Origin of the sequence: Isoptericola jiangsuensis (genome assembly GCF_002563715.1) — a bacterium.
In the GTDB taxonomy this organism is placed as follows: Bacteria; Actinomycetota; Actinomycetes; order Actinomycetales; family Cellulomonadaceae; genus Isoptericola; species Isoptericola jiangsuensis.
Window position 1 is genome coordinate 3,638,341 of sequence record NZ_PDJJ01000001.1, and the last position, 57,671, is coordinate 3,696,011.

The window sequence follows — 57,671 nt, forward strand, 5'->3', positions numbered from 1 at the left end:
CGGTGTCCGCCCCCGCATCGCGTGGTCCTTTCGCGCCACGGACATCGTGGCTCCGGGCCAGGGCCGCACCGTCGCGAAGCCGCCCGAGTCCAAGAGCGCCGCCTGATGAACACCAACGTCCCCGACGTGGGGTTCGCTCCGGTGGAGCTGTTGCAGGTCGCGGGCGACCTGGTCGACTGGGTCGACGGACGATTCACCTACCTCGCCCTGTCCCGCACGGCGATCTCCGTCCACGTCGACGCGCAGGCCGACGCCGAGCACCTGGCCCGGCTGCTCTGCCTCGGCGACGTCACCGACTACCCGCCCGAGGACCACGCCCGCGGCTTCACCGTCTGGTCCTCCCCCGCGGGCGCCACGCCCGCGTTCGCGGTCTGCTGCGCAGCCGACCTGACCCGCCCCGTCCGGTCGTTCCCCGCGGTCGAACCGTGGTGGGACGACCTCGACGGCTCAGCCGGGACGGAGGCCGCGTGATGGACGCCCTCCGAATCGCGTGGGGCATCACCCGCACCATCGCCTCCGCCCTGTGGTGCTTCGTCTGGTGGACAGCGCAAGCCTGGCGGTGGCTGCTCGCCTGCGGCATCGCGGGCAACGTGCTGCTCATCCTCGACCACACGACCGTGGGTTACCTGGTGCTGTGGTGCGTCCCCGCCTTCTCGCTCCTGCGAGCGACGTGGGCGGCGGTGCATCCCCTGTCGTACGAGAACGTCCTCGGCGGACCGCTGCGTCGGCGTGGCTGGCGACGACACCTGCGCAAGCACTGGCCCAAGATCGCCGAACGCTGCGGCCTCACCCTCACCACCCCGGACGCTCGCGTGGTCCCGAGGCTCAAGCGGGTCCGCGCGGACGGCAACACCCTCACGTTCCAGGTACGTGCCCGCCTCGGCCACACGCTCGACGACCTGACCAGCGCCGCCGAGGCCATCGCCACCTGCCTCGGCGCCGAAGCCGTCGAGACCCGCCGCCTCGGCGCCGGCTGGCTCGAACTCACCCTCACGATGCGCGAGCTGCTGCACATCCCCACCCTGCCGACCATCCCCGAGACCATCGAGACCGGCGCCGTCACCCTCGGCCGCTGCTCGGACGGCACCCCCTGGCGGCTCGACCTGACCGCACGACACACCCTCGTCGTCGGACGGTCCGGCGCGGGGAAGGGCTCGATCTTCTGGGGCATCGCCGGGAACCTCGCCCCCGCCGCCCACGCAGGCATGGCCCGCCTGTGGGGCATCGACCTCAAAGGCGGCGTCGAGGTCTCCGTGGGCTCCCCGATGTTCTCCCACGTCGCCATGAACGAACCCGACGCCGTCCGCCTCCTCGCGGACCTGCACCGCGTCATCGTCGGGCGTCAGCAGGTCATGCGCGGCCACGCCCGTATGTTCACCCCGGTCCCCGGCGACCCGATCCATGTGCTGCTCATCGACGAGCTCGCCGTCCTGACCGCCTACGCCGCCAAGGACGTCGTCAACGAAGCCGCCACCCTGCTCAAGCTGATCCTCACCCAAGGCCGCGCCTTCGGCGTCATGGTCGTCGCGTTCGTCCAGGACCCCCGCAAGGAGACCGTGGGCATGCGCGACCTGTTCACCCAGACCATCGCCCTCCGCCTCGCCTCGGCCGCAGAGACCCGCATGGTCCTCGGGGATGGCACCGCCGCCCTCGCCCCGGCCCACCACATCGCACCGACGATGCCCGGCGCGGGCTACCTCGTCGGCGACGACGGACACATCGAACGAGTCCGCGCCGACTACTGGACCGACGACTTCATCCGCATGGTCGCCGCCACCTACCCCGCACCCCCGACACCGCTCATCGAGTCGCCCACGGCGGAGAACGCTGCCTCTCCTGGCGCTGACGGCGACAGCGACACCAACACCGCTGCGGACGGCGACGCTCCCGCACGGCCGGTGCGGACGACGTCGGGCAACACGACGCCTCGCAAGCGCAAGCCGCGCACGCCGCGTCAGCCCGCGACGTCGGGGGCTCGCCGTGACTGAGAGCGCGCAGGGAGGGTTTCCCGGGTTCGGGCCGGATGCGCCGCTCGACCTCGGGGCGCTCTCCTCTGCCGCTGTCGCCGGGATCGTGGGGCGTCTGCGGGACCGCACGACGGGTGCCTTCGCGGACGCCGTGGCGCGCACGGGCTACTGCTCGCATCCGGTGCGGCTCACGGGTTCGTCGCGGACCATCGACGCCGCGACGGGCGAGATCCTGGCGGAGTTCCGGTCGGACGACGCTCCGCTGGGCACGCTGTTCCGGGCGTGCGGGAACCGGCGTGAGTCGGTGTGCCCGGCCTGCTCGCGCGTGTACGCACGGGACACGTTCGAGATGATCCGGGCCGGGCTGCTCGGCGGCAAGACCGTCCCCGCCGAGGTCGCGGAGAACCCGCTCGTGTTCGCGACGCTCACCGCCCCGTCGTTCGGGCACGTCCACGGCACGCGCACCAAGCACGGTGGTGGCGGGCGCTGCCGCCCGCACGGTCGGGGCGTCTGCCCGCACGGGCGTCCGCGCTCCTGCACCGCGCAGCATGCCGAGCACGACGCGGCCGTGGGTGGGCCGTTGTGCGACGCCTGCTACGACTGGCAGTCCGCCGTGGTGTGGCAGTGGCACGCGCCCGAGCTGTGGCGGCGGTTCACCATCGCGATGCGCCGCCAGGTGGCCGACGCCCTCGGCGTGCGTGAGAGCGACCTCGCCCGGGTGGCATCCGTGCAGTTCGCGAAGGTCGCCGAGTACCAGGTGCGCGGCCTCGTCCACTTCCACGCGCTCATCCGCCTCGACGGGCCGGACGGCCCCGGCTCCCCCGCCCCGCTGCCGGGCGACGTCCTCGCCGACGCCGTCCGCGCTGCCGCACGCTCCGTCGTCGTCACCGCGCCGCCCGTGGACGGGGCGGACGTGTCGCGGGTGCTGCGGTTCGGTCAGCAGCTCGACGTGCGGTGCGTGCGCTCCGGCGTGCCGGACAACGACGACGGTACCGACGACCTGCGGCCCGAGCAGGTCGCCGGCTACCTCGCGAAGTACTCCACCAAGGGCACCGGCACCGACGCCGCCGAGCCACGCCCGCACCACCAGCGACTCATCCGCACCTGCCGGTGGCTCGCCGAACGTGCCGCGACCGCCTGCCGTAGCGTCGCTGGCCCGGACCCGGAGGACGACGACGGCTGCCACTGCGGCCACTGCGCCGACAGCCCGTACCGGCTGCTCGCCAAGTGGGCGCACATGCTCGGCTTCCGCGGCCACTTTTCCAGCAAGTCCCGCCGCTACTCCATCCCGCTCGGTCGCCTGCGCCGCGCCCGCGCCCGGTTCCAGCGGCTCAAGGCCGACGCCGACCGCGACGGCACCCCGATGGACACCGCTGACCTCGAAGCGCGCCTGCTCGCCGACGACGAAGGCACCACCCTCGTCGTCGGGCACTGGACCTACCAGGGCACCGGCTGGACCAACCCCGGCGACAAGGCCCTCGCCGACGCCGCAGCCGCGCGTGCCCGCGAGTACGCCCAGTGGAAAGCGCGCACCCGCGGGGGTGAAGTCCCGATCACGCCCGCAGCGTGAGGGACTTCTGGACCCGGCCCGGCTCGAACGGGCTGCCACCCTCTCCAAACTGCGGGCAGGACGCACCTTTACCGGTTGGGCACGCCTTGGGCGGGTTGGCCCGAGGCTAGTCCACCGATCAGAACCCGGGCGAGAGTATTCGTCGCACGTTCTCAGTACGGCGCTCGACTCAAATCGAAGCGATCAGCAGCTCCACCACGACGACGTAGGAGGAAGCATCATGAGCACCACGAACGTGACCCAGATCGACCGAACGACCCGCCGCCGACGCCTCATGACGCCGAGCGAGCTGGCCGAGTACCTGGGCGTGAGTCTGCACTGCGTGTACGCCTGGTCGAGCCGTGGGGGTGGGCCGAAGGTGGTCCACGTCGGCGCTCGGCTGCGCTACCGGCCCGACGACGTCGAGGCGTGGCTGGACAGCGTCACCGACAGCGACGCGGCGGGCTGACCGATGGCCCGCCCACCCATCGAGCCGGGTCGTTGGGGGCACATCAGCCGGACGGAGGTCGCCCCCGGCGCCTGGCGGGCTCGTGCCCGGTACCGCGACGTGTCGGGCGTGCTCCGCAGCGTCGAGGCGCGGGGCCGGTCCGGGGCTGCCGCTCAGCGCGCGCTGGAGGACAAGCTGCACCGCGCGAGCGGGGACGGCACCAGCAACGGCGGCGCGACCCTCAAACCGGAGACCCGCATGACGGTGGCCTTCGATCAGTGGGTGGCCGAGAAGCGGGCCGAGGGGCAGGTGACGCCGCAGTCGCTGGCGACGTACCTCGGTGTGCTGGAGCGGGACCTGCGTCCGGCGTTCGGGGCGCTGCGGGTGCGGGAGGTGACTCCCGTCGCGGTGAACCGGGTCCTCATGGCGCTCAGCTCGGCGCGGAAGTTCGACACCGCCCGGCAGGCCCGCAACGTGCTGTCGCAGGTCATGATGATGTGCGTCCGCTACGGGGCGGCACCGTTCAACCCGGTGCGGGACGCCGTCACGGTGCGCAAGCCGCGACGCGACGAGGTCCGTGCCCTCGGGCTGGAGGACATCGCCCTGCTGCGCAAGGCCGTGCGGGAGTGGGAGGACCGTCCCGCGCTCCCCCGCGGTCGGCGGAACATCACGCTCCTGCCGCAGATCGTGGACACGATGCTCGGCACCGGGCTGCGGATCGGTGAGTGCCTGGCGCTACGAGAAGCGGACCTCGACCTCGAGGCGGCGATCCCGACGCTCACCGTCACCGGCACCATCGTCCGGGTCGAGGGCCGGCTGCTGCGGCAGTCCAAGCCCAAGTCGGACACGTCGCGTCGCACCATCACGCTGCCCGACTTCGTCGTCGCGGCCGTCACCGAGTCGCTGGACCTCGGGCTCGACGGCGGGCCGGACGACCTCGTGTTCCCGTCGACCAACGCGACGCCTCGGTCGCCGAGCCGGATCCGCGACCAGCTCCGCGACGCCCAGGCCGCCATCGGCACCAAGGTCACGCCGCACGACTTCCGCCGCACCGTCGCCACCCAGGTCGCCAACTCCACCACCGTCGCCAACGCGACCGCGCTGCTCGGCCACGCCGACGAGGGCACCACCGTGCGGCACTACGTGAAGCGGACCCACGTCGCCCCGGACCTGCGGACGGTGATCGATCAGCTCGTCACCCAGGCGTCGACGTCGACCTCAGCCAGACACAATGGGAGCGAAGTCGTGACGGTGAGGGCAGAAGCCGGAGGTGAAGGCGAGTGATCGGGGACTGGATCACCGACACCATCGGCGTGCTCATCGGTGCCAAGCTCGGTGACCGCTGGAACGCCCGCAAGCGACGAAAGCTTCAGGCGGAGGGGCGGATCTATCTCTCCGTCCGTGCCCGGGGAGCAGGGGTACGAGGCGTGACGTCGACCTGGAACCCAGGGCTCTGGACGGTCTCCCCCCAGCGGATCTCGCTGTACCGGCTCTCGGTGTCCGTCGACCGCATCGTCTCGGTCCGGGAAGCCACTAACCGCGAAGGGTGGAAGTTCGACGGGATCGATCCGCGGTCTGCCGTGCTGGAGGTCGAATCCGGTTCCGGCCGCGTCGAGATCGCCGTCATGGCGGACCAGCTGGAGTGGTTCACCCGAGAGGTCGGTGTTCCCTGTGACGACTAGAAGGTCACGGCGAGTGCTGGATCGGGCTCGCCAGCTCGTTGAGGCTCACCATGAACTTCTTCAGGGTGCGCCGCTTGAGCCGACCCGAGAGCGACTCGTCGAACCAGTGGAGCCAGATCGCGTCGACCTGCTCCACCGTGATCGATCCGTCGTCGACGAGGTGCCGGGCGATGGGTTCGGCTTCGAGCTCGTACTCGTCGAGCGGAGCGCCGTCCGGGAGGCCGGGCTCCAGCCCGTAGGGGTCGACGTCGTTCAGCAGGGCGAGGACGCCGGACACCGTGCTCTTCCACAGCCTGCTTCGCTCGTTCACTCCGCCATGATGGCGCAGCGCGGGAGCCAAAGTGGTGAGTATCTGGTGACCGGGGAACGACGAAGGGCCCCACATCCGCATAATGCTGCGGGTGGGGCCCTTCGGGTGGCGGTAGCGGTGGGATTTGAACCCACGGTGGACTTGCACCCACACACGCTTTCGAGGCGTGCTCCTTAGGCCGCTCGGACACGCTACCTTCGCCGGACGGACCGGCCTGACGATGCTACCGGACCGGTGGCCTCCGGACGAAATCCGGGGACGCGACGTGGGTCACGCACCGGTCTGGCGCCCGTCGGCGGGCGGGTGGTGCGGGTGTAACCCGGGTTACACCCGCACCATCCGTGCGGCGTCCCGGCGGCAGGTGGCGCCTGCCGCCGGGCGGTCGGGGTCAGGCGCAGGGCGTCCCGGCGTCCCACGCGTTCCACGTGTTGGCGGCGGGCACCTGGCCGCGGGTCCACCACATGGCGGTGTGGTTCACGCCGGCCTTCGAGACGACGTCGCCCTTGGTGTAGGTGGCGGTGGCGTCGAAGGCGGGGGCGCAGTCCTCGGCGGCGACGGGGAACGTGCCGCGGGGGCCGACCTCCACCCAGGGGTTCTTCTTGCCCTCGCCGGGCTCCTGGTCGCGGGTCCACCAGCGGGCCCGGTACTCGGTGCCGTTGTGCGCGACGACGTCACCGGCGGTGTACACGCCGGAGGCGTACCAGGGGGCGGCGCCGGGGCCCTCGACGAGGGGGCCGGGGGTGGCGGCGCGGAACGAGTCGGCGAGGGTGCTGCCGAGCTGGTTCTTGTAGTCGCCGGCGATGTCCCAGAAGTAGGCGCCGCCGTAGCCGTTCTCCGCGATCCAGTCGGCCTTCGCGGCGACGGAGCGCGGGGTGTCGAGGCTCCACCACTGGTCGCCGTCGTACCGATAGGCCGCGACGGCCTCCTCGTCGTAGTACTCGGTGCCGAGGTCGTGCAGCTCGGAGTAGTTCTTCACACCGATCGCGGCCTCGGCGGCGGCCCCGGGGGTGGGGTCGTCGACGCCACGCCAGCCCTGGCCGTACGCGGCGAGGCCGAGGACGATCTGGTCGTCGTCGTACCCGGCGGCACGGTAGGCGCCGAGCAGGCCGTCGGCGGCGAGGCCCCAGTTGGCGCTGGGGTTGTCGGGCCAGGCGTAGGGGTGCAGGTTGCCCTGGTGGCCGGTGCGGTTCGCCACCCAGGTGCCGTGGTAGTCGTAGCCCTGGATGTTGAGGAAGTCGACGACGTCCGCGAGACGCGGGTCGACCCAGCCGCCCTGGGTGCGGGGCCCCCAGCCGGCGGGCGCGAACCCGGTGAGCAGGTAGTCCTCGCCGGTGACGGCGGAGCGCTCGTCCAGCTCGGCGCGGAACAGCTCCATCAGCGACAGGAAGTTCTCCTTGTCGACGTCGGGGTTCGGGGAGGTGTGCTCCCCGGTGGCGGCGGGCCACTCCCAGTCGATGTCGAACCCGTCGAAGATGCCGGCGGCGACGCCGTCGCCGCCCTGGGCGCCGTAGACGGGCAGGTTGCCGTCGAGGTAGACGTCGAGGCAGGAGTCGACGAGGCGCTGGCGGGACTCGGCGGTGAGCGCGGCCTCGGAGAAGTTGTCGGACCAGGTCCAGCCGCCGAGCGAGATGGTGATCTGCAGGTCGGGGTACAGCTCCTTGAGCTTGCGGAGCTGGTTGAAGTTCCCGGCGAGGGGCTGGTCGGCGGTGTCGGCGACGCCGTCGACGGAGTCCTTCGCGCCGACGAGCCGCAGGTAGTCGTTCTCGGGGTCGCCCTCGAGGGTGCCGGGGTCGATGCCGTCGGGGCCGACGGTCTCGTCGCTGATGTCGCAGACGAGGTCGCTGGTGATGTTCCCGAACGCGTAGGTGAGGTGCGTGAGGTCGGCGACGGCACCGGTCTTGATGAGGTCGGCGACCTCGTAGTCGTGGGAGTCTCCGGGTCCCCAGCCGGGGAAGTAGCCGAGGGTGCGGAATCCGTTGACGCCGTCGGCGTCGTGCGTGGATCCGGCGTCGGGGGCGGTGGGCTTGGCGGCCTGAGCGGCGGCGCCGGTGCCGACGACGAGCGCGCCGGCGGTGACGAGGGCGAGGGCCGCGCGGCGGCTCGGGGTCGAACGGTGTCTCATCGATGAGCCTCACTGGGGAACAGGAGTTTGTTCGGACTCCTGCAAGTTAGCGCCTGGGAGTCGCCTGTGACCAGGGACACACCGGGATCTCCACCGATTCGTTATCTCGCCTGACAAGGCCCCCGGGGTCGTCCCAGCGTTCCCAGGAAAGTCGCAGGCCCACCACAGCCCCCCGGCGGTCCGGCCGTGTTCACTCGGTGTTCATCAAGCCCCTGCCAGCCGTCGCGGCCGCCGCCGCACGCCGACACCCGGAGACGCACCCATGTCGCCCTACCTGCTCTACGCGATCGACGCCGTCGCCGTCGCCGTCCTCACGTTCGCCCTCTACTTCCCGCGCCACCGGCGCCGCGACCTCGTCGTCGCGTTCCTCGGGATGAACATCGGGGTCCTGGCCGTCGCGTCCGTCCTCGCGCAGTCCAGCGTCGGCGCCGGCCTCGGGCTCGGACTCTTCGGTGTCCTGTCGATCATCCGGCTGCGCTCCAACGAGCTGTCGCAGCACGAGGTCGCCTACTACTTCGCGTCCCTCGCGCTCGGCCTCCTCGGCGGCCTCGGCGCGTCCGTCGGCTGGCTGTCCGTCGCCGGCATGGCCCTCATCCTGCTCGTCATGGCCCTGGCCGACAGCCCACGCCTGTTCGCCGCGCACCGCACCACGCGCGTCGTCGTCGACCGCGCCATCTCCGACCACGGCGCCCTCGTCGCCCACCTGGAGCACCTGCTCGGCGGCCTCGTCCACAGCGCGTCCGTGGAACGCCTCGACCTCGCCAACGACACCACCGTCGTCGAGGTCCGTTACCGCACCGACGTCGCCCCCGCCCACCTTCCGCCCGACCCCGTGGACGTGCCGCGGCACGCCGACCTGGCGGTGACCCGATGACGGTCGCCCCCTCCGCGGCCGACGTCGTCGCGCACGGCCTCGCCCCGCGCCCGTCGGTGACGCTCGCCGAGCTCGACGCCACCGCCGCCCTCCAGACCCGCGTCGACCGCAAGTACGTCCTCACGCCCGCGGAGGTCGCCGACCTCCTCGCCGCCCTCTCCCCCACTGCCCGCGTGCTCGACATCGACGGCCGCCGCACCTTCACCTACGCCTCCACCTACTACGACACCGCCGACCTGATGACGTTCCACCAGGCCGCCCGACGTCGTCGGCGCCGCTTCAAGGTCCGCACCCGCACCTACGTCGACACCGGCGGCACGTTCCTCGAGGTCAAGACGCGGGCCGCCCGCGGCGTCACCGTCAAGGAGCGCGTCCCCGCGGAGCACGGCGGGCCGCGCCTCACCCCCGACGCCGCCGGGTTCGTCGACGACCGCCTCGCCGCCGCCCGCGTCGCCGCGCCCCCGTCGACGGCCCTGAGCCCCGTCCTGTCCTCCCACTACCGCCGCACCACCGTGCTCGCCCCCGACGCCCGCGTCACCCTCGACACGGACCTCACCTGGCGGCTCGCCCCCGGCCCCGACGCCGACGCGCGCTGGGCCGACGTCGGCGGACTCGTCGTCGTCGAGACGAAGGCCGGCACCGCGCCGTCGTCCGTCGACCGCCTCCTGTGGCGGGCCGGCCACCGGCCCGACCGCATCTCCAAGTACGCGACAGGGCTCGCCGTCCTGCGCCCCGAGCTCCCCGACCACCCCTGGCGACGCCTGCGCCGCGAGCGCCTGGCCGCCTGACCGAAGGGATCACCCGCATGAACCCGCAGCACCTGCCCCTCTGGACCCGCCACCCCTGGACCCGTGCCGTCGCCGCCGCCGCGGCGGGCGTCCTCACTCTCGGAGCCGTCGCCGCGTGCAGCGTCGACGACGCGACCGCCACGAGCGCCGCCGGCTCCTCGACGAGCACGAGCGAGGTGTCCGCCACGTCGTCCGTCGGGATGACGGCCACCGAGGTCCTCGCGGAGAACCTCGACGCGTCCGACACCGTCGAGCTCGCCGCGTCCACCTGGGACACCGCCGACGAGATCGCCGTCGACCTGGACGACCCGACCGCGACCGACGGCGTGGAGGTCGACGGCGACACCGTCACCCTCACCGCGCCCGGCACGTACGTGCTGTCCGGCAGCCTCGCCGGACAGGTGAAGGTCGACTCGGCCGACGACGGCGTGGTGCGGCTCGTGCTCGACGGCGCCGACATCACGTCGTCGACGGGTGCCGCGATCGACGTGCGCGACGCCGACCAGGTGCACGTCGTCCTCGCCGACGGCTCCACCAACCGCCTCGAGGACGCCGCCGAGTACGCCGCCACCGACGAGGACAACGCCGCCAACGCAGCCCTGTACTCGACCGCGGACATGGCGATCTCCGGCAGCGGCGCCCTAGAGGTCGTCGGGAACTCGAACGACGGCATCACCGGCAAGGACGGGCTCGTCGTCGCGAGCGGCAACATCACCGTCACCGCGGTCGACGACGGCATCCGCGGCAAGGACTACCTCGTGGTGTCAGGCGGCACGATCGACGTCACCGCGGGCGGCGACGGCCTCAAGTCCGACAACGAGGACGACGCCACCGCCGGATACGTCGCCCTGCTGGGCGGCGAGCTGACCGTCGCGGCCGGGTCCGACGGCGTGCAGGGCTTCACCGACGTCGCGGTCGTCGACGGCACCCTCACCGTGACCGAGTCGGAGGAAGGTCTCGAGGCGGCCGTCATCGCCGTCTCCGGCGGCACCGTCGACGTCACCTCCAGCGACGACGCGCTCAACGCGACCGTGAAGGAGCCCGAGGACGAGTCGACCGACACGACCACGGACTCCGGGACCGACTCCGGGACCGACGGGACGACGTCCGACGACTCCGCCACGACCGACGGGACCACCGACGGCGCGACCGACGGCACCGCCGACCAGGCGATGCCGGGCGGCCCGGGCGGCGGAGGTGGCGGCGGCGACATGGCCGTGCAGGAGGGCGCGTCGCTCACCATCACCGGCGGCACCGTGCACGCCGTCGCCGGGACGGACGGGCTGGACTCGAACGGCGTCATCGAGATCTCGGGCGGCACCACCGTCATCGAGGCGGCCGGGTCCGGCTCCGCCGACTCGGGGCAGGCCATGGGCGGTGGCGGCGAGGGCGCGCTCGACGCCAACGGCACGACCACCATCACCGGCGGGGCGGTCGTCACGTCCGGCAACGCCGCGACCGGTTCGGTCGACGTGACGAACGGCTGGGCGAGCCTGAGCGCTGGCGTCGAGGAGGGCGCCACCGTGGAGGTCGCGTCGTCGGACGGCACCGTGCTCGCGTCGGTCGAGCTGACCCGGGCGACGTCGTCGCTGGCGTTCACCGCCGACGGCATGGCCGCCGGCGACGAGTACACGGTGAAGGTGAACGGCTCAGAGGCCGGGACGGCCACGGCGGAGGACACCGTGTCCGGGTCGATGGGCGGCGGCGGTCAGATGCCGGGCGACGGCACGATGCCCGACGGCGGTACCCGGCCCGAGCGCGGCACCCCGCCCGACAGCGGCGGCCAGATGCCGGGCGGCACGACCGACGGCACGACCGACGGGTCCACGAGCGGCTCGACTGACAGCTCGACCGGCGGCACGACGGACAGCTCGACGAGCGGCACCACGTCCACCACGACCGACGTCTGACGCGAGTCAGCGCAGGATCCCGCGACTCAGCGCAGATCGGCGCCAGTCAGCGCAGGATCCCGCGAGTCAGCGTGAACGAAGTTCACTCAGCGCACGGAACGGCGAGTCAGCGCGGGCTTCACCACGAAGCTCGCGCTGACTCGCCGTCCTCTGCGCTGAACCGCCGCGAGCAGCGCTGACTCGCCAGAAACTGCGCTGAGTGGCGAGAGCCCGCGCTGACTCGCGGGGCACGTGCGCTGACTGAACGGGTACTGCGCTGACTCGCGGGAACGAACGCTGACTCGGCAGGAACTGCGCTGACTCGCGGAAAGGAACGCTGACTCGGCAGGAACTGCGCTGACTCCGCGGGAACGAACGCTGACTCGGCAGGAACTGCGCTGACTCCGCGGGAACGAACGCTGACTCGGCAGGAACTGCGCTGACTCCGCGGGAACGAACGCTGACTCGGCAGGAACTGCGCTGACTCCGCGGGAACGAACGCTGACTCGGCAGGAACTGCGCTGACTCGCGGGAACGAACGCTGACTCGGCGAAAACTGCGCTGAGTCGCGAGAACCCGCGCTGACCGACGCCAGCGCTGACTGAGGGGTCTTGGCGCTGACTGACCGGACTCTGCGCTGTCTGACGTTGATCAGCGCTGAGTCACGGGGATCGGACCGCAGGCCGAAGGACGGTGGAGGGGTGCCGCGCGTCGTCGTCAGACCCGAAGTGGAGGGCCCCCTGGGGCCCGTGAACGCGACGACGCGCGGCACGCCTCCACCGTCCGGAACCCGACGAACGAAGGACCCGGATCCCGCGCTGACTGAACGGATTTCACGCTGACTCGCGGAAAACCGCGCTGAGTCGCGGGAACCTGCGCTGACTCGCGGGAATCCGCGCTGGGTCGCGCGAGCCGGCGCCGACTCGCAGGAGTCGGCGCCGGCTCGTGGTCAGGTCAGGCGCACGGCCCGACGGCGGACCAGGACCCCCAGACGCTGGTGCCGGGTTCGTCGCCGCGGGTCCACCACTGGGCGCGGTGGTTGACGCCGTCGTGGGAGACGACCTCCCCGCCGGTGTAGGTGCGGGTCCGCTCCCAGGCGGGGGCGCACTCGGCGACGGCGGGGGCGGCGTCGGCGGGCCCGACCTCCGTCCAGGGGCCGAACGCGGAGATGCCGGGCTCCTGGTTGCGGCTCCACCAGCGGGCCTCGTAGACGGTGCCGTCGTGCTGGACGACGTCGCCGCGCAGGTAGACGGTGCTGGCGTACCAGGGGGCGGGGCCGGGCTCGGCGCCGACTTCGGGCAGGAGCTCGATGACGGTGGGGTCGTCGACGGGTGCGGGGCGGGCCCCGGTGTCGGCGGGTGCGGCGTCGGTGAGCTCGTAGAGGCCGTGGAGGTCGACGGATCCGTCGGCGGCGATCTCGGGGGCGACGGTCTCGTCGGTGGAGACGAACCACGACGCGTCGACCGCGGACGTCCCGCCGAGGTTCCAGTGGTTGGTCGGGTTGGTCAGGAGGGACGTGTCGGTCTGCTTGAGCCCGAGGACGTCGGTGGCGGGGTTGCGCCAGGAGATGACGCCGTGCGCCTCGTAGGCGGTGGTGGACGCGTTGGTCTCGAGGCGGACGCCGCGGTCGTTGCCGACGGAGGTGACGCCGTCGAGGCGGACGTCGGGGCCGGAGTTGGAGGTGACGCCGGTGCCGAGATTGCCGTAGCTGACGGAGTTGCGCAGCAGGTGGTCGCCGGGGATGGACTCGCCGCCGAGCTTGAACCCGTTGCCCTCGCCGGTGCGGGTGGGGTCCTCGCTGAGGTACCCGTTGGCGTAGGCGACGGAGTCCTCGACGACGACGGTGCCGATGGGTCCGGTGGTGGACTTGGCGTAGAGGTCCCAGCCGTCGTCGATGTTGTGGTGGGCGATGTTGTGCCGCAGCACGTTGCCCTCGCCGACGGTGAGCTTGACGCCGAACCCGTCCGCGTCGTTGCCGCCCGGGTCGGCGTTGTGGTGCGACTCGGAGGACACGACGAGGTTGTGGGAGGGCCACATCGTCGGCGGTTCGGCGGAGCGGCCGGAGATCTGGATGCCGGTGTCGGCGTTGTGGTGCGACTCGACGCGTTCGACGACGTTGTGGTGGCCCTCGACGAGCATCGGCTTGGCCTTGTCGCGCGACCGGGTGATCTCCAGGTCGTGGACGTGCCACCAGTCGCCGCGCAGGACGAGGCCGCCGTCGGGCGATCCGGCGAGGTCGAGGGTGGCGCGCTGGCCCGGTGCCGACATCAGGGTGATGGGGGCGTCGGGGGTGCCGTCGAGGCCGCGGCCGACGACGACCTTGCGGTCGAGGGCGTAGGTGCCGCCGGCGAGGACGATCTGCTGGCCGGGCTGCGCGTACGCGACGGCGGTGTGCAGGTCGAGGGGGTCGGCGCTGGTGCCGGTGCCGTCGGGTGTGCCGTCGGGGGTGACGCGGATCGACTGTCCCGGTTCGCCGTACGCGTGCACGGTGAGGGTGAGGGGCACGTCGACGGGGTCGGTGGAGGCGAGCTCCTCGCGGTCGCCGAGCTGGGGCTGGTCGGCGTCGGGCAGGAGCCGAGCGGTGAGCTCGTTGACGCCGTCGGTGAGGTCGACGGGCACGAGGACCCGCTCGCCGGGGGCGAGCTCGACGTCGTCGACCACGATGTCGCCGGCGGCGTCGAGCACCTGGCCGGTGCCGTGCATGTTCGCGACGAACGGCAGGTCGAGGGTGTGGTGCGGGGTGGTGGGGGTGACGTCGACGCCGAGGGTGGCGGCGACGGGCACGGTGGGCGGGTCGAGGGGCGCGTCGTCGTCCTCGGGGCGGACGGTGGTGAGCTCCCAGTCGGTGACGGTCACCTGGATCTTGCGGGCGACGGCCATGCCGACGTAGATGTGGTCGCCGTCCTGCTGGAGCAGCATGTCGGGGTCGTAGGAGATGACCTCGACGTCGCCGCCGTCGGCGGCGTCCCGCAGCCAGGTGGCGTGGTGGCCGGTGTTGGAGCCGCGCAGCGAGAACGTGAAGGTGTCGCCGGTGGCGAACCGGGGGCCGGAGGTGACGTCGGAACGCCACGTCTCGTCGAACACGACGGACCCGGAGGTGTCGCGCGCGCCGGCGGTGGCGTCGTCGGGGGCGCCGGTGTAGCCGTGCACGAACCGGGCGCCGGGCGTGCCGTCCCGCACGGTGGTGGTGCCCTCGCCGTAGCGGGTGACGAGCGCGCCGGCGGAGTTCATGTAGCGGGCGGCGGACACGCCGGGCACGAGGGTGTCGACGGCGAGCACGCCGAACCCGGACTGGTTGTCCTTGGTGGCGGCGTCGTCGACGCGGAACGTCGCGGTGAGCGTGAAGTTCTCCGTCGTCGGGTCGATCTGCGTGTAGTAGTACTGGAAGCCGTCCTCGGAGGACGCGAGCTTGGTGGAGCTGGCACGGGCGTCGAACGTGATGCTGCCGTCGGCGTTCTCGACGATCGACCCGCCCGAGCCGGCGTTGGAGCCGATGTCGGCGGACTGCCAGCGTTCGACGGCGTCGGCCACGACGACCTCGAACGGCTCGCCGGCGGTGGCGTCGGTGCCGCGGTGCGCGACGACGCGTACCTGGTAGACGGCGCCGGGCGTGAGGCCGGTGAGGTCGGCGGTGGTGCCGGTGACGTCGGTGACGGCGTCGGTGAAGTCGCCGTCCTGCGCGGTCTGCACGGCGTAGGTGGTGGCCTCGGCGACGGCGCCCCACTCGACGGTGACGGTGGCGCGGCCGCCGGACACGGCGGTGGTGAGGGCGCCGGTGACCTCGGGGCCGGCGAGCGGCAGGGCGAAGTCGGGCGCCGTGACGGCCGCGGAAGCGTGCGCCGTGGTCTCGCCGGAGCGCGTCAGCTCGACCCGCACGGTGTACGTGCCGGACGACGGCGGCGTGAGCGCGACGGTGCCGGACGTGCCGTCGACGGCGGTGAAGGCGCGGTCGGCCTCGACGCCGTCCGCGTCGGTGAGGATCGCGTGCGCGACGTCCGCGCCGTCGTCGCCGAGCAGGCCCGTGTACTGCACGAGGAGGCGCGACGGGTCGGCGGGGTCGACCTCGACGGCGTCGACGACGGGCGCGGCGACGTCGGCCCAGGGTGCCCGCTCGAGGGCGGGACCGTCGACGACCTCCGCGTAGTACAGGTTGACGCCGGAGCTGGGGGACGCGATCCAGTACGTGCCCGCGGCGGGCACGTCGAGCGTCTCGGTGGCGATGGTGGTGCCGGTGTCGTCCGCGAGCGCCGGGACGGTGTCGAGGACCGTCCAGTCGGCGTCGTAGAGCGCGAGGGCGCGGTCGGCGGTGCCGCTGCCGCTGCGGGCGTGCACGAGCACCTCGGCGGGTTCGTCGACGGTGAGGCGCACGGACCGCTGGGTGGCGTCGCCGGAGCCGTTGAGCTTGAGGCGCTGGGTGTAGACGTCTCCGCGGTCGGAGGTGCGGTCGGACGCGTCGACGGTGACGCCCTTGGCGGCGGTGGCGAGGATCGTGAAGTCCCCGACGGTCCGGTCGGCGGTGATGCTGCCGGGGGCGAGGTCGTTCGCGTCGAGGGCGCCGGCGGGTCCGGCGGCGACGGCGGTGAGGGAGGTGAGGGTGAGCGCCGCGGTGGCGACGGCCGCCAGCGGGGTGCGGAGGGTCCGCCCGATCGGTGTCATGGATCTCCTCGTCGAGATGCGCGCCGTTCAGCGGTGACCGACGCGAGAAACCGGTTTCTCACAAGGTAACCGCTTGCCCAAGGTGGCGTCAAGGGCCCGGAGCCGTCGGGCGTCCCTGGGCGAGGGGGTGTGCGCGGTCGTCAGACCGGAAGCGGAGGTCGCGCAGCGACCGTGAGCGCGACCGCGCACGCCCCCTCGCCCAGGGACGCTCGTCCGATCTCGTGGACCGGCCGGCGTCAGGAGACGGTGACGCCCACCTTCGCCGACGACGCCCGCAGGTGGTGCGCCGACGAGCCCGCGTACCTCACCACCCAGGTGCCCGACTCGCGAACCGTGAACCACCGCCGGAAGCGGCCGTCCGCGTCCACCGTGTCGATCCCCTTGAGCACCGGACCGCCCGGCCCGGCCGGGTCGAAGTAGATCTTCACCTTCTCCCCCGCCGCAGCCCGCCAGCCGCCCAGGTTCCACCTGTCGAGCTGGGACGGCTTGCGGAGCGTCCCCGACACCGAGACCCGGTCGCCCTTGCTGACCGACGAGTCGCTCACGTGCACCTTCGTCCGGGTCGCCTTGCTGACGCGGAAGCTCCCCGCTCGGTCGGCCGGGAAGTAGATGGTGCCCGTGTCGAGCGCCGGGTCCGCCCAGACGTCGACGTCGTAGATCCCGGCCGGGTCGTCGGGCCCGACGTACAGGTCGGCGACGAGCTTGTTGCCGCTGCCGCGGGGGGTCGAGCAGTGCCAGTCGTAGTGGCCGAGCCTGCTCGAGGCGCAGACGTAGGTGGTGTCGTGCGTCAACCGACCCGGCCCGTCAGCCGACCACTCGACCTCGACCCGGACGGTCTCCGTCCGTCCCGCCACCACGGCGTCCCGGGTGCGGACCTTCATCGTGACCTTGGTGCCGTGGCTCGTCCGGCTGCGGGTGAGGACGTGGCGCACCTTCGGCTCGGCCGACCCGGTGGGGTGCACCCCGGTCGCGGCGTGGTTCGAGTTCCCGGCGAACGTCGCGACCCACCGTCCCTTGCCGCGATGGTCGAGGGTGCGCCGGAACCGGCCGGCGTCGTCGGTGCGGACGGTCGTGACGTAGCGCGGGCCGGTGGCACCCGCGGGGTCGAACGACAGCCGGACCTTCACCCCCGCCAGCGGGCGACGGGCGATCGCCGTCCGGTACTCGACGTCCCGCCACCGCGTCAGCCGTCCGCTGACGACCGTCCTGTCGCCCGACCGCTTCGACGACACCGTCATCCGGGTGGCACGTCGCACCTGGAACGCGACGACGTCCTCCCGGGTGGTCGCGTACGTCCGGCCGTCCACCGTGGACTTCAGAGAGACGGTGGCGCGGTAGGTCCCCGGCGTGAAGCCCGCCGACAGCACGAAGTCCGCGTAGGCACGGTGCTCCGACGTCTTGACGAGGTAGGCGCTCTGCGAGACTGCCCCGCCCGGCCCCACGATGTACGCCGAGCTCTTGCCGAGCCCGTCGATCGAGAGCTTCTCGCGGGGATGGTCGAACGTGAACCACATCCGTGCGACCTTCGGCGCCGGGCCGACGACGACGTCCTTCATCGACACGGTGACGTCGAGGTCGATCTGCCGGAACGTGAAGGAACCCGTCCCCCGGGGGACTGCGGCCTCGGCGGGGACCAGGCCGACCGCCAGGAGCGACAGCAGGGTGAGGGCGGCGGTGACCAGACGAGACGTTCGACGCACGCCCGGAATGCTCCCAGCCGATGTCCGGGATGTCCACCCCGCATCCCTGGGGCGGCGGACGGCTGACGGGTGGGCACCCGACCCTTCCGCGCCGTCGGGCGGGCGCCGTCCGACGTACGCTCGAACCGTGCAGCCCGCCGCCCGACCGCTCGCCCCGACCTACCAGGACCGCCGCTGGGAGCTGCCGCCGGACGCCGTCGTCCGTCACGGCAACGTCGACGACGCCGCCCGCGTCCTGGAGAGCCGCACCCTCACGGTGCTCACCGGCGCGGGGATCTCCACCGACTCCGGCATCCCCGACTACCGCTCCCCCGACTCGCCGCCGCGCAACCCGATGACGTACCAGCAGTTCGTGGGCGACGACGGGTTCCGCCGCCACTATTGGGCCCGCAACCACGTGGGCTGGCAGCACGTGCACCGCACGCACCCGAACGCGGGGCACCGGGTGCTCGCCGACCTGGAGCGGCGCGGCGTCGTGCGCGGCGTCATCACGCAGAACGTGGACCTCCTGCACGAGGACGCCGGGTCGCGCACCGTCATCGACCTGCACGGCCGCTACGACCGCGTCATCTGCCTGCAGTGCTCCCGGGTGATCTCCCGCGCGCACCTCGCCGAGCGTCTCGACGCCCTCAACCCGGGCTTCGTGGAGTCCGTGCTCGACGGCGGCACGACGGTCGCGGACATCGAGGTCGCGCCCGACGCGGACGCCGTCATCGAGCGGACGTCGCACTTCCGGCCCGCGGACTGCGAGTTCTGCGGCGGCGTGCTCAAGCCGGAGATCGTCTACTTCGGGGAGAACGTGCCGCGGGAGCGGGTGCGGCAGGCGTTCGAGCTCGTCGACTCGGCGGACGCCCTGCTCGTGGCGGGCACGAGCCTCACCGTGATGAGCGGGCTGCGGTTCGTGCGGCACGCCGCGAAGGCGGGCATGCCCGTCGTCGTCGTCAACCGCGGCGAGACGCGCGGCGACCCGCTCGCGACCGTCAAGGTCGACGCCGGGGTCACCGAGACCCTGACGGCGCTCGCCGAGCGGCTCTGACAACGCCGCGTCGACGCCGCCACCGGTCCTAGGGTGGTCGGATGATCGACGTCGTGGTGGTCGGGTCCGGCCCGAACGGTCTGTCGGCCGCGGTGACGCTCGCCCGGGTGGGCCTGGGCGTGACGGTCCTGGAGGCGCAGCCGACGGTCGGCGGCGGTGCCCGCACCCTGCCCCTCGGCCTCGCCGACGGCGTGGTGCACGACGTCTGCTCGGCGGTGCACCCGATGGCGTGGGCGTCGCCGTTCTTCCGCGCGTTCGACCTGCCCGCCCATGGGGTGGAGCTGCTGACCCCGGAGGTGTCGTTCGCGCAGCCGCTGCCGGACGGGCGTGCCGGGGTCGCGTACCGGGACCTGGACCGCACGGTGGACCGGCTGGGCGTCGACGGCGGTGCGTGGCGTCGACTGCTGGGGCCGCTCGCCGCCGGCTGGGAGGCGACCGTCGCCCTGGCGATGGGCGACAAGCGGTCCGTGCCGCCCGGCCTGCTGGACGGCGCCGGGGTGCGCGCCGCGGTCCGGTTCGGGTCCGCGCTGCCGGAGCAGGGGTCGCGGGCGTGGGGGGCACGGTTCCGCACCGCGGAGGCGGCCGCGCTGCTCACCGGGGTGGCGGCGCACGCGATCACCCCGCTGCCGTCCCTGGCGGCCGCGGGCACGGCGCTGCTGCTCGGCGCGCTGGGGCACGCCGGGCCGCGGCCGCCCGGACACGGCGCACGGGCGGGCGGCCCCGCTCGACCCGCGGACACCGGTCCTGTCCCGCCCGACGGCGGATGGCCCGTCCCCCGCGGCGGCTCGGGCGCGATCACGGCGGCCCTGGCCGCGGACCTGCTGGCGCACGGCGGCACGGTCGTCACCGACCACCCGGTGCGCTCGCGCGCCGACCTCCCCGCGGCGCGGGCCTACCTGTTCGACACGGACCCGGCGACGCTGGTGCGCGTCCTGGGGGCGGACCTGCGGCCGTCGCGGCGGCAAGCGCTGACCCGGTTCCCGCGCGGGAACGCCGCCGCCAAGGTGGACGTCGTGCTGTCGGGGCCCGTGCCGTGGACGGCACCGGAGGTGCGTCGCGCCGGGACGGTGCACGTGGGCGGCACGCGTGCGGACATGGTGCGCGCGGAGGCGGCCGTCGCGGCGGGCCGGCACGCCGACGCCCCGATGTGCCTCGTCAGCGACCCCGCCGTCGCCGACCCCTCCCGCGAGGTCGGCGGCCTGCGCCCGCTGTGGGCGTACGCGCACGTGCCCGCGGGCTCGGACCGGGACGTCACGCAGGACGTCCTGGACCGCGTCGAGGCGTTCGCGCCCGGGGTGCGCGACCTCGTCGTGGCGAGCCGCTGCACCCCGGCGGCGGCGATGACCGTCCACAACCCGAACCTCGTCGGCGGGGACATCGCGGGCGGGTCGCCCGACCTGTGGCGCATGCTCGCCCGCCCGGTCGCCGCGCCCGACCCGTACCGGCAGTCCGGCGGCGCCTACCTGTGCTCGGCGTCGACGCCGCCCGGACCGGGCGTGCACGGCATGGCCGGGTACCACGCGGCCCGGCGCGCGGCGCGCAAGGTGTTCGGCCTGCGCCTGCCCGCCCTCTGAACGCTCCCGCCGCCGGGCGACCGGGTCAGGGGGCGAGGAACGCCACGTCGCCGTTGGAGCTGCGGATCTCCACGGACCGGGTGGCGGCCGGGTCGGTGGCGCCCTCGATGATCTCGTCGCCGTTCGACGTGTCCAGGGTCAGCCGCACCGGCTCGCCGTCGCCGACCACCGTCACGTCCCCGTTCGACGTCCGGGCGAAGACGTCTCCGGCCACGGCGGCGACGTCGACGCGCCCGTTGCTGGAACGCACGTCGGCCGACCCGCCGACGTCGGACACCTCGACACGACCGTTCGACGTCTGCGCGGTGAGGTCACCGGTCACGGCGGCGACGTCGACCCGCCCGTTGGAGGTCCGTGCGTCCACGTCCCCGGTCACGTCCCGCACCTCGATGCCGCCGTTGGAGGTGCGCAGCTCGGCGCGGCCGTCGACGTCGACCGCCTCCACGTCGCCGTTCGACGACCGGGCGACGAGGTCCCCGCCGACGCCCTCGGCCCGCACGCGGCCGTTGGACGTGTCGATGTCGGCCGACCCGACGGGACCGGCGGCGAGCACGTCGCCGTTCGACGTCCGCACCACGACCTCGGTCCCCGCGGGCACGACGGCGTCGATGCCGCCGGAGCACGTCCACGACACGAGCGCCGCCCACGGGGGGCACTCGTTCGTGACGACCAGCGCGTCCCCGAGCTCCTGGACCGTGTGCTCGGGGGTGACGAGCCCGCCGCGGGAGACGAGGTCGACGTCCACGCCGGTGGCGTCGTCGGCCGCCCGCACGGTCACCTCGCCGTCGGCGACGAGCTCGACCCGCGGGGACGCGCCGTACGAGTCCTGCGTCCGTGTCGTGTCGGTCAGCGCGAGGTCCACGAGGTGCACGCCGCCCCAGACGGCGGCGAGCGCGGCGAACGTCACGCCGACGACGAGCAGGACCCGCCCGACGCCGCTGCGGCCGCGGGGTTCGGGGGCACCGGGCCCGGTGGCGGGCGGGACGGTGGGGCTGAGGTCGCGGGTCCCGGTCATCGCAGGTCTCCGTTCAGGTCGAGCCAGCGCAGCACCGCGAGGACGCGCCGATGGGTGTCGGCGTCGGGCGGGAGCCCCAGCTTGGTGAGGATGTTGGTCACGTGCTTCTCGACGGCGGGCAGCCCGACGACGAGACGCTCCGCGATGGCGGCGTTGGACAGCCCCTCGGCGATGAGCGCGAGCACCTCGCGCTCGCGCCGGGTGAGGTCCCCGAGGTCGCTGCGCGACCGGGCGAGGACCTGGGAGACGACCTCCGGGTCGAGCACGGTGCCTCCGGACGCGACGCGGTCGACGGCGCCGAGGAACTCGTCGACGTCGGCCACGCGGTCCTTGAGCACGTAGCCGAGGCCGCGGGTGCCGGCGGCGAACAGCTCGGCGGCGTACCGCTGCTCCACGTACTGCGACAGCACGAGGACGGGCAGGTCCGGGTGGAGCGAGCGCAGGTGCACGGCGGCGCGCAGGCCCTCGTCGGTGTGCGACGGCGGCATCCGCACGTCCGTGACGAGCAGGTCGGGCAGCATGTCGGGCGTGCGGGTGAGCGCCGCGACCATCTCCTCGGCCGTGCGGAACGTCGCCACGCCGTGCCCCTCGGCCCGCAGCAGCCGGGCGAGCCCGTCGAGCAGGAGGACGGAGTCCTCGGCGATCACGATGCGCACGGCACCTCCACGGTCAGTCGGGTGCCAGCACCGGTCGGGCTGGTCAGGTCGAAGGTGCCGTCGAGGGCCGCGACCCGGCCTCGCAGGCCGGCGAGGCCGCTGCCGGGGGCGGGCTCGGCGCCGCCACGGCCGTCGTCGGCCACCTCGACGCGCAGCCGTCCGCCGTCGGTGTCCTCGACGACGTCGGCGCGCACGACGACGCCGCGGGCGTCCGCGTGCCGGGCCACGTTCGTCAGGGCCTCGGCGACGACGAAGTACGCGGCGGCCTGCGCCGTCGTGCCCGCCCGCTCCAGACCGGGACCGGCCTCGACACGGACCGGGACGGGGCTGCGGGCCGCGAGCGCCGACAGCGCGGCGTCCAGGCCGCGGTCGGCGAGCACGGCGGGGTGGATGCCGCGGACGAGGTCGCGCAGCTCGGCGAGGGACTCCTTGACCTCGCCGTGCGCGTGGTCGAGCGCGGCGACGGCGGTGGCGGGGTCGCGCTCCGCCTCGCGGCGGGCGGTGCCGAGGGCCACGCCGAGGGCGACGAGGCGCTGCTGGACGCCGTCGTGCAGGTCGCGCTCGATGCGGCGGCGCTCGGTGTCGGCGGCCTCGAGCGCGGCGGCGCGGGTGGCGGTGAGGACGTCGGCGCGCTCGCGGGCGGTGGCGGCGACGGACTCCGCGGCGCGCGCCTCGGCCTCGGCGGTGCGGGCCTGGCGTTCGGCGGCCTGCTGGGCGGCGCGCGCCTCGGCGTCGACGGACGGCCCGACGAGGGCGCGGGCGAGCAGGACGGTGACGAGGTCGCCGAGCTGGGCGACGACCGCGGCCGTCCACACGAGCAGGACGGCGGCCGGGACGGCGAGCAGGCCGACGAGGTCGCCGGCGGCGACGGACCGGGCACCGAGGGCGAGGGCGGCGACGGCGGCGGCGGGTGCCGCCACCACGAGCACGAGGAGCACGGAGTACGCGACGAGCCCGACGAGCAGGTAGGCGGCAGCGAGCCAGCTGCGTCCGTCGGCCAGCTGCGCCCACAGCCACGACCACCAGCCGGGGCGGCGGGGCTCGCGACGGGGCGGCGCGGGGATCACGACGCCCGTCTGCGCGGCGAGGCGCGACCGTTCGACGGCGGCGAACCCGCGGGCGAGGCCGAGGGCGAGCGGCAGCACGAGCAGTCCGATGCCGAGCGCGGGGACGAGGGACGCCGCGGTGATCACGACCACGAGCAGGGGCAGGCCGACGACGAGCAGCCAGAACCAGCCGACGACGACCTGCGCGACGCCGTCGTAGGTCGCCCGGTCCCACGGGGCGCGCCGCAGACCGCGCAGGTCGGTCAGGGCGGGGGCGACGCGGCTCGCCGTGAGGTCGGGGATCGTCATGCCACGACCCTACGGAGCGGCGGGGCGGCACGACATGCGGTGCGCCCCCGTCTCCGGGGTAGGGGCAGCCCTACCCCGGGGTGCCGCGGCGGGCGGCGAAGAAATCGCGCAGCACGGCCGCGCACTCGTCCTCGCGGACACCGCCGACCACCTCGACGGCGTGCAGGGAGCGCTGGTCGCGCACGAGGTCCCACACGGAGCCGGTGGCGCCGGCCTTGGGGTCCCAGGCGCCGAGGACGAGCCGGTCGACGCGGGCGGCGACGAGGGCGCCGGCGCACATCACGCACGGTTCGAGGGTGACGACGAGGGTGCAGCCCTCCAACCGCCAGCGGCCCCACGTCGCGGCCGCCTGCCGCAGCGCGAGGACCTCGGCGTGGGCGGTGGGGTCGCCGGTCTCCTCGCGCCGGTTGCGGCCGAGGCCGAGGAGGCGGCCGTCGGGCGAGACGACGAGCGCGCCGACGGGGACGTCGTCGGACGCGAGGGCGTGGGTGGCCTCGTGCAGGGCGAGGCCCATGAGGTGGTCCCAGACGGCGCGGCGGGCGCTCACCGTGCCGGGCGGGAACGTGCCCTCCGCCCAGGGCAGCGGCAGTCCGCGCCCGCGATCTTGTTCGTCCACGGGACCAGCGTAGGGACGTGGCGCGCGCGACGCGGCGACCATGGGGAGAACTCCCCTGTGGAGGACATGTCCGTCTTCTGTACTTTTTCACCCGTTGGTGCTGGGATGGGAGCGTTCCCCCTGTGACCCATCGTCGAGTGCTGTGCCGGTGCTCGCCACCACCGAAGGGAAAGACCCCCACCGTGAAGAGGATCCTCGCGACCGTCGCGACCGCGACGCTCGCCCTCGGCGGGCTCGTCGCCACCGCGACGGCCGCCGCCGCCCACACCCCGGATGTCGATGCTGTCTGCGGCTCCTTGTCGATCAACCTGACGCAGTATGCCGACAGCCGCGACGGCCGGGACAACACAGTCACCGTGGTCGTCGACGGTGGCGAGATCCTTCGGGAGTCATTCGGCCGCGAGTTCCGAACCAAGCTCGAGCTGACCGAGGACGAGGCCCACCAGTGGACCGTGTCCATCGACGCGTGGGACGACGACGCCTGGGACTGGAACATGTCGGGCGACCTGGCCGCCTGCGTCGAGCCCGGGCCCGAGCCCACGCCGGAGGTCGAGCCGGAGCTGGAGACCGCCTTCTACGTCTACCCGAAGCTGGACCCGACCAAGATCGCCGCCTGGGAGAACTCGGGCGAGCAGACCCTGATCGCCACCCGCGAGGGCGACCAGTTCTGGGACGAGCTGCCGCAGGAGTACCCCGGTGAGCTGTTCGACGTGACCGCACTGCCGGCGGACGTCTGCGAGGGCTCGTGGGGCGTCCAGCAGGACGTCGTGCGCGTCGACGCCGACTTCTCCTGGGACGACTTCCAGCACATCACCTACCCCGACGGCCCGCTGTTCGGCTGGCGCCTCAAGGACCACCGCCACGACGACCTGAGCAACTACCTGGCCGAGTGCGGCGAGGAGGCTCCCGAGCCCGTCGCGGTGCCCTCCCCGTCATTCGTGGAGAGCTGCGACGCCGGGATCACCGTGACGATGCCCGACACGGGCTTCGCGACCTACTCCGAGGAGTGGAGCGCGGACCGCACCCAGGTGACGGTCACCGCGACCCTCGCCGAAGGCGTCGAGGTGGCCCCCGAGACCGCCCTGTCGTGGACCTACACGCTCACTGGTGAGGCATGCGCGAGCGAGCCCGTCGTGGTGACGCCGGACGCCCCGAAGGTGATCGACGAGTGCGGCACCGAGGCCGACGAACTGCGCCTCCCTGGCGCGGTCGAGGGCCTGACCTACTCCTCGTCCGCCGAGGGCATCGTGGCCACCGCCTCCGCGGGCTACACGCTGGGCGAGCTGCCCGCGGGATACACCGCGATCGACGAGTCCACGGCCGTGTACGCCGTCGACGAGTCGGTGTTCACGGATGAGCCGTGCGCGACGACGCCCGCCGAGGAGCCCACTGAGGAGCCGACCCAGGACACCACCGAGGACCGCCCGGCCGCGCAGGACGTCGCCGTCGACGTCCCCGCGGATGCCGGCGAGGACGAGGAGGTCGCGGTCGCCGCGCAGACGACCGAGCTGCCCCGCACCGGTGCGACCGTGGGCATCACCGCGGGCGTCGCCGCCCTGCTCGTCGCCGCCGGTGCCACCCTGTTCGTGGTGCGCCGCCGCGTCGCGCAGCGCTGACCCCACGTCGCAGGGCCCGGCCGGGACTGGCCGGTTCTAGCGGTCCCCGCAACACCCTGGATTTCAGGGGGTTGCGGGGATCGTGGTTTCACCAGAGCTCAGGGCGCGGTTCTTCGAGGTCTTCGACGAGGTAGCGAGTGCGACGATCGCGGCGCGCGTGGTCGGGGTGAACAGGCATACGGCTGCCGGGTGGGTGCGGAAGGCTGGTCGGCGTTCTGAGGGGCAGGGTGGGCGTGGCCCGCATCCGCGCAGGGTCGAGTACGAACAGCTTCGCCGCACGGGTATGTCCCGGCGGCGGGCCGCGCAGCAGGTCGGGGTCAACGTGCGTACCGCGCTGGACTGGGACGCCGGGGTACGGAAGGCTCGCGGGGCTCGCATCTACCCGGATGGTCGCCGGGTGGACTACACCACGGGCGTGACGACTCATGTGGAAGTGGCCATCACGCCCTCGCTCGCTGCGCTGGAGGCCGAGCTGGATCCACGGTTCTTGACGTTGGCGGAGCGGGAGCAGATCGCTGACCTGCGCCGTGAGGGCGCCTCGTTGCGGGCGATCGGGCGGGCGCTGGGGCGCCCGGCCTCGACGATCAAGCGTGAGATCGACGCCCGGTCGGCCGGCGGGGTCTACCGACCCCATGCGGCCCAGCGGTCCTGGGTGGCGTCTCGGGCGCGCCCCAAGCGGGCCAAGCTCGCCGTGAATGGTCCGCTGCGCCAGTACGTGACCGCCAAGCTCGCGGTGCGGTGGTCGCCCGAACAGATCTGTCACGCTCTGGTCAAGGAGTATCCGAACGACGAGAGCATGCGGGTGAGTACCGAGACGATCTACCAGGCGCTCTACGTCTAGGCCCGCGGCGGGCTGCGTCGTGAGGTCGCGGCCGCGCTGCGCACCGGACGCACCCGCCGCAAGCCGCGCCGTAGCGCGGAGCAGCGCACGCCCCGGTTCGCCGACGAGATGGTGATGATCTCCGAACGACCGGCCGAGGTCGCCGACCGGGCCGTGCCCGGCCACTGGGAAGGTGACCTGATCGTGGGTACCGCCTCGCAGTCCGCGATCGTGACCCTGGTGGAACGCACCACCCGCTACGTGCTCCTCGGACATCTGCCCGGTGGACACACCGCCGAGGAGGTCCGCGACGTTCTGGTCCCGCTGATCGGGACCCTGCCCGCGCACCTGCGTGGCTCGCTGACCTGGGACCAGGGCAGCGAGATGGCCGCCCATCGCCAGTTCACGATTGCCACGAACGTGCCGGTCTACTTCTGCGACCCGCACTCGCCCTGGCAGCGCGGATCGAACGAGAACACCAACGGTCTGCTGCGTCAGTACTTCCCCAAGGGCACCGACCTGCGGGCCTACGGGCCCGAAGACCTCGAACACGTCGCCCAGGAACTCAACGGCCGACCACGCAAGACGCTCGACTGGGATACCCCAGCCGAGCGTCTGCGTGGTCTACTGACGGCCACATAAACCATCAGGTGTTGCGAGGACCCCTGGAAACCGCCACTCCCCCGGCCGGGCCCTGCGGCATCCCCGGGCCCGCCACCGGCACGTGTCACACCGTCGGCACGGGCCTGCGGGGCCCGCGCCCGGTACCGTGGCAGCATGCGCCTGCACGTCGCCGACCACCCGCTGGTCGCCCACAAGCTCTCCGTCCTGCGCGACGAGGCCACCCCGTCGCCGATCTTCCGGCTCCTGGTCGACGAGCTGGTCACCCTCCTCGCCTACGAGGCCACGCGGCACGTCCGTGTGGAGCCGCAGGAGGTCGTCACGCCGGTCACCACGACGACCGGCGTCAAGCTGAGCGACCCCAGCCCGATCGTCATCCCCATCCTGCGCGCCGGCCTGGGGATGCTCGACGGCATGACGCGCCTGCTGCCCACCGCCGAGGTCGGCTTCCTCGGCCTGCAGCGTGACGAGGCCACGTTCGAGGCCGTCACCTACGCCAACCGTCTGCCCGACGACCTCACCGGTCGGCAGGTGTTCCTCCTCGACCCGATGCTCGCCACCGGCGCCACGCTGGTCGCGGCCATCGACTACGTGCTGGAGCGCGGCGCGCACGACGTCACCGCCGTGTGCCTGCTCGCCGCCCCCGAGGGCGTCCAGGTCGTCCAGGAGGCCGTCGGCGAGCGCGCGGACGTGCAGGTCGTCGTGGCCGCCGTCGACGAGCGCCTCAACGAGAAGAAGTACATCGTCCCCGGCCTGGGGGACGCGGGCGACCGGCTCTACGGCATCGTCTGACGCCCGTCGCGCCGCCCGCGGGGCACGTCACGGCCGTGCCGTGACCTCGCCGCGGCTCACGGGTACTCGCAGCCGCCGACCTTCTCCCACTGCCGCCACTGGCCGTTCCAGCGGTGGCCGTCCTTCCACCACTTGGCCCCCTGGCCGTGGGCGGGGGACCCCTCGGGCGCGGTGCCGTCCCAGCCGACGTACCGGTACGCGAAGCCGTTCCACGACCGCACGTCGCCGGGCTCGTACTTCACGCCCCAGGCGATGCGGTCCGGGCACCAGCCGGCCTCCGCGGCCGTGAAGGTCCCCGTGTCCAGGGTGGTCGACCAGTCGCCCGCCGTCACCGTGTAGGTGGTGCCGCGGCGGCCGTCCACCCGCGGCGTGGTGAGGACGTCGGACTTCCCGGCGGGCACCGTGACCGTGCGGTCGAAGCCGTCCTTGCCGACCACCTGGAAGCTCACCTCGACGTTCGAGCCCGAGTTGTCGAGCACCACGCGCGGCTCCCGCCACGACGTCACCCAGCCGCCGTAGTCGTCCTTGCGCGTCTCGACGTCGTCGAGGCGGGCGTCCGGCGCGACGACGGGGCAGGACAGGCCGGCGTAGGTGGCGGTGCTCGTCACGTCCTGCGCGGTGCCCTCCACGGTCCGGGCCAGGCGCACCGTGACGTCGCCGCCCCGGGTCCGCCACCGGTGGGTGTCGAGGACGAACTGCGCGGTGGCACCCGCCGCCAGCCGCTGCTCACCGACGGTCGATCCGCGGCGGGTGAGCGTGGCCTGCCACGAGCGCGTGCCGCCGTTGACGACGTCCACGACCACCTGCACGGTGCCGGCGTCGCAGCGCGGCGCGGCCGTCACCGTGACGTCGTCGGGCCACGTCAGCGGCGTCGCGCAGGACCGGAAGGTCACGTCCAGGGTGCGCAGCTCGCGACCGTCGGCGAGGACGGTGCCGGTCTCGGTGCCCCACGGCACCCGGACCTGCACGGTCGTCGTGTCGCCGCCCGCGACCTTGACCCTCTCGGTCTGTCCGCCGACCCGCACCACGAACTCCACGGGCAGCGTCGAGGCGGTGTTGTCGAGAGGCACGGTGAACGAGCGCGTCGACGTCTCGGAGCCCGGGTCGTAGGTGCAGGCGTCGGCGGCCCGCGCCGCGCCCGCCGCGGGCGCGATCGTCGCCGCCGGGTAGGACGTGGTGGGCGCGTTCCACGGCACGACGCCGTTCGCCGGCTGGTCGCCGTCCCGGTCGGTGCGCCAGCGGTACAGGTCGAACGTCACCGACCCGGCGTCCACCGAGGTCTTGTCCGTCGGGACCGACAGCGTGATGCTGCCGCCGGCGGGGAGCTGCGTCGTGGCGGACGACGTGCCCGCGCCCTTCATCGTCACCTGCATCGGGTCGCCGTCGTGGTTGACGATCGTGCCCTCGATCCGGACCGTGCCGCCGTCGTTGACGGTCCGGGCGGACGTCTCGACGTTCCACGTCGGGTCGTAGCACTCGGCCCGGCCGTGGCGCACCGTCTCCACCGTGCGCGAGTACGTCGACCCGGCGACGGTGGTCGAGACCTTCCACGTGCCCGTCCCGTCGGGGACCCGCAGGCCGTCGTGGACGACCAGGTTCGCCGTCTCGCCCGGGGCGAGCGAACGGGTGCCCTCGGAGCCGGACCCGGCGGCGTCCAGGCCGACCGTGAGGGTCCGGCCCGTGAGGTTGGTGTAGGAGCCGGTGACGACGGCGTCGGCGACACCGACGTTGCCGCGCGCCTGGCAGGACGCCTCGATGGTGCCGGCGCCGGCCATCACGCCGACCCATGCCCGGCCCACGGACAGCGACGCCGCGTCGCGCACGACGGAACCGTCGTCGGGCAGCTCGGGCACCACCTGCAGCGCGTAGTCGCCGGCAGCGGTCGAGCCGTCGGCCACGACCGTCGCGGCACCCGACAGGGTGGTCCCGGCGGCCAGCTCGGGGCCGGTGCAGTGCCACGTGCGGTACCCGTCGGCGGGCTCGGACACGGCGTCGCAGCTGAGATCACCGTCGACGGAGCTCGGCACGAGACCGGTGGGCACCTTGACGCGGGCCCCCCATCCGGCCGGGGCGGCGACGTCGCCCGAGTTGCGGACGGTGAACGTGACGTCGGCGCGGCCCGGGTTCTCCACCGCGGCGACGTCACCGACGTCCGCGGTCAGCTCGGGGCCGAAGTACGCGACCTGCGTCGCGGGGAGGGCGGTGGTGCTCTCGGCCACCCCGTCGGCCCAGACGCTCGCGTCGACGCCGTAGGTGCCGCCCGAGCGGGCGACCACGGGGACGGTCACCGTCCTGGCCTGCCCCGGGTCGAGGGAGCCGACCTGGCACTGCACGACGCCCGCCTCGGCGGTGGCGGTGCACGGCAGGGACGACGGGTCGGCCGGGAGGGGCACCTGCGGCCCGGCGGACGCGCCGGACGGCGACGAGGCGACGCCCAGCGCTATCCCGTCGGGGAGGGTGACACGGAGCTGGGCGTCGGCCGCGACGGTGCCGCCGGAGTTGCCGACCTCCAGGGCGAGGTGGTCGGTGACGCGCGGCTCGAGGACGTCGGACGGGTTCGCCACGGTCACCGTGACGTGCGCGGGCGCCGGGAGCACGACCTGCTCGACGGCGGCCGCGTCCACCAGGGCGGGCACGTTGGCCGGGTCGGTCGGGTCGGCGCTGGGCTCCGGGGCGGGCGACGCCTCCACCTGGGGCAGCTCCTCGTCCTGGACGGGCCAGGGGGACGCGACGGCGACGGGCGGCAGCTCCGGCACCGGCGCGGGCTCGCCGCCGCTCATCGCGCCGAGCACGGAGACGACGCCGACGGTCGCGGCGGCGACGGCACCCGTGGACGCCGCGACGGTCACGGCGGACATCCCGGCGGTGCCGGTCGCGACGACGGCCGTGGTGGCGACCGACGTCGCGGTGGAGGCGGTGGCGGCGGTGGCCGCGGTGGCGGTCGCGGCGGCCGTCCCGCCCGCGCCGGCGGCACCCGCACCGGCACCCGCGGCCCCGGCAGCACCCGCTCCTGCCGCCCCGGCCCCGCCCGCGGCACCCGCACCGGCACCCGCACCGACGCCTGCCCCGACGGTGCCCGTCGCGGCCGACCCGGCGCCGACCCCGGCACCACCCGTCACGGCACCGGCCCCCGAGCCCGCGGCACCGACCGCGCCGGTGGCGGTGGCGGTGGTCGCCCCGACACCCGCGGCACCGGCCGTGCCGGTCGCGACCCCGGCGAGGCCCGCACCCGTCAGCGCACCGAGGGGGAGCGCGCCCAGGACGGCGAGGCCCGCGACACCCAGCACCAGGGGTGCGACGACGACCCGCATGCCGTGCGCGACGTCGCCCAGCTCCAGGACGAGCACCCGGCACCCGTCGCAGCTCTCGAGGTGGCGGTCGACCTTGCTGATCTCCCGCTTCGACAGGCTGCCGCGCACGTAGCCGCCGAGCATCGGGTTGACCACCTTGCAGGTGTCGGCGGGCTCGGCGGTGAGGTGCTCCTGGAGGTAGCCGACGCGCAGCCCTTCGCGGGCGCGGTAGGCGAGGGCGGACACCCCGTTGGGCGTGAGGCCGAGGATCGGTGCCACCTCCGCGGGCGACAGCCGCTCGACCTCCGTGTACCAGAGGACCGCCTGCCACCGCTCGGGCAGGCGCTCGTACGCGCGCGCCACCACGGAGCTCTCGAACCCGGCGAGCGCCGGGTCCTCCGAGGAGCCCGACGGGCCGAGCGCCAGCTCGAACGTGCCGTCGTCGTCGGTGGGACGGGTCCGGTGCGCACCGGCGGAGAGGTCCGCGGCGAGGCGGCGCACCACCGTGAAGAGGTAGGCGCGGAAGTGGGTGTCGGGGCCGCTGCCCTGGCGCAGCACGCCGAGGACGCGCTGGAAGGCGTCGGCCACGACGTCGTCGGCGTCGGAGTCGCTGCGCACGTACTGGCGGGCGAGGATCCGGGCGGCAGCAGCGTGCCGCTCGTAGAGCGCGCCGTAGGCGTCGAGGCTGCCTCCGCGCACCTCGAGGATCAGCTCCCCGTCGCTGGGAGCTGTTCCACCCGATCCCACGTAGACGTCGGTCACGCCGGCCCCGCTTCTTCCACGATCAGAAGTTCCCGCTGCCCTGAAGGCACGGGACGGGGTTACTCTACGGTGAGAACCCCACGCACGCGTAGCGCGCGAGCGGGTGAAACAGTCGTCCGGACGTTTCACCCGCTGCAACCGCGTCATGATCGTGGCTCAGGGAGGTCTCATCCAGCATGACCATGCCGACCGGCGGCGCATGGGCCGTCGACACGCGCGAGCGCTGGCGCACCGCGAGCCTCACGGAGGTCTGGCTCCGGCCGGGCGACTGGTACCACCCGGCGGTGGACGCCGTCGTGGAGGCCGTCGCCGACGGCCGCTCCCCCGAGGCGCCCGCGCACCGGCTCGGGTTCGCCCGGTCCTCGGCGGGCATCGGCCTCGACGAGACCCTCGAGGACGTCGCCTGCCTGTACCGCGCCGTGGGTGCGCCCGTCGACGTCGACGTGGTGCGCGGTGCGGCCCTCGGCTGGGTGCAGGGGCGCGAGCGGGAACCCACGCTGTCCGGGGTCCGCGACCCCGCCACCGGTCTGCCGACGGTCGACTACCTCGGCGAGCGCCTGCGCGAGACGTACGGGCGGTCCGCCGGGTCGGCGCTCCCGGTGTCGGAGACCCACTGCCTGGTGATCATCGACGTGGCGGTGGACGACCTCGACGCGTGGCAACGCATGGCTCGCGCCGCCTCCGTGGGCCGGACGCTCGACCAGGTCTTCGGCAGCGGCCACCCGATGGCGTCGCTGAGCGACGGCGTGTTCGCCGTGCTGTGCGAGCGCTCACCCGACGTCGCGCGGCTGTCCCAGTCGGTGCGGCGGATCGTGGAGCGCAACGCCCAGATCCTCGGCGTGGCCGGGACGATGCGTCGGCCGGTGCGCGTCTGGCTCGAACGCCTGCCGGCGTCGCACGGCGCGGCCGTCGACCTGCTCCAGCACCTGCGCCGCTGAGGGGCCCCGGCCGAGCACGACGCGGGCCGGTGCGCACCACCCAGGGCGTGCGCGCCGGCTCGTGACCGGCCGGGGACGACGACGGGCCCGGACGGAACGGTCCGTCCGGGCCCGTCGGGCGTCGCAGGGGCGGCGCTCAGGCGGTCTCGAAGGTGAGGCAGTCGGCGTGCCCCTCGTCCTGCGGGCCGGCGCCGACGCGGATGGCGGCCGCCCCGCACTCGAGGCTGTCGTTGTGCACGCAGTCGACGCGCTGGCAGGCGCCGACGTGGGCGACGACCTTGTCGAGGCCGCCCTTGGTGCCGAGCGGGATGAAGGTCGCGCAGGCGGCGTCGCCGGGGACCCCGCCGATGGTGACCGCTCCGGCGTGACAGTCGTGGTCGTGGTTGTAGCTGCACCCGTCCACCGAGCACTCGGTGACCTCGGGCATCTCCATCAGGGTCGTCATCTCTGCTCCTCCGTGGGCCGTGGTGCGTCGCTCTCGTCACTCGATCATAGGAGCGAATTCGCATTCTGGCTACGAAGGAAATACTCACCCGAAGAAATAAGGAAAGCCTTACCGCAATGTATTCGATATAGGAAACAATGACGTTCCCTAAAGATCAGCCGCGCGGGGCGGGCCGCCACAGCACCAGCGCACCGCTGTCCTGCCGGGACTCCACGTCCACCCGCAGCTCGGTGCGCCGCACACGGCGGCCCAGCGGCATCGCCACGACGTCACCGCCCGACCCGGCGGTGAACACCCGGCCCGCGGCGTGCTCACGCTCCGCCAGCAGGCGGGCCAGCTCCCCCAGCCGCTGCTCCAGCACCGAGACGTGCTGCTCCAGCTCGAGGATGCGCTTGATGCCCGCGAGGTTCACGCCCTCGGACTGCGCCAGGCGCTGCACCTCCAGCAGCCGGGCCACGTCGCGCCGCGAGTAGCGGCGGCCCCGGCCGCGCGTGCGCCGCGGCACCACCAGACCCAGCCGGTCGTACTGCCGCAGCGTCTGCGGGTGCATCCCCGCGAGCTGCGCGGCCTGCGAGACCGTCAGCACGGGTGCGTCGTCGGTGACCATCTCGACCTCCTCCCGGCCCGAGGCTACCGTCGGCCCCGCCCGCCACCAGGGCCGACGGCGCCGACGCAGCCGCTACTGCGCCGCCCGGGCAGCCAGCCCGGCGCGCACGTCGTCGTCGCCGTCGGCCGCGGCGGCGAACTCCTCCAGCGCCTTCTTCGCGGCGCGGCTCAGCTTCTGCGGGACCACGACCTGCACGGTGACCAGCAGGTCGCCCGTCTTCTTCGTCGTCGCCACGCCGCGGCCCTTGAGGCGCAGCACCCGGCCCGACGGCGTCCCCGCCGGGACCTTGAGACGCACCGTCTCGCCCGACAGCGTCGGCACCTCGACCGTCGTGCCCAGCGTCGCCTCGGCGAACGTCACCGGCAGCGTCATGCGCAGGTCGTCGCCGTCCATCGAGAACACCGGGTGCGGCTCGAGCTGGATGCGGATCATCAGGTCGCCCGCGGGACCGCCGTTCACGCCCGGGCGGCCCTTGCCGCGCAGGCGGATCCGCTGCCCGTCGTGGACGCCCGCGGGGATGCGGGCGGTCAGGTCGCGGCCGTCGACGGTCATCTCGACCGTCGTGCCCTGCACCGCCGCCCGGAACGACAGCGTCGCCTTGTGCTCGATGTCGGCGCCGCGCTGCTGCTGCGGCCCGCCGAACCCGGCCGGACGCCGCCCCGCGCCGCCGCCGAACATCTGCCCGAGGATGTCCTCGAACCCGCCCGACTGCTGGTACTGCACGCGCGGACCGCCCGGACCGCCGGCCCGACCGGTGGGGGCGCCGCCGCCGAACATCGAACCGAAGATGTCCTCGAACCCTGCGGGCCCGCCGCCCGGACCGCCGGCGAAGCGCGCGCCGCCGCCCGCCATCGAGCGGATCGCGTCGTACTGCTGCTTCTGCTCGGTGTCGGACAGCACCGCGTACGCCTCGCCGATCTCCTTGAAGCGCGCCTCGGCCTTCGGGTCGCCCTGGTTCTGGTCAGGGTGGAACTGGCGCGCCAGCTTGCGGTACGCCTTCTTGATCTCCGCCTGGTCGGCATCCTTGGAGACGCCCAGCGCGGCGTAGAAGTCCTTCTCCATCCAGTCCTGACCGGTCACGACGCCTCTTTTCGTCTCTTATCGCGCCCGGCGCGAGCGGCGCCGGGCTGATGGTCGGCGGTGCGGGGCCCTGTTCGCGAGAGCCGAGCGAGGAACGAGCGAATCATTCGAGCGCACAGGGCCCCGCACCACCGACCGTCCTCACTCGGGTCCGACGACCCCCACCCGGGCGGCCCGCACGAGCTTGTCGCCGATGCGGTAGCCCGGCTCGATCACCAGGTTGATGGTCGTCGACGTCACGTCGGCGTCCGTGGAGTGCATGAGCGCCTCGTGGACGGTCGGGTCGAACTCCTCGCCGACCGCACCGAACCGCTCGACGCCGAACTTGCCGAGCGACGCGTCGAGCTTCTCCGCGATCGCCGCCATCGGGCCGGACAGCTCCGCGTGGGCCTTGGCCCGCTCGATGTCGTCCAGCACCGGCAGCAGGGCGGTGAGCACGTCTTGGGTGCCCCGCGTCCGCGCGGCCTCCTGGTCGCGCAGCGCCCGGTTGCGGTAGTTGGTGAAGCTCGCGCGCTCCCGCTGCAGGGCGTCCAGGTGCTCCGCGGCCTGGGCCTTGGCGGCCAGCACCTCGGAGTCCTCGGCCGCCTCCGGCGACGGCTCGAAGTCGAGCGCCTCCAGGGGGTCGGCCGGCTCGGCCGGGGTCTGCTCCGCGTCGCGGGGCTCACCCGTGGTCGGGTCGACCTTGCGCTTGTCCGTGAAGTGGAAGGGGGAGTCCCCCGAGCCGCCCTCCGGCTGCTCGGGGGTGCCCCGCGTCTCGTCCGCCGTCACTTGCGGTCCTTGTCGTCCTCGTCGTCCACGATCTCGGCGTCGACGACGTCCTCGTCCGGGGCGGCCGACGGGGCCTCGCCGGAGGTGTCGCCGGCACCGGCGGAGGCCTGCTGCTCGGCCGAGTACAGCGCCTCGCCGATCTTCTGCGAGGACTGGCCCAGCTTCTCGTAGGCCGCCTTCACGGCGTCCGCGTCGTCGCCCTCGAGGGCCGACTTCACGGAAGCGACGTCCGCCTCGACCTCGGTCACGACGTCGGCGGGGAGCTTGTCGCGGTTGTCCGCGACCTGCTTCTCCATCGCGTACGCGAACGACTCGGCCTGGTTGCGGGTCTCGGCCTCCTCGCGGCGCTTCTTGTCCTCCTCCGCGTGCTCCTCGGCCTCCTTCACCATGCGGTCGATGTCCTCCTTGGGGAGGGCGGAACCGCCGGTGATCTTCATCGACTGCTCGGTGCCGGTGCCGCGGTCCTTGGCGGACACGTGCACGATGCCGTTCGCGTCGATGTCGAAGGTGACCTCGATCTGCGGGACGCCGCGGGGGGCCGGGGCGATGCCGGTGAGCTCGAACGTGCCCAGCGGCTTGTTGTCCCGGGTGAACTCGCGCTCGCCCTGGAACACCTGGATCGCGACGGACGGCTGGTTGTCCTCCGCCGTGGAGAAGATCTCGCTGCGCTTGGTCGGGATGGCCGTGTTGCGCTCGATGAGCTTGGTCATCACGCCACCCTTGGTCTCGATGCCGAGGGACAGCGGGGTGACGTCGATGAGCAGCACGTCCTTGCGCTCACCGCCGATGACACCGGCCTGCAGGGCGGCGCCGACGGCGACGACCTCGTCCGGGTTGACGCCCTTGTTGGGCTCCTTGCCGCCGGTGAGCTCGCGCACGACCTCGGAGACGGCGGGCATGCGGGTCGAGCCGCCGACGAGGACGACGTGGTCGATCTCGGAGACCGACACGCCCGCGTCACGGATGACGGCGTGGAACGGCGCCTTCGTGCGGTCGAGCAGGTCCTGCGTGAGCTGCTGGAACTGCGCGCGCGTCAGCTTCTCGTCCAGGTGGACGGGGCCGTTCTCGCTCATCGACAGGTACTGCATGGAGATGTTGGTGCTCGTCGCGGACGAGAGCTCCTTCTTCGCCTGCTCGGCGGCCTCGCGCAGACGCTGCAGCGCGATCTTGTCCTTCGACAGGTCGACGCCCGCGGAGTTCTTCACCTGCTTGATGAGGTGCTCGACGATCCGGTTGTCCCAGTCGTCGCCGCCGAGGCGGTTGTCGCCGGAGGTGGCGCGCACCTGGATCGTGGAGAAGTCGTCCTCGTCCTTGCCGACCTCGAGCAGGGAGACGTCGAACGTGCCGCCACCCAGGTCGAAGACGAGGATGAGCTCGTCCTCCTTGCCCTTGTCGAGGCCGTACGCGAGCGCCGCCGCGGTGGGCTCGTTGACGATGCGCTGCACGTTGAGGCCGGCGATCTGGCCGGCGTCCTTCGTGGCCTGGCGCTCGGCGTCGTTGAAGTACGCGGGGACGGTGATGACCGCGTCGGTGACGGGCTCGCCCAGGTACTCCTCGGCGTCGCGCTTGAGCTTGCCGAGGATGCGCGCGCTGATCTCCTGCGCGGTGTACTTCTTGTCGTCGATCTCCGTGGTCCAGTCGGTGCCCATGTGGCGCTTGACCGAGGAGATGGTGCGGTCGACGTTGGTGACCGCCTGACGCTTGGCGACCTCACCGACGAGGACCTCGCCGGTCTTGGAGAACGCGACCACGGACGGCGTGGTGCGGGCGCCCTCGGCGTTCGCGATGACGGTGGGCTCGCCACCCTCCAGGACGGCGACCACCGAGTTGGTGGTACCGAGGTCGATGCCGACTGCTCGAGCCATGTTGGCGCTCCTTCGTGATGGGGGTTGAGTCGTCTGCACTCAACCTAGGACGGCTCGCCCGACGTGTCCAGCCGACCGGGTCCGAAGTTGAGTCTGCATGGCTCAACCTTGACGGAACCTCCACTATTCCCGCAGCCGTCGACCGCCCTTCGCCGCCCCCGCTCCTCGGACACGGAGACCCGGGACGCCCCCGTTGCCCCGGCGCCGGGGACGACGAAGGGGCTCCGCCGTGCGGCGGAGCCCCTTCTCAGCAGTCGCCGGGCGCGTCGCGCTCAGAGCAGCTCGACGTCGTCCGCCTGCGGCCCGCGGTCGCTCTGGCGGACCTTGAAGCGGACGCGCTCGCCCTCCTCCAGGAACTCCTCGCCCCGCAGGACGGAGACGTGCACGAACAGGTCGTCGCCACCCGAGTCCGGGCGGATGAAGCCGAAGCCGCGGTCGGCGTCGTAGCGCGCGACCGTGCCCTCGCCACCGCGCGCCGGCGCGCCGGAGCCGCCGGGACGGCCGCCCCGACCACGGTCGGCGCCACCGCGGCCACGGTCGCCGCCACGGTCACCGCCACGCGCACCGCCGCGCGGGCGCCCGCCCACCACCTGGACGTCGCGGGCGTTCGGCCCCTTGTCGCCGGCGAAGACCTCGAAGGCCACGCGGTCGCCCTCGACGAGCCCGGTCAGCCCGCGGCCCAGCGCCTTGGCGTGGACGAACACGTCCTCGCCGCCCGCGTCGGGCGTGATGAACCCGAAGCCCTTGCCCTCGTCGTACCAGGTCACCGTGCCGTCCGCGCCGTCGGAAGCCGACGCGGCGGCCGCGGCCCCGAGCGGCAGCAGGTTGTCCGCCTGGGGACCCTTCTCGCCGTCGACCACGAGGAACGCCACGCGCTGGCCCTCGGCGATCACCCCGCCGGTGACGATGGCCGAGCTGTGCACGAAGATCTCGCCCCGACCGTCGTCGGGCGTGACGAAGCCGTACCCCTTGGCGGGCTCGTACCAGTTGACGGTGCCGAGCACGCCGAGCGCCGCGTCGTCGGCGACGTCGCCCGTGACACGGACGTGACGCGCCTGCGGGCCGCGGTCACCCTCGCCCACCTCGAACTCGACGGCCTGCCCCTCCCGGAGCTGCTTCGGGCCGTCGTCGCCGACGATCTCGGACGCGTGGACGAACAGGTCCTCGGCGTCGTTGCCGAGGTCGATGAAACCGAACCCTCGGTCGGTGTCGAACCATCGGACAGTTCCCTGGGGCACGGCGGACTCCTCGTCGTTGCTGACAGTGCTGACCTCCAGTGTCCCCCCGGAACGAGTCACAGGCGGGCCAGGTGCGGGCCGCAGGGCTGTTGCGTGGGACACCCCGTCAGACGCACGTCCAGCAGTAGAGCCGGTCGTCGGCGTCGGCGGCACGGCGCGCGAGCGCCGCGAGATCGACGACGAACGGGAGCAGGTCCTCCCCCGTCGCCCCGTACAGCTCCTCCGCGGTCGCCCACCGTTCGGCCACCGGTCCTGCGTCCTCCTGCCGGAGGGAGGCCAGCACGTCCCGCGTCGTCACGGCGAGCTCGACGGCCCACGGCCCCTCGGACACGCTCCGAGGTCGTCCCGTCCACGGCCCCGTCAGCGGCTGACCAGCCCGTCCGCCCGGGTCGATGGGGAGAACTCCCCATCGACCGGACGCTCGCCGGAGGCTACGGTTCTGCCGACCAGGGTGACGAGCACGGGGGGCGGAGCATGGCCGGGTACGACCTGTCCATCGACATGGCAACGCTGACGACGCTGGCCGACGACCTGTCCGCCATCGTGCGCGAGCTGGAGAACTCCGAGTCACGGGCCGGCTCGGCGGCGGAGGCGACGGGCCACGACGAGCTGGCGGACCGCCTGCACGACTTCTCGGACAAGTGGCGGATCAAGCGCGAGGACATGCTGTCCGACGTGCAGAAGCTCAGCGGGATCATGACGCAGATCGTCGACACGTTCACGCAGGTCGACGCCGACCTCGCGCGGGCGCTCGAGGACGCGGCGGAGAAGTAGGAGGCCGGCGATGGCGGACACGCAGTGGGAAGAGCTCGACGGGTCGGCGACCCTCGTGCGGTCGAAGGCGGACCGGTACACGGCGATCGCGGACGCGATCCAGCGGTCGACGAAGGCCCTGGACAGCATCGTCACCGAGATCAGCACGAAGTCGCTGGCGATGGACGAGACCCGCAATCTCGCGGAGACGGTGCGGGAGAGCATCGACAAGGCGCAGCTGCGCTACCACGAGGCGGGCGACGCCCTGTCGACGTACGCGGACGGGCTGGAGGCCGCGAAGGACCGGGCGAACCCGGCGGCGCGCGAGCTGCGGCGCCTGCGCGACGAGCTGAGCACGGCGCGCACCCGGGCGTGGGCGGCGCAGACCGACGTGGACTCGCTGCCGGCGACCGCCACCCCCGAGGAGCGGGCGGAGGCGACCGGCGCGTCGACCCGCGCCGGGAACCACGTCGGCGACCTGGAGGCGCAGGTCACGCACCAGGAGAACGAGTGGACGGCCGGGCACCAGGCCAAGGACTCCGCGGCGCGGAAGGCCGCGTCGCAGATCGAGGAGGTCGTCACCGGCAAGCTCGCGCACGGGCTGAAGGACGGCTTCTGGGACAAGGCCGGCGAGGTCTGGGACGGCGTCTACAAGATCGTCAAGATCGTCTGCGACGTCGCGGGCATCCTCGCGATCTTCCTGTCGTGGGTGCCGATCCTCGGGCAGGTGCTGCTGGTGCTGGCCGCGGTGGGCGCGATCCTGGCGGTGGTGAACGCGGTCTTCAACGCGGCGCGGGGCAAGGGTTCGTGGTGGGGCGTCGTCGGCGCCGCGGCGCTGGCCGTGCTGTCGCTGTTCGGCGGCAAGGCGATCAGCGCGATCGCCAAGTACTCCAAGGCGCGGATCGTCGTGCAGTCGGCGGGGCGGATGTCGCCGCGGGTCGCGAAGGCGACGTTCGGCACGACGACGCTGAAGAGCACGCGCAAGGTGTTCGCGATGACGACGGGTCAGCGTGTCACGGGCGTCCTGAAGTCGCCGTTCGTCCGCTCGGCGGGCGACAAGGCGGTGGCCGGGATGATCAAGAACGGCGCGTACTCCCAGGCCGCGAGGAAGCTGTTCCCCAACCCGTTCTCGGGCGCCGGGATGCGGGCGCTGTTCCGCAACGACGACGTCGCGGACATGCTCAGCACGATGGCGATCGCGGGGACCCGGGTCGACAACGTGGCCTCGACGACGGCGTCCGTCGCCGCGGTCGGCGCGATCGGCATCACGACGTTCAACGGGGTGCGCAACACGATCTCGGCGGCGAGCGAGCTGGGCTACGGCGACCCGGGCCACGCGCTCGGTCCTGGTGTGTCGCTCGGGTCGAGCCCGCTGGGCGGCCCGTACGGCAACCTGGTGGGCGGCGCGATCAAGCTCGCGGGCGACGCGATCCCGCCGAACTGATCCCGACGAACCGTTGCCCGTACGATGGCCGGACGCCCGGCGACGGGCGGCCGGACCCGAGGAGAGGACCCCGTGACACGCAGGCTGGTCGGCTACGAGCTGACGCTCGGTGAAGGCTGGACGGTCGTACCGGAGGCCCCGTTCGACGTGGCGGCGTGGGCGGCGCAGGTGGCCCGCCACCTCGTCGGCCCCGACGCGCCCTCCCCCACGACCGTGCCCTCGTTGTCGCCCGACGCCGCGCAGGCGTTCACGTCGGACCCCGTCGCCGACCTGACGGCGGCCGTCGTCGCGGTGGTGGAGGCCGCGTCGGGCACGGGCGTCGACGCCCTGACGACGGCCTTCCTCGTCCGTGACCCGTCCTCGGGCACGGTGGACGCCATGGTGACGCTGGTGGCGCAGGCCGACCTGACGCCCGAGGCGTTCCTCGCGGACCTGGAGCGGCTGGTCGCGGAGGCGGACGACCCGCCGTACCTGTTCGCGCAGCAGGTCGAGGCCGACCTCCCCGCGGGGGACGGCCGCGGCGCGCACCTCATGATCGGGCACGTGGACGCCGACCTCGGCCAGGAGGTCGCGCACCTGGAGGAGCGGGTGGTGCTCGGCGTGTTCCCGCCGGGCTGCCCGGACATGATCGAGCTGACCGCGGTGTCGGCCGGCGTGGGCGTGTTCGACGACATGCCGCAGGCCGTGCTGGACCTCGCCGCGGGCCTGACGGTGGAGCTGGGGCAGGCATGACGCGCGAGGTCGGTTTCCACGAGGGTCGCCTGCGGATCGTCCTGCCGGGGACCTGGGGCAACGTGCCCCTGGCGGACCCCGCGGAGTCCGCGACGTACGTGCGCCGCCTGGTGCGGCGTCAGGTCGGCCCGGCGGACCGGCTCGCCCGGGCCCGTCGCGAGGCCACGCAGGAGATCCTGGAGAACGTCGCCGCGGCGCGCGCCGTCGGCGTGCACACCTACCTGACGTCGCTGGAGCTGCTGCCGGGCGTGCCGTTCCCCGCGGCGCTGCTCGCGATCGACGAGGAGTGGCCGGCCGCGGCGGCCGAGCTGCTCACCGCCGGGGACGTCGCGGGCGCCCTGCGCGCCGCGTTCCCCGACGGCGAGGTGGCCGAGCAGCGCAGCGGCCCCGTCGCCCGCGTCGTCGAGATGACGCGCGGTGCGACGCCCGACGGCGACGAGGTCCTCACGATGCGCCTGGAGTACCACGTGCCGTACCCGGACCGCTCGCGGCTGCTCCTGGCCCGCGTCAACGTGCCGGGCATCCCGTCGGCCGAGCCGTTCGCGACGCTGTTCGACGAGATCCTGGACTCCCTGACGTTCATGGAGCAGGTGCCCGCCGAGGCCGCGGCGACCGCCTCGTCATGACGGACGGCCCGCACGTCGCCCCCCACGCGCAGGACGCACCGCTGCCGGTGGCGCGGCGCGTGCTGCGCCCGCTCGGCTACCTGCTCGTCGGGCTGGTGTGGACGGCGCTGGCGCTGGTCGTGCTGGCGCTGGGGCCGGGGATCCTGCTCTGGGCTGCGCTCGACGGCGGCCTGGAGCTCGCCCCGCTGCTGGCGGGCCCGGCGTCCGACCCGGGCGAGGCCGTCGCCCTGCTCCTGGCCGTGCCCCTGCTGGTCGTGCTCTGGGGGGCAGGCGTGCTGGGCGTCCTCCCGGCGGCCACGTGGCCGCTCGCCGCCCTGTCGTTCGTGTACGTCGCCCGCTCGTTCGACCCGCGCCGCGCGCACGAGCCCCTGTCGGCGACGCGACGTGTCGGGCCGGGTGCCGCGACCGGCGTGCCGACCGCCTTCTCGGTGGCGCTGTCGTTGCAGCCCGTCCACGGCACCCGCACCACGGACCTGCTCATGCGCTGGTACGTCACGGGCTGGCAGCCCGAGGTCCGGCAGGTCGTGGCCATGCTGCCCGCCGGCGCCGCCTGGCTGCTGGCGTTCGCCGGGATCGCGCAGGACGTCCCCGTCGCGGCCCGCGTCGCGCTGCTGGTCGCCGCCGCGGCCCTGGCCGCGTGGAGCGCCGTTCTCGCCCGCCGCGCGTGGCGACGCCGCTTCCACGACGCCCCTGTGCTCGGCGACGTGCCGGTGTCCGCCCTCGACCCGGCGCAGCGACGGGCCCGGCTCGCCGCGGCCCGGGCCCGGCGCGGCACGCGCACCCGTCCCGGTCGCTGAACCCTCGCCGGGGGTCGTCCCGTCAGGCGCCGCCCGGCTCGTCGCCGTCGTTGCGGAGCGCCGCGATGCGCCGCGCGGTCACGACCGCGCCGACGACGAACACGGCGACGATGACGACGACCAGCACCGGCACGCCCAGGACGTCGCCCAGGAGGTCGAACCCGGCGAACGCGCCGACGAACGCGAGCGCGACGGCGATCGCGCCGCCCAGCATCACCGGGTTCTCCAGCTTCTGCGCGCGGGAGTCGTCGGGACGGCGTCGGTCGGCGGCCATGGGGGCACTCCAGGTGATCGGCGGCGGTCGGCGACTCGCACGCTAGCACCCGGCCCGGTGGCGACTGTGCGACATGACGCGTTCCCGCCAGCCCTGACCCCTCCCCAGGGGCCCGTCGTTCGGCGACAGTGGGCGCACCGAAGGGAGTTCTCCATGTTCCAGCACGCCCGCGTGCGCCGGACGGCGGCCACCGTCGCCGCGTCCGCCCTGCTCGCGACCTCGGCGGCGACAGCCGTCGCAGGGTCCGCCACCGCCGACGACCAGCCACCGACCGACCCGACGACCACCGTCGAGGCCACCTCCTCCTGGGCCACGTTCACCCTCGTCACGGGTGACGTCGTCGAGGCCCGCATCGACGACGACGGGAACGTCGCCGAGGCCCGCCTCGTCACGGACGGCGTGGAAGCCGTCTCCTCCAGCTGGGTCTCCGACGGCCACACCTACGTGGTGCCGCCCGCCGCGCAGCCCCTCGTCGACTCCGGCGAGCTCGACCTGCGCCTGTTCGACGTCACCCGCCTGTGGGAGGACGGCTACGACGACGCCTCCACCGACACCCTGCCCGTCATCGTCGAGTACGCGGACGGGGCGCAGGCGCGCTCCCAGGCCCGCGGGACGGTGACGACGGTCGAGCTGGACGAGATCGACGCCGCCGCCGTGTCGGTCGACAAGGACCGCGCCGCGGCCGCCTGGACCGCGCTGGAGCCGGGCTCCGCGGCCCGGTCGAGCGCGGGCGTGGAGCGGATCTGGCTGGACGCCAAGGTGCACGGCACGTCCGTGGTCGACGGCCTGTCGCCGACCGTCCCCCTGACCGGCGCGGGCGTCGCCCACGAGCTCGGGTTCGACGGGACCGGCGTCACCGTGGCCGTGCTCGACACGGGCTACGACCCCGCCCACGTCGACCTGGCGGGCCAGGTCGAGGCGTCGCGGTCGTTCGTCACGTACGGCGGCACGACCGTCCAGGACGCGAACGGGCACGGCACGCACGTCGCCGGGTCCGTCGCGGGCACGGGCGCCGCGTCGGACGGCACGTACGCGGGTGTCGCCCCGGGCGCCGACCTGCTGGTCGGCAAGGTCCTCGGCGACGACGGCTCGGGCCAGACCTCGTGGATCCTCGCGGGCATGCAGTGGGCCGTGGACTCCGGCGCGGACGTGGTGTCGATGTCGCTGGGCAACTCGGGCGCGACCTCGTGCACCGGCCCCGACGTCTCGCTCGTGCAGGCCCTGTCGGACGAGGCGCTGTTCGTCATCGCCGCCGGCAACGACGGCCTGCACAGCACGGTCGCGACCCCGGGCTGCGCCCCCGCCGCGCTGACCGTCGGCGCGGTCGACCGCGACGACGCCACGGCGTACTTCTCCAGCCGCGGCCCGTCGGTCGGCGGCAACGCCGCGAAGCCGGACATCGCCTCCCAGGGCGTCGACGTCGTCTCCGCCCGCACGGGCGGCGGCACCGACCTGCCGTACGTCGCGTACTCGGGCACCTCGATGGCGACGCCGCACGTCGCCGGTGGCGCCGCGCTCGTCCTGCAGGCGCACCCGGACTGGACGCCCGCGCAGGTCAAGGCCGCGCTGACGTCGTCCGTCAAGGACACCGACGCCCCGCCGCTGGAGCAGGGCGCCGGTCCGATGGACGTCGGCCGGGCCGTCGGGCAGACCGTCACCGGCACGCCGGGCGTCGAGCTCGCGTCGTTCCCGTACCCGCAGACCGGGTCCGCGCCGGTCACCCGCACGGTGACCCTCACCAACACCTCGGCCGCCGACGTCACCCTGGACCTCGCGCTCGAGGCGTACGGCCAGGACGGCACCGCGGTGCCGCGGCGGCTGCTCACCCTCGGGGCGGCGAAGGGTCGTGTCGTCGTGCCCGCCGGCGGCACCGCCGACGTGCCCGTCGTCGTCGACCCGACGGCTCCGCTGAAGGCCGACGACCACGGCACCGTCACCGGTCGCCTCGTCGGCACCGGGTCGGGCGTGCGCGTCACCGTGCCGTTCTCCGTCCTGGTGAAGGGCCCGACGGCGCCCGTCACCTTCACGGCGGCGGACCGCTTCGGCCAGGTGCCGGACGCCAACTCGTCGTTCCAGATCATCGACGTCGAGCGGGGTACCGCCTACCGCTACGGCGCGGGCTACGGCCCGCTGACGTTCACCCTGCCGCACGGCACGTACGAGGTCGCGGGCGTCCTGCTCACCCGTGACGAGCCCGGCAACAACGGCCAGGTCGCCTCCGTCTCGCTGGTCCGCCAGCGGGTGAAGGTGGACGGCGCGACCACGGTGGCGCTCGACGCCCGCGAGGCCGAGGAGCTGTCGTGGAAGGCCGACCGGCCGACCGAGGCCCAGGGCTACTCCATCGGCTACACGTACGCGCTCGGTGAGCGCGGGACGCGCCGCACCGGCGTCCTGACCACGGTCCCGTCGTACGTCAAGCACCTCTACACGACGCCCGGCCAGGTCGGTGACCGGTACACGTTCGAGGCCACCGCTCGCCTCACCGCTCCCGGCGTCGTCATGACGACCGGCACCGGACGCACCGTCGACGACCTCCCCCTGGCGTTCGCGCCGGCGTTCGACGGCACCGGGTCCGCCCCCGTCGTCCACGCCGGTCCGGGCACCGCGGCGAACCTCGCCGCCGCCGACGTCGAGGGCAAGGTCGTCCTGGTCGACGCCGCCACCGCCGTGCAGGGCGGCAACGCCGTGCAGTGGGACCGGGCCCTCGCGGGCCGCGGTGCCGTGGGCATCCTCGCGTACTCCTCGACGAACGTGGGCCGCATCCAGCTCTCGGGCCTCGGGGTGACGCTGCCGATCGCGTCGATCACCCGCGCCGACGCGACCGACCTCATCGACGCGGGCGACGCCGCGACCCTCGCGTGGGCCGGCACGTCCGTCGCGTCGAGCCCGGTCGCCTACAACGTGGCCACCGTCCTCGACGGCCGCGTCCCGACCGGCACCCAGCGGGTCAAGGACAAGGATCTGGCGACCGTGCCGACCACGTTCTACGCGCAGGGCGACACGAACCGCGTCTGGTACACGGATGTCGCGCTGAGCATGCCGGGGATCTCCTCGAGCGTGTACGCGGGCGGCTCGATGCTGCCCGTGGACGCGCCGCAGGAGCGCACCGTCTACTACACGGCCTCCCCGCAGGTGCGGTGGACGACGGTCTCCCGCATGACGAACAACATCGCCAGCGCGGCGTCGTTCGACGGCCCCCGCACGTACACCGCGGGCAGCACCGAGCCGACGTCGTGGTTCAAGACGCCGCTGGGCGCGTCGAGCAACACGTACGACGCCGCCCTCGCGTCGCGGTACCTGAACACGATGAGCCTGACGATGCCCACCTGGGGCGACGCGGCGGGCCACGACTCCACCGGCCTGTACCTCGCCGACTCGCTCGCGCGGGGCGTGTGGGTCGACGGCGCGGTCGTCTACCCGGTCTCCGGTGGCTACGCGCTCCCGTCGGGCGACGCCGAGGTGCACCTGCGCCAGGTGTTCACGCGCCGCTACCAGCCGGCGTACCCGTTCGGCCTGGCCTACACCACCGACTGGACGTTCCGCAGCGACCGGTCCCACCAGGGCGCCCTGCCGCTGCTCGTCCCGTCGCTCGACGTCGACATGAACCTGCTCAACCAGGTCGCCGCCGGCACGGACGCGCACGTCACGCTGTCCGCGACGTCGGACGCCACGCGGGAGCGGGTCGACCTCGACGGGGTCACCCTCCAGTACGCGGTCGGGACCCAGCAGACCGTCACCTCGGTGACGAGCTGGACCGACGTCCCGGTCGAGCAGGCCGCCGACGGCACGTGGACGGCCACCGTCCCGACCGACGCCCCGGCGGGCAGCTTCGTGCACCTGCGCACGTCGATGACCGACGTCGACGGGTCGAAGGTCGAGCAGGCCATGGTCCGCGCCTACCAGGTGGGCGCCGCCTCGTAGCCGGCACCGTCGTCCGACGACGCGGGGGTGCGGTCCGTCCGGGCCGCACCCCCGCGTCGTGCGTGCAGGTGTGTCGCGGGCCGGGCGCGTCGTGCCCGCGCCCGCCGGTGCCCGCTCGGCTAGGTTCGGCGCATGACCACCGCGGACCCGAGACGCCCGGCGATCGAGCGCTGGGGCCGCCGGGCCTGGGCGTTCGTGGGGATCGCGCTGGCCGCGGTGGTGGTCTACCTGGGCACGGCGCAGATCTCCGGGCTGGTGGTGCCGCTGGTGGTCGCGCTGGTCGTGGGGGCGCTGTTCGCACCCGCGTGCCAGTGGCTGGCGCGCTGGATGCCGCGACCTCTCGCCGCGCTGGTCGTGCTGGTCGCGCTCCTCGGGGTGGCGGTCGGGACGGTCGCGATCGCGGTGCGCGGCGTCGTGGCGCAGGCCCCGGAGATCGGGGCGCAGCTCTCCGACGGGTTCGCGGCGGCGCAGGGGTGGCTGGACGACCTGGGCGTCGACCTCGACGTGGACGTCGCCACGGACGGCCTGCCCGAGTGGGGCTCGACGCTGCTCGCGGGCGTGACCGCGCAGCTCGGCGACGTGTTCTCGGGCACCGCGGCGCTGCTCATGGGCCTGTTCGTGGGTGTGTTCCTGCTGTACTTCGTGCTGGCGGACTGGGACCAGCTCATGGGGTGGACGTCCCGTCACCTGGGGGTCGCGCCGGACGTCGGGGCGGGCATCGTCGACGACGGCACGTGGGCGATGCGCCGCTACTTCCTCGCGCTGACCGCGTCGAGCCTGGTGGTGTCCGCGATCGTCGGGGTGGCTGCGTGGGCGCTCGGGCTGCCGCTCGCCTTCCCGATCGCGGTGGTGACGATGGTGACGTCGTACGTGCCGTTCCTCGGCGCGATCGTGTCCGGCGCGTTCGCCGTGCTCATCGCCCTCGGCTCCGGCGGGATGGCGGACGCCCTGATCATGCTCGCCGTCATCCTCGTCGCGCAGAACGCGGTGCAGACCGTCATCCAGACGTTCATGACGCAGGGCGCGCTGCGGCTGCACCCCATCGTCATCCTCGGGTCGACCATCGCGGGCGCCGCGACGTTCGGCCTGCTGGGGGCCGCCCTGTCGACGCCGGTCGTGGCGATCGTCATCAAGGTGGTGGAGCGGCTGCGCGCCGTCGACCCGGCGCCGACGCCCGCCGTCGCGGGCGCCGACGACGCCGCCGATGCGTGAGAACCCGTGGCGCGGCCGTACGATCAGGCGGTGTCCTCCCCTCTGCGCCGCACCGTCGCGAGCCTGTACTGGCGGCTGAGCCGCTGGCGCCTGCGCACCACCCCGGCACCGGCCGAGGCCGGCCTCCTCATCGGCGCCCCGCACACGTCCAACTGGGACTTCGTGCTCATGCTCGCCATCGCGTGGAAGCTCGGCATCGACGTGCGCTGGCTCGGCAAGCACACCCTGTTCGCGGGTTGGCGCGGCCCGGTCATGCGGGCCTGGGGCGGGATCCCCGTCGACCGTCGCGACCCGAGCCGGGTCGTGGCGGAGGTCATCGAGCGCGTGCGCGCGGGCGAGGTGTTCCACCTCGTCGTCACGCCCGAGGGCACGCGGTCGGGCGACGGCTGGAAGTCCGGCTTCTACCGCATCGCACGCGAGGCGGACCTGCCCGTCACCCTCGGCTACGTCGACCGCACGACGATGACGACGGGCCTCGGCCCCACCCTGCGCCTCACCGGCGACGTCCGCGCCGACATGGACCGCATCCGGGAGTTCTACGCCGACAAGGCCGGGGTGCGCCCCGCGCTGCGCACCGAGCCGCGCCTGCGGTCCGAGGATGACTGAGCAGACCACCGGGGTCGCCCCGGTCGAGCTGCCCGCCGGGGTCGTGCTGCGCCTGCTCCACCCGGACGACGGTCCCGCGCTCGCCGCGGCGTACGACCGCGACCGCGACCACCTCGAACCGTGGGAGCCGCAGCGCCCCGCCGCGTTCCACGAGGCGGGATACCACACGGCCCGCATCCCCGTGCTGCTGCTGGAGCACACGGCGGGACGCGCCGTGCCGTTCGTGCTGGTGCGCGACGACGCGATCGTCGGCCGGCTCAACCTCACCGGCATCGAGCGGGGCGCCGCCCGGTCCGCGCACGTCGGCTACTGGCTGGCGTCCGACCTCACCGGCCGCGGCGTCATGACCGCCGCCGTCGAGGCCGGCGCCCTGCACGCCCGCGACGTCCTCGGCCTGCACCGCCTCCAGGCGGCGACGCTCCTGCACAACCGCGCGTCCCAGGCCGTCCTGGCCCGGACGGGGTTCGTGCGGATCGGGCTCGCCCCCCAGTACCTGCACATCGCGGGCCGGTGGCAGGACCACGTGCTGTTCCAACGGATCCTGACCACCGACCCCGCCTGAGCGGCCCTCAGGGCTGCTGGTGCACCACCACCACCGGGCACCCGGCGTCCCGTCCGACCCGGTCGGCCACCGACCGCAGGATGCGTCCCGTGATCGGCGCGTGCCGCCGCCCCCCGACGACGAGCAGGTCGCGCCGCTGCACGGTGGAGGTCAGCAGGTCCACGGGGCGACCCCGCTCCACGACCGTCGACCACGTCACCCGCGGGTACTTGTCCTGCCAGCGCACCAGCTCGTCGTGCAGCGCCGCGACGGCCTCGTCCCGGTAGCCGCGCACCCACGCGGACTCGTACGCGTGCTCGACCGCCGCCCGGTCCCGGTCCAGCGCGTGGACCACGAGCAGCGGGACCTGCGCGTGGTGCGCCTCCTCGAACGCCTGCCCGAGGACCCGGGAGAGGTGGTCGTCGAAGTCGACCGCGGCGACGACCCGCCACACGGGGCCGACCTCGTCGGCCGGGCAGCGGGACTGCGCGGCGATCGGGTCGTCCGGGACGACGACCACCGGGCCGCGCGCCTGGGCGCTGACGGCCGCGGAGACCGAGCCCAGCACGAGCCGGTCGAGCACGTTGTACCCGTGCCGGCCCACGACCACCAGGTCGCTGCTCGCCGACAGGTCGACGAGGACGCCCGCAGGGTCCCCGTGCACGACCTCGCCGGTGACGTCGGCGGCGTCGGGCACGACGCAGCCGCGCTCCCGGGCGCCGTCCATCCGGGCCAGGGCGCGCCACACGTTCGCCTGCGCGCCGCGGTGCAGCTCGTCGGCGCCGATCCCGAACGCGGCCGGTCCGGGGGCGGTCACCATCTCGTAGGCGCTCACGACGGTCAGCCAGGAGCCGCGACGCACCGTCTCCGCCGCCGCCCAGTCGAGAGCCTGGTCGCTCGCCGGTGAGCCGTCGACCCCGACGACCACCGCATGCCGTGTGTCCATGACGTCCTCCTTCGTCGTGCTTCCAGTACCGCACCGACGGCGGGCGCGCGGCAGTGCCGCTGGTCACCGGCCCGCGGCCCGAAGGTCCCGGACCGGGCATCGGGGACAGGTGCTCGCTACCGTGGACGCATGACCGACGGCGTGCTGCTCGGGGCGGTGCTGTCGATCGGTCGCGGCCTGGACCTGGCGACGACGCTGCGCCGGCTCGTGCAGGCGGCCGCGGACGTCACCGACGCGCGGTACGCGGCCCTCGGCGTGCTCGGCGACGACGGCACGATCGCGGAGTTCATCACCGTCGGCCTGGACGACGCTCAGGTCGCCCGCATCGGGCCGCCGCCGCGCGGCCGGGGGCTGCTCGGCGAGCTGGTCGCGCACCCGGTGCCGCTTCGGCTCGACGACCTCACGGCCGACCCGCGCGCGGCCGGCTTCCCACCGGGCCACCCGCCGATGCGGTCGTTCCTGGGGGTGCCGCTGCACGTCCACGGCGAGCCGTTCGGCAACCTCTACCTCACGGAGAAGCGGGGCGGGCCGTTCACCGCGGAGGACGAGCGCCTCGTCGAGGGGCTGGCCGCCGCGGCGAGCGTGGCCGTGGAGAACGCCCGGCTGTACGACGAGGCGCGGCTGCGGGAGCGGTGGGCGCACGGCGACGACGAGATCTCGCGCCGGGTCCTCGCCGGCCACGACCCGGGGGCCGTCCTCGACGTGGTCGCGGACCAGGCGCTGCGCGTCGCGGAGGCGGACGTCGCGGTGCTCGCCACGGCCGCGGACGACGCGCCCGACCACCTGCAGGTGCGGTCGGCGGTGGGTCCGGGCACCGACGGGCTCGTCGGGACGGTGGTGCCGTTGGAGGGGACGTTCGCGGCCGAGGCCTGGACCCGTGGGCGACCGGTCGTCACCGCCGACGCCGCCGCGGAGGCGCTGGGCACGCTGACCGAGCACCCGGCGGAGGTCGTCGGACCGCTCGCCGCGATGCCGCTCGGCGGGCCGGGGCGCACCTCGGGGGTGCTGCTGGTGGGTCGTCGCCGCGACACCCCGCCGTTCCCCCGCGTCGTCGTGGACGCCCTCGTCGCGTTCGCCGGGCACGCCGCCGTCGCCCTGGAGCTCGCGGAACGGCGCGACGACGCCGAACGGCTCGCCGTCCTGCGGGACCGCGACCGCATCGCCCGGGACCTGCACGACCTCGCCGTCCAGCGCCTCTACGCGACCGGGCTGTCCCTGGAGGGCGTGGGCCGGCGGCTCGCGGACCGGCCCGACGACGCCGCCCGGGTGGCCCGCGCCGTCGACGAGATCGACGAGACCATCTCCCTGGTGCGCACCACCATCCGGGGGCTGTCCCCGGCGCCCGGCGGGTCCCGCACGGTCGGGGTGCGGGCCCGGCTCCTCGCCGAGGTCGACGCCGCCGCCCGCGCCCTCGGGTTCGCGCCGTCCCTGCGGATGACGGGCACGGTCGACACGCTCGTGCCGCCCCCGGTGGCCGACCACCTCGTCGCGGTGCTGCGCGAGTCCCTGTCGAACGCCGCGCGGCACGCCCACGCCCGGCACGTCGACGTCCACCTCGCCGTCGGTGACGCCGTCGTGCTCGTCGTGGACGACGACGGCGTCGGCGTCCCGCCCGACGTCCACCGCAGCGGCCTGGCGAACCTCGCCCGTCGCGCGGCCGACCTCGGCGGCACGTTCACCGTCACCCCGCGCTCACCGGGGACGTCGCTGCGCTGGTCCGTGCCGCTGCCGCGCTGAGCCGCGCCCGACCGCCCGCCGGCCTCAGGACCGCTGCTCGAGCTTCGCCGCGAGCACCGCCGCCTGCACGCGCCGCTCCACGCCGAGCTTCGCCAGGACGTTCGACACGTAGTTCTTCACCGTCTTCTCCGCGAGGAACAGGCGCTCCCCGATCTGCCGGTTCGTCAGCCCCTGCCCCACCAGGGCGAGCACGCGCCGCTCCTGCTCGGTGAGGTCGGCCAACGGGTCGGCGTCCGGATGCTCCTGCGCCCGCAGCCGCTCCATGACGAGCCGCGCCGCCCGCGGGTCCAGCGTCGACCCGCCCGCTGCGACCGTGCGGATCGCCGCCACCAGGTCGGTGCCCCGGACCTGCTTGAGCACGTACCCCGCCGCCCCCGCGAGGATCGCGTCGAACAGCGCCTCGTCGTCGTCGAACGACGTCAGCATGAGGCACGCCACCTCGGTGCGGGACCGCAGCTCGCGGCACAGCCCCACCCCGTCGCCGTCCGGCAGCCGCACGTCCAGCACCGCCACGTCCGGCGCCAGCGCCGGGACCCGCGCCAGCGCCTCGGTGACCGAGCCCGCCTCGCCCACGACCTCGATGTCGGGCTCCGCGTCCAGCAGGTCCGCCACGCCACGACGGACCACCTCGTGGTCGTCCACGAGGACGACGCGCACGACGTCGCGGCTCATGCGTCCACGCTACGCCCCGGCGCCGGTCCGCGCGGTGCGGTCGCCCTCCTCGGTGGACCGCCCGTCGCGGTCGGCGTCGGTGTCCGTGCCGGCGCCGGGGTCGGCGGCATCGGCGCCCGGGTCGGCGCCGGGGGCGGTGGCGGCGTCGCCCGGGTCGGTGTCGGCGTTGCCCGGGCCGGCGGGTGCGTCGGTGAGGCCGGAGGCCACCTGGCCGCCCAGCGCGTCGGGTCCGGCCGGGAGGCCCGCCACCGCTGCCGCCGCGCGGCGCCGACGCCGGGCGCGCACCAGCAGCACCGGGACCAGCACCGCCCCGGCCAGGAGCAGCACTGCCACGACGACGACACCCGCGCCGATCCCCGTGGCGCGGCCGGCCTGCTCCTCGGCGACCGTCGTGCGGGCCGCGGCGAGGTCGAGGTCGCCGTCCGCGAGCGCCGCCCGTGCCCGCGCCGTCGCGTCCTCGGCGCCGAGGATCCGCTCCCCCAGCTCGGTGAACGGGTCGGACGCGGCGGCGACGTCGTCGGACACCGCGGCGACGCCGGTCAGGACGGTCGTGGCGCGGGGCAGGAGGCCCGCGACCTCGGCGTACCCGTCGGCGTCGCGGGCGCGCTCGTAGGTGCCCCGCACGGCGTCGGGGACGGCGAGCCCGACCCCGTCGGACGCGGCCTGGAGCGCCGCCGCGGACTCCGCGACGGGGGCCAGGGTCGTCATGGCCTGCGTGGCGTCGTCGAACTCCCAGTCCGTCATCGCGGACCGCACGCCCGCCGGGACGCGCCACGACCCGTCGGCCTCGTCGAGCGCCGCGTAGTCGGCGCGCGCGTCGGCCCGGGCGTCGAGCTGCTTCGCCTGCTTGCCCGTGATGACCCACCGGCGGTAGGCGGCGCTGCCGTCGACGCCGCCGCGCTCCGCGGCGAGGTCGAGGAACTGCTGCCAGCCGACGGTGCTGCGGGTGCCGATCTTGCTCCCGGGCTCCTCGTAGGCGCTCTCGCCGGCGTGCGCGGCGTCGACGACGGCGGTGTACGTCTCGTCGTCGAGGTCGCCGAGGATCGACCGTACGGCTGTGTACGCCGCGGCGTACGCGTACCCGTCGACGTCGTGGTCGCGGGCCTGCTCCGACCAGTCGATCAGCGGCAGCGCGTCCTTCGAGCGCCGCTTCGGCTCCTCGAACGGGGTGCCCCGGCCGCCGGTGGCGGCCAGCACGCGGTGCGCCGTCACCTCCGTCAGCCCCTCGTAGAGCCAGCGGCCCTCGAACCGCTCGTCGTCGAACCAGGCGTGCCCCAGCTCGTGGAAGATCGTCGCGGCGTCGAGGTCCTCCCCCACGACGATCTCGTTGCCACGGTCGTCGAACCAGGCGTAGCCCAGCACCTGCGGGGACACGTCCTCCCGCACGACGTCGACCCGGGCGGGCCAGGGGCTGCCGACGAGCCGCTCCAGCTCGGGCAGGCCGGTCTCGACCTGCTTCGCGGCGAACCGCAGCCACTTCTCGTCCCCGGGGAAGCCCTCGACGGTGAGCGTCGCGTCGCCGACCGTGATCTCGCGCGCGTCGGCGCGGTCCGGGTCGCGCACGGACACCGCGGCCCAGATGCCGTTCTCGGCGTTCTGTTCGTCCAGCGTGTAGACGGTGGGCTTGTTCCTGGGCCCGCGCTCCTCGGCGAAGTCCGCGGTGGAGTCCAGGGTCATGTCGCGCGGGACGTCCACCTCGACCGTGGTGCGGCCGTCGTCGCCCCACGACTGCACGGCGAACGTCGCGTACCCCGGGCCGACGCGCGTCCACCGCTTCGACCGGACCGGCGCGCCGTCCACCTCGTACGTCCACGTGATGGTGCGGCTGCGCCCGTACCGCAGCGGCGAGAAGGACGCCTGCACCACCTCGGTGTCGGGGTCGTCCGTGCCGCGGGTCGACGTGGACAGCCGCGCACCGCCGCTGGTCGCGGTGACGTCGTCGGCGCCCGCCGGGACGGGGATCGAGTACGCGTCCCAGTAGTAGTACGTGCTGCCGCGGTCGGGCGTCACGTTCGTGATGGTCGTGGTGACCTCGGCCGTCACCCGCCCCTTGGCGGACACCGTGTACCGGGCGTGCGACTCCTCCGTCAGGCCGTTCGCGGCGGCTGCCGGGCCCGGCGGGACGAGCACCACCCCGGCCAGCGCGATCGCGGCGACGGCGAGCGCCGAGGCGGCCCGTCGTCGCAGGTGGGAAGGTGCAGATCGGTCCGTTCGCGCCACGTGTGCCCCGTCGTCGACGGCGGCCGCCCTGACCGCCGGTGCGCCATGGTAGCGGCACCCGGGGGACGAAACGCCGGGGCTCGGGTCGCGGACCTCGTTCCGCTGGGGTACACCGGATGGTGACACGTCGTGACAACGGGGGTGCGCATGGCTACTGACGCCGGAGCGACGACCATCGCGCTCCTCACCGCGTGCTCCGACCCGGAGCTCGGCATCCGGTCCGCCGTCGTGCAGGAGATGCTCGACGAGGCGACCTCCGACCCGCGTCTCGCCCGCCACGTCATCACGACGATGCTCACCGCGTCGGTGATGTCCCTGCAGGCGTACGCCGACGCCGTGGACCGCGAGCCGTCCGACGTCCTCCAGGCGCTGGGCCTCACCTGGTCCGCCCGCTCCCTCGGCGTCTGACCCGTCCCCGCGAGTCAGCGCAGGGCCCCGCGAGTCAGCGCACGATCCGCCGAGTCAGCGCACGATCCGCCGAGTCAGCGTAGGTTCCCGCGAGTCAGCGCACGGCGACGCGAGTCGGCGCGGGCGCCGGCTCAGGCCCCGCCCAGCCGCCCCGCGAGCCGGTCGAGGCGCGCCCGGCTGTCCGCGTTGAGCCCGACGAACTCCACCGTCTTGCCCTTGCTCGCGTACTTGTGCTGGACGGCGTCCAGCGCCGCCACCGTGGACGCGTCCCACACGTGCGCGGCGGACAGGTCGACGACGACGCGGTCCGGGTCGCCCGCGTAGTCGAACTGGTAGACGAGGTCGTTGGACGACGCGAAGAACAGCTCGCCGTCGACGACGTAGGTGCGGACGTCGTCGGCGGGCGCGTCGTCGAGGCGCGTCACCGTCGTCAGGTGCGCGACGCGCTGCGCGAACAGCACGGCCGCGACGACGACGCCGGCGATGACGCCGTACGCCAGGTTGTGCGTCCACACGGTGACACCGACGGTGACCAGCATGACGGCGGTCTCGGGCAGCGGCATGCGGCGCAGGGTGGAGGGTCGCACCGAGTGCCAGTCGAACGTGCCGACGGACACCATGATCATCACCGCGACGAGGGCGGCCATGGGGATGACCGAGACGACGTCACCGAGCACCACGACGAGGATCAGCAGGAAGACGCCCGCGAGGAACGTCGACAGGCGGGTGCGCGCGCCCGACACCTTCACGTTGATCATGGTCTGGCCGATCATCGCGCAGCCGCCCATGCCGCCGAAGAGCCCGGTGACGAGGTTCGCGACGCCCTGCCCCCACGACTCGCGGGTCTTGTTCGAGTGGGTGTCGGTGACGTCGTCGACGAGCTTCGCGGTGAGCAGCGACTCGATGAGGCCGACGAGCGCCATCGCGAGGGCGTACGGCGCGATGATGCGCAGCGTGTCGAGCGTGAACGGCACGTCGGGCAGGAACAGCGTGGGCAGCGACGACGGGAGCTCGCCCTCGTCACCGACGGTGGGCACGGCGATGGCGGCCACCACGGTGACGACGGTGAGCAGGACGATCGCGACGAGCGGCGCCGGGACGACCTTCGTCAGGCGCGGGAAGAACACCATGATCGCCAGGCCCGCGGCGACCAGGGCGTAGATCCACCAGCGGTTGTCCGCGGTGACCTTGTCGCCGAACAGGTGCGGCAGCTGGGAGGAGAAGATGAGGATGGCGAGGGCGTTGACGAACCCCACCATGACGGACCGCGGGATGAACCGCATGAGCCGCGCGACGCCGAGCAGGCCGAGCGCGACCTGGATCAGCCCGCCGAGGATCACCGTGGCGACGAGGTGATCGAGGCCGTGGTCGCGCACGACGGGTGCGACGACGAGCGCGACGGCGCCGGTCGCGGCGGAGATCATCGCGGGACGGCCGCCGACGAACGAGATGGTGACCGCCATCGTGAACGCGGCGAACAGCCCGATCTTCGGGTCGACGCCCGCGATGATGGAGAACGCGATCGCCTCGGGGATGAGCGCGAGGGCGACGACGAGGCCGGCGAGCACCTCGGTGCGCAGGCGGGTGCCCGAGCTGAACGCGGCACGGAACGAGCCGGACGACGTCGCCTCCGGGACGACGTCCGCCGGTCGGGTTGCGGGGTCGGGCACGGTGCGGGGCTCGGACGGCACGCGGGACACTCC

At 73.8% G+C, this 57,671-nt stretch carries 47 protein-coding genes, 1 tRNA gene and 1 pseudogene (1 of these 49 running past the window's edge); 27 read left to right on the plus strand and 22 right to left on the minus strand.

Annotated elements, in window-relative coordinates:
• The 7 genes from ATJ88_RS16390 to ATJ88_RS16420 all read left to right on the plus strand — a co-directional run.
• On the plus strand, positions 1 to 106 hold the end of the coding sequence (locus ATJ88_RS16390; protein WP_211287532.1) for a plasmid replication, integration and excision activator. 293 nt of this gene lie to the left of the window's left edge; only the last 106 of its 399 coding nucleotides appear in the window; its start codon lies beyond the left edge, outside the window; its stop codon occupies positions 104 to 106.
• The gene (locus tag ATJ88_RS16395; protein ID WP_098464753.1) at positions 106 to 471 is read left to right on the plus strand and encodes a hypothetical protein; all 366 of its coding nucleotides are present in this window, start codon (positions 106 to 108) and stop codon (positions 469 to 471) included. The genes ATJ88_RS16390 and ATJ88_RS16395 overlap by 1 nt, the downstream gene beginning before the upstream one ends.
• The gene (locus tag ATJ88_RS16400; RefSeq protein ID WP_098464754.1) at positions 471 to 1,988 is read left to right on the plus strand and encodes an FtsK/SpoIIIE domain-containing protein; all 1,518 of its coding nucleotides are present in this window, start codon (positions 471 to 473) and stop codon (positions 1,986 to 1,988) included. Before ATJ88_RS16395 ends, ATJ88_RS16400 begins: the two co-directional genes overlap by 1 nt.
• On the plus strand, positions 1,981 to 3,537 hold the full coding sequence (locus ATJ88_RS16405) for a replication initiator (protein WP_211287533.1): 1,557 nt from the start codon (positions 1,981 to 1,983) through the stop codon (positions 3,535 to 3,537). The genes ATJ88_RS16400 and ATJ88_RS16405 overlap by 8 nt, the downstream gene beginning before the upstream one ends.
• Positions 3,538 to 3,757: 220 nt before the next feature.
• Positions 3,758 to 3,985: a helix-turn-helix transcriptional regulator gene (locus ATJ88_RS16410; protein WP_098464755.1), complete on the plus strand. Its 228-nt coding sequence runs from the start codon at positions 3,758 to 3,760 to the stop codon at positions 3,983 to 3,985.
• 3 nt (positions 3,986 to 3,988) lie between these two features.
• Positions 3,989 to 5,248: a tyrosine-type recombinase/integrase gene (locus ATJ88_RS16415; RefSeq protein ID WP_141538715.1), complete on the plus strand. Its 1,260-nt coding sequence runs from the start codon at positions 3,989 to 3,991 to the stop codon at positions 5,246 to 5,248.
• A complete protein-coding gene (locus ATJ88_RS16420) occupies positions 5,245 to 5,646 on the plus strand; it encodes a hypothetical protein (protein ID WP_098464757.1) in 402 nt (133 codons plus the stop codon). The genes ATJ88_RS16415 and ATJ88_RS16420 overlap by 4 nt, the downstream gene beginning before the upstream one ends.
• 4 nt (positions 5,647 to 5,650) lie before the next feature.
• On the opposite strand, the gene ATJ88_RS16425 is transcribed toward ATJ88_RS16420, so the two are convergent.
• The 3 genes from ATJ88_RS16425 to ATJ88_RS16435 form a co-directional block, all read right to left on the minus strand.
• Complete coding sequence (locus tag ATJ88_RS16425) at positions 5,651 to 5,956, minus strand: hypothetical protein (RefSeq protein WP_141538716.1); 306 nt, start codon at positions 5,954 to 5,956, stop codon at positions 5,651 to 5,653.
• A 106-nt stretch (positions 5,957 to 6,062) separates the two neighbouring features.
• Positions 6,063 to 6,152 (minus strand) — tRNA-Ser (locus tag ATJ88_RS16430).
• Positions 6,153 to 6,344: 192 nt separating this feature from the next.
• Entirely contained in the window at positions 6,345 to 8,078 is a 1,734-nt protein-coding gene (locus ATJ88_RS16435) for a glycosyl hydrolase family 18 protein (RefSeq protein WP_098464759.1), read from the minus strand.
• A gap of 262 nt (positions 8,079 to 8,340) precedes the next feature.
• On the opposite strand from ATJ88_RS16435, the gene ATJ88_RS16440 reads away from it, so the two are divergent.
• Genes ATJ88_RS16440 through ATJ88_RS16450 form a run of 3 tightly spaced genes read left to right on the plus strand, consistent with a single transcriptional unit; the run spans position 8,341 to position 11,650 of the window.
• Complete coding sequence (locus ATJ88_RS16440) at positions 8,341 to 8,952, plus strand: DUF4956 domain-containing protein (RefSeq protein ID WP_098464760.1); 612 nt, start codon at positions 8,341 to 8,343, stop codon at positions 8,950 to 8,952.
• The gene (locus tag ATJ88_RS16445) at positions 8,949 to 9,740 is read left to right on the plus strand and encodes a polyphosphate polymerase domain-containing protein (protein WP_098464761.1); all 792 of its coding nucleotides are present in this window, start codon (positions 8,949 to 8,951) and stop codon (positions 9,738 to 9,740) included. Before ATJ88_RS16440 ends, ATJ88_RS16445 begins: the two co-directional genes overlap by 4 nt.
• 17 nt (positions 9,741 to 9,757) lie before the next feature.
• Complete coding sequence (locus ATJ88_RS16450; protein WP_098464762.1) at positions 9,758 to 11,650, plus strand: carbohydrate-binding domain-containing protein; 1,893 nt, start codon at positions 9,758 to 9,760, stop codon at positions 11,648 to 11,650.
• Positions 11,651 to 12,583: 933 nt separating this feature from the next.
• Here the strand turns inward: ATJ88_RS16450 and ATJ88_RS16455 are convergent.
• Positions 12,584 to 16,285, minus strand: a complete 3,702-nt coding sequence (locus ATJ88_RS16455) for a carbohydrate-binding protein (RefSeq protein WP_098464763.1) — start codon at positions 16,283 to 16,285, stop codon at positions 12,584 to 12,586.
• Between the two features lie 236 nt (positions 16,286 to 16,521).
• Positions 16,522 to 17,985 carry a hypothetical protein gene (locus tag ATJ88_RS16460; RefSeq protein ID WP_098464764.1) on the minus strand — a complete coding sequence of 488 codons (1,464 nt, stop codon included), beginning with the start codon at positions 17,983 to 17,985 and terminating at the stop codon, positions 16,522 to 16,524.
• A 127-nt stretch (positions 17,986 to 18,112) separates the two neighbouring features.
• On the opposite strand from ATJ88_RS16460, the gene ATJ88_RS16465 reads away from it, so the two are divergent.
• Both ATJ88_RS16465 and ATJ88_RS16470 read left to right on the plus strand, forming a co-directional pair.
• On the plus strand, positions 18,113 to 19,021 hold the full coding sequence (locus tag ATJ88_RS16465; RefSeq protein ID WP_098464765.1) for an NAD-dependent protein deacetylase: 909 nt from the start codon (positions 18,113 to 18,115) through the stop codon (positions 19,019 to 19,021).
• Between the two features lie 41 nt (positions 19,022 to 19,062).
• Positions 19,063 to 20,595 (plus strand): phytoene desaturase family protein, encoded by a 1,533-nt coding sequence (locus ATJ88_RS16470; RefSeq protein ID WP_098464766.1) that lies wholly within the window; start codon positions 19,063 to 19,065, stop codon positions 20,593 to 20,595.
• Between the two features lie 25 nt (positions 20,596 to 20,620).
• Here the strand turns inward: ATJ88_RS16470 and ATJ88_RS18445 are convergent, their stop codons facing one another.
• The 4 genes from ATJ88_RS18445 to ATJ88_RS16490 all read right to left on the minus strand — a co-directional run bounded on the left by ATJ88_RS18445 (position 20,621) and on the right by ATJ88_RS16490 (position 24,135).
• Entirely contained in the window at positions 20,621 to 21,610 is a 990-nt protein-coding gene (locus ATJ88_RS18445; RefSeq protein ID WP_098464767.1) for a DUF4097 family beta strand repeat-containing protein, read from the minus strand.
• Complete coding sequence (locus tag ATJ88_RS16480) at positions 21,607 to 22,266, minus strand: response regulator transcription factor (protein ID WP_098464768.1); 660 nt, start codon at positions 22,264 to 22,266, stop codon at positions 21,607 to 21,609. The genes ATJ88_RS18445 and ATJ88_RS16480 overlap by 4 nt, the downstream gene beginning before the upstream one ends.
• A complete protein-coding gene (locus tag ATJ88_RS16485; RefSeq protein WP_098464769.1) occupies positions 22,254 to 23,621 on the minus strand; it encodes a sensor histidine kinase in 1,368 nt (455 codons plus the stop codon). Before ATJ88_RS16485 ends, ATJ88_RS16480 begins: the two co-directional genes overlap by 13 nt.
• A 70-nt stretch (positions 23,622 to 23,691) precedes the next feature.
• A complete protein-coding gene (locus ATJ88_RS16490; RefSeq protein WP_098465429.1) occupies positions 23,692 to 24,135 on the minus strand; it encodes a nucleoside deaminase in 444 nt (147 codons plus the stop codon).
• 284 nt (positions 24,136 to 24,419) lie between these two features.
• Here ATJ88_RS16490 and ATJ88_RS16495 point away from each other — a divergent pair, with 284 nt between their 5' ends.
• The 3 genes and pseudogenes from ATJ88_RS16495 to upp all read left to right on the plus strand — a co-directional run bounded on the left by ATJ88_RS16495 (position 24,420) and on the right by upp (position 28,086).
• On the plus strand, positions 24,420 to 25,853 hold the full coding sequence (locus ATJ88_RS16495) for an LPXTG cell wall anchor domain-containing protein (RefSeq protein ID WP_098464770.1): 1,434 nt from the start codon (positions 24,420 to 24,422) through the stop codon (positions 25,851 to 25,853).
• Between the two features lie 283 nt (positions 25,854 to 26,136).
• Positions 26,137 to 27,315 (plus strand): annotated as a pseudogene (locus ATJ88_RS16500) (IS30 family transposase).
• A 135-nt stretch (positions 27,316 to 27,450) separates the two neighbouring features.
• Complete coding sequence (gene upp, locus ATJ88_RS16505; protein WP_098464771.1) at positions 27,451 to 28,086, plus strand: uracil phosphoribosyltransferase; 636 nt, start codon at positions 27,451 to 27,453, stop codon at positions 28,084 to 28,086.
• Positions 28,087 to 28,142: 56 nt separating this feature from the next.
• Here upp and ATJ88_RS18450 read toward each other — a convergent pair whose 3' ends face one another.
• Positions 28,143 to 32,138, minus strand: a complete 3,996-nt coding sequence (locus ATJ88_RS18450; RefSeq protein WP_170023682.1) for a sigma-70 family RNA polymerase sigma factor — start codon at positions 32,136 to 32,138, stop codon at positions 28,143 to 28,145.
• Between the two features lie 176 nt (positions 32,139 to 32,314).
• On the opposite strand from ATJ88_RS18450, the gene ATJ88_RS16515 reads away from it, so the two are divergent.
• Complete coding sequence (locus ATJ88_RS16515) at positions 32,315 to 33,076, plus strand: hypothetical protein (RefSeq protein ID WP_098464773.1); 762 nt, start codon at positions 32,315 to 32,317, stop codon at positions 33,074 to 33,076.
• 136 nt (positions 33,077 to 33,212) lie between these two features.
• On the opposite strand, the gene ATJ88_RS16520 is transcribed toward ATJ88_RS16515, so the two are convergent.
• The 7 genes from ATJ88_RS16520 to ATJ88_RS16550 all read right to left on the minus strand — a co-directional run bounded on the left by ATJ88_RS16520 (position 33,213) and on the right by ATJ88_RS16550 (position 39,410).
• Positions 33,213 to 33,521: a DUF1540 domain-containing protein gene (locus ATJ88_RS16520; RefSeq protein ID WP_098464774.1), complete on the minus strand. Its 309-nt coding sequence runs from the start codon at positions 33,519 to 33,521 to the stop codon at positions 33,213 to 33,215.
• 154 nt (positions 33,522 to 33,675) lie between these two features.
• A complete protein-coding gene (locus tag ATJ88_RS16525) occupies positions 33,676 to 34,128 on the minus strand; it encodes a heat shock protein transcriptional repressor HspR (protein ID WP_098464775.1) in 453 nt (150 codons plus the stop codon).
• 72 nt (positions 34,129 to 34,200) lie between these two features.
• On the minus strand, positions 34,201 to 35,208 hold the full coding sequence (locus ATJ88_RS16530) for a DnaJ C-terminal domain-containing protein (RefSeq protein WP_098464776.1): 1,008 nt from the start codon (positions 35,206 to 35,208) through the stop codon (positions 34,201 to 34,203).
• A 141-nt stretch (positions 35,209 to 35,349) separates the two neighbouring features.
• On the minus strand, positions 35,350 to 35,976 hold the full coding sequence (grpE, locus tag ATJ88_RS16535; RefSeq protein ID WP_098464777.1) for a nucleotide exchange factor GrpE: 627 nt from the start codon (positions 35,974 to 35,976) through the stop codon (positions 35,350 to 35,352).
• Entirely contained in the window at positions 35,973 to 37,841 is a 1,869-nt protein-coding gene (gene dnaK, locus ATJ88_RS16540) for a molecular chaperone DnaK (RefSeq protein ID WP_098464778.1), read from the minus strand. Before dnaK ends, grpE begins: the two co-directional genes overlap by 4 nt.
• A 272-nt stretch (positions 37,842 to 38,113) precedes the next feature.
• Positions 38,114 to 39,079, minus strand: a complete 966-nt coding sequence (locus tag ATJ88_RS19065) for a cold-shock protein (protein ID WP_098464779.1) — start codon at positions 39,077 to 39,079, stop codon at positions 38,114 to 38,116.
• A gap of 106 nt (positions 39,080 to 39,185) precedes the next feature.
• Entirely contained in the window at positions 39,186 to 39,410 is a 225-nt protein-coding gene (locus ATJ88_RS16550; RefSeq protein WP_098464780.1) for a hypothetical protein, read from the minus strand.
• Between the two features lie 143 nt (positions 39,411 to 39,553).
• On the opposite strand from ATJ88_RS16550, the gene ATJ88_RS16555 reads away from it, so the two are divergent.
• From ATJ88_RS16555 to ATJ88_RS16575, 5 genes are all read left to right on the plus strand, one after another.
• Positions 39,554 to 39,853 (plus strand): hypothetical protein, encoded by a 300-nt coding sequence (locus ATJ88_RS16555; RefSeq protein ID WP_098464781.1) that lies wholly within the window; start codon positions 39,554 to 39,556, stop codon positions 39,851 to 39,853.
• Between the two features lie 10 nt (positions 39,854 to 39,863).
• The gene (locus ATJ88_RS16560) at positions 39,864 to 41,276 is read left to right on the plus strand and encodes an AAA family ATPase (RefSeq protein WP_098464782.1); all 1,413 of its coding nucleotides are present in this window, start codon (positions 39,864 to 39,866) and stop codon (positions 41,274 to 41,276) included.
• 72 nt (positions 41,277 to 41,348) lie between these two features.
• On the plus strand, positions 41,349 to 42,008 hold the full coding sequence (locus ATJ88_RS16565) for a hypothetical protein (RefSeq protein WP_098464783.1): 660 nt from the start codon (positions 41,349 to 41,351) through the stop codon (positions 42,006 to 42,008).
• On the plus strand, positions 42,005 to 42,634 hold the full coding sequence (locus ATJ88_RS16570) for a hypothetical protein (RefSeq protein WP_098464784.1): 630 nt from the start codon (positions 42,005 to 42,007) through the stop codon (positions 42,632 to 42,634). Before ATJ88_RS16565 ends, ATJ88_RS16570 begins: the two co-directional genes overlap by 4 nt.
• Complete coding sequence (locus ATJ88_RS16575; RefSeq protein ID WP_098464785.1) at positions 42,631 to 43,431, plus strand: hypothetical protein; 801 nt, start codon at positions 42,631 to 42,633, stop codon at positions 43,429 to 43,431. Before ATJ88_RS16570 ends, ATJ88_RS16575 begins: the two co-directional genes overlap by 4 nt.
• A gap of 22 nt (positions 43,432 to 43,453) precedes the next feature.
• Here the strand turns inward: ATJ88_RS16575 and ATJ88_RS16580 are convergent, their stop codons facing one another.
• Positions 43,454 to 43,705: a hypothetical protein gene (locus ATJ88_RS16580; protein ID WP_098464786.1), complete on the minus strand. Its 252-nt coding sequence runs from the start codon at positions 43,703 to 43,705 to the stop codon at positions 43,454 to 43,456.
• A 153-nt stretch (positions 43,706 to 43,858) separates the two neighbouring features.
• On the opposite strand from ATJ88_RS16580, the gene ATJ88_RS16585 reads away from it, so the two are divergent.
• The 4 genes from ATJ88_RS16585 (at position 43,859) to ATJ88_RS16600 (ending at position 50,006) form a co-directional block, all read left to right on the plus strand.
• On the plus strand, positions 43,859 to 47,626 hold the full coding sequence (locus ATJ88_RS16585) for a S8 family serine peptidase (protein WP_098464787.1): 3,768 nt from the start codon (positions 43,859 to 43,861) through the stop codon (positions 47,624 to 47,626).
• Between the two features lie 132 nt (positions 47,627 to 47,758).
• Positions 47,759 to 48,838 (plus strand): AI-2E family transporter, encoded by a 1,080-nt coding sequence (locus ATJ88_RS16590; RefSeq protein WP_098464788.1) that lies wholly within the window; start codon positions 47,759 to 47,761, stop codon positions 48,836 to 48,838.
• A 30-nt stretch (positions 48,839 to 48,868) separates the two neighbouring features.
• Positions 48,869 to 49,444: a 1-acyl-sn-glycerol-3-phosphate acyltransferase gene (locus ATJ88_RS16595; protein ID WP_245852510.1), complete on the plus strand. Its 576-nt coding sequence runs from the start codon at positions 48,869 to 48,871 to the stop codon at positions 49,442 to 49,444.
• Positions 49,437 to 50,006, plus strand: a complete 570-nt coding sequence (locus ATJ88_RS16600) for a GNAT family N-acetyltransferase (RefSeq protein ID WP_098464789.1) — start codon at positions 49,437 to 49,439, stop codon at positions 50,004 to 50,006. Before ATJ88_RS16595 ends, ATJ88_RS16600 begins: the two co-directional genes overlap by 8 nt.
• A 7-nt stretch (positions 50,007 to 50,013) precedes the next feature.
• On the opposite strand, the gene ATJ88_RS16605 is transcribed toward ATJ88_RS16600, so the two are convergent.
• A complete protein-coding gene (locus tag ATJ88_RS16605; protein WP_098464790.1) occupies positions 50,014 to 50,931 on the minus strand; it encodes a universal stress protein in 918 nt (305 codons plus the stop codon).
• Between the two features lie 129 nt (positions 50,932 to 51,060).
• Here ATJ88_RS16605 and ATJ88_RS16610 point away from each other — a divergent pair, with 129 nt between their 5' ends.
• Positions 51,061 to 52,668, plus strand: a complete 1,608-nt coding sequence (locus ATJ88_RS16610; protein ID WP_098464791.1) for a GAF domain-containing sensor histidine kinase — start codon at positions 51,061 to 51,063, stop codon at positions 52,666 to 52,668.
• A gap of 24 nt (positions 52,669 to 52,692) precedes the next feature.
• Here ATJ88_RS16610 and ATJ88_RS16615 read toward each other — a convergent pair whose 3' ends face one another.
• Together ATJ88_RS16615 and ATJ88_RS16620 are read right to left on the minus strand one after the other, a co-directional pair.
• Positions 52,693 to 53,340: a response regulator gene (locus ATJ88_RS16615; protein WP_098464792.1), complete on the minus strand. Its 648-nt coding sequence runs from the start codon at positions 53,338 to 53,340 to the stop codon at positions 52,693 to 52,695.
• 9 nt (positions 53,341 to 53,349) lie between these two features.
• Positions 53,350 to 55,560 (minus strand): gluzincin family metallopeptidase, encoded by a 2,211-nt coding sequence (locus ATJ88_RS16620; RefSeq protein ID WP_098464793.1) that lies wholly within the window; start codon positions 55,558 to 55,560, stop codon positions 53,350 to 53,352.
• Positions 55,561 to 55,707: 147 nt separating this feature from the next.
• Between ATJ88_RS16620 and ATJ88_RS16625 the strand changes: the two genes are divergently transcribed.
• A complete protein-coding gene (locus tag ATJ88_RS16625; RefSeq protein WP_098464794.1) occupies positions 55,708 to 55,968 on the plus strand; it encodes a hypothetical protein in 261 nt (86 codons plus the stop codon).
• Between the two features lie 131 nt (positions 55,969 to 56,099).
• Here ATJ88_RS16625 and ATJ88_RS16630 read toward each other — a convergent pair whose 3' ends face one another.
• A complete protein-coding gene (locus ATJ88_RS16630; RefSeq protein ID WP_098464795.1) occupies positions 56,100 to 57,659 on the minus strand; it encodes a SulP family inorganic anion transporter in 1,560 nt (519 codons plus the stop codon).
• Positions 57,660 to 57,671: the final 12 nt, after the last annotated feature.

Bases quoted from the DNA above. Each gene is read 5' to 3' on its own strand.
- ATJ88_RS16395 (WP_098464753.1), top strand. From the start codon at position 106: ATGAACACCAACGTCCCCGACGTGGGGTTCGCTCCGGTGGAGCTGTTG.
- ATJ88_RS16400 (WP_098464754.1), top strand. From the start codon at position 471: ATGGACGCCCTCCGAATCGCGTGGGGCATCACCCGCACCATCGCCTCC.
- ATJ88_RS16410 (WP_098464755.1), top strand. From the start codon at position 3,758: ATGAGCACCACGAACGTGACCCAGATCGACCGAACGACCCGCCGCCGA.
- ATJ88_RS16415 (WP_141538715.1), top strand. From the start codon at position 3,989: ATGGCCCGCCCACCCATCGAGCCGGGTCGTTGGGGGCACATCAGCCGG.
- ATJ88_RS16435 (WP_098464759.1), bottom strand. From the start codon at position 8,078: ATGAGACACCGTTCGACCCCGAGCCGCCGCGCGGCCCTCGCCCTCGTC.
- ATJ88_RS16440 (WP_098464760.1), top strand. From the start codon at position 8,341: ATGTCGCCCTACCTGCTCTACGCGATCGACGCCGTCGCCGTCGCCGTC.
- ATJ88_RS16445 (WP_098464761.1), top strand. From the start codon at position 8,949: ATGACGGTCGCCCCCTCCGCGGCCGACGTCGTCGCGCACGGCCTCGCC.
- ATJ88_RS16450 (WP_098464762.1), top strand. From the start codon at position 9,758: ATGAACCCGCAGCACCTGCCCCTCTGGACCCGCCACCCCTGGACCCGT.
- ATJ88_RS16455 (WP_098464763.1), bottom strand. From the start codon at position 16,285: ATGACACCGATCGGGCGGACCCTCCGCACCCCGCTGGCGGCCGTCGCC.
- ATJ88_RS16470 (WP_098464766.1), top strand. From the start codon at position 19,063: ATGATCGACGTCGTGGTGGTCGGGTCCGGCCCGAACGGTCTGTCGGCC.
- ATJ88_RS18445 (WP_098464767.1), bottom strand. From the start codon at position 21,610: ATGACCGGGACCCGCGACCTCAGCCCCACCGTCCCGCCCGCCACCGGG.
- ATJ88_RS16485 (WP_098464769.1), bottom strand. From the start codon at position 23,621: ATGACGATCCCCGACCTCACGGCGAGCCGCGTCGCCCCCGCCCTGACC.
- ATJ88_RS16490 (WP_098465429.1), bottom strand. From the start codon at position 24,135: ATGGGCCTCGCCCTGCACGAGGCCACCCACGCCCTCGCGTCCGACGAC.
- upp (WP_098464771.1), top strand. From the start codon at position 27,451: ATGCGCCTGCACGTCGCCGACCACCCGCTGGTCGCCCACAAGCTCTCC.
- ATJ88_RS16515 (WP_098464773.1), top strand. From the start codon at position 32,315: ATGACCATGCCGACCGGCGGCGCATGGGCCGTCGACACGCGCGAGCGC.
- ATJ88_RS16520 (WP_098464774.1), bottom strand. From the start codon at position 33,521: ATGACGACCCTGATGGAGATGCCCGAGGTCACCGAGTGCTCGGTGGAC.
- ATJ88_RS16525 (WP_098464775.1), bottom strand. From the start codon at position 34,128: ATGGTCACCGACGACGCACCCGTGCTGACGGTCTCGCAGGCCGCGCAG.
- dnaK (WP_098464778.1), bottom strand. From the start codon at position 37,841: ATGGCTCGAGCAGTCGGCATCGACCTCGGTACCACCAACTCGGTGGTC.
- ATJ88_RS16555 (WP_098464781.1), top strand. From the start codon at position 39,554: ATGGCCGGGTACGACCTGTCCATCGACATGGCAACGCTGACGACGCTG.
- ATJ88_RS16560 (WP_098464782.1), top strand. From the start codon at position 39,864: ATGGCGGACACGCAGTGGGAAGAGCTCGACGGGTCGGCGACCCTCGTG.
- ATJ88_RS16570 (WP_098464784.1), top strand. From the start codon at position 42,005: ATGACGCGCGAGGTCGGTTTCCACGAGGGTCGCCTGCGGATCGTCCTG.
- ATJ88_RS16575 (WP_098464785.1), top strand. From the start codon at position 42,631: ATGACGGACGGCCCGCACGTCGCCCCCCACGCGCAGGACGCACCGCTG.
- ATJ88_RS16580 (WP_098464786.1), bottom strand. From the start codon at position 43,705: ATGGCCGCCGACCGACGCCGTCCCGACGACTCCCGCGCGCAGAAGCTG.
- ATJ88_RS16585 (WP_098464787.1), top strand. From the start codon at position 43,859: ATGTTCCAGCACGCCCGCGTGCGCCGGACGGCGGCCACCGTCGCCGCG.
- ATJ88_RS16590 (WP_098464788.1), top strand. From the start codon at position 47,759: ATGACCACCGCGGACCCGAGACGCCCGGCGATCGAGCGCTGGGGCCGC.
- ATJ88_RS16600 (WP_098464789.1), top strand. From the start codon at position 49,437: ATGACTGAGCAGACCACCGGGGTCGCCCCGGTCGAGCTGCCCGCCGGG.
- ATJ88_RS16605 (WP_098464790.1), bottom strand. From the start codon at position 50,931: ATGGACACACGGCATGCGGTGGTCGTCGGGGTCGACGGCTCACCGGCG.
- ATJ88_RS16610 (WP_098464791.1), top strand. From the start codon at position 51,061: ATGACCGACGGCGTGCTGCTCGGGGCGGTGCTGTCGATCGGTCGCGGC.
- ATJ88_RS16615 (WP_098464792.1), bottom strand. From the start codon at position 53,340: ATGAGCCGCGACGTCGTGCGCGTCGTCCTCGTGGACGACCACGAGGTG.
- ATJ88_RS16625 (WP_098464794.1), top strand. From the start codon at position 55,708: ATGGCTACTGACGCCGGAGCGACGACCATCGCGCTCCTCACCGCGTGC.